A 54,474-nucleotide genomic window follows, 5' to 3' on the forward strand; every position below is an offset into this window, starting at 1 on the left:
GCTCATCCACGGTTGTAGCCGCAGGGGTGTCGGGCGACTTCGCCAAGCCTCGAATCGGATGGCCGTCCGGTTCGAGGCTCAGTCGCTTCCATCGCACAAAGTCTCCTCCGTGCAGATACAAGGGGTGTTCCAGGGAACGCCAACGTCTCACTCCGCTGGAACACCCCTCATCCGTCTCGGCGCTACGCGCCGATCCACCTTCTCCCACAAGGGGAGAAGAGAAAACAGGCATTGCCATTGCCATTTTGTTCCGCTGTATGATTCTGCTTGCTTAGAACGGACTGATTCGATGCGCGAGATCATCTTCGATACGGAAACCACCGGCCTTGATTCGCGCGACGACCGCGTGATCGAGCTGGGCGGCGTCGAACTGGTCAACCGTTTCCCGACCGGCAGGACGTTCCACTACTATATCAACCCGCAGGGCCGGGCGATCCATGAGGAGGCGCAGGCCGTGCACGGCATCAGCGCGGCGGATCTCGCGGGCAAGCCGACCTTTGCCGACATCGCCGAGGAATGGCTGACCTTCACCGACGGCGCCAAGCTGGTCGCGCACAACGCCACGTTCGACATCGGCTTCCTCAATGTCGAATTCGGCCGGCTCGGCCATCCCGTCGTCGACCCAGGCCGTGTCGTCGACACGCTGGCGCTGGCGCGCCGCAAGCACCCGATGGGCCCCAATTCGCTCGATGCGCTCTGCCGGCGCTACGGCATTGACAACACGAAGCGCACCAAGCACGGCGCGCTGCTCGATTCCGAATTGCTGGCCGAGGTCTATATCGAACTGATCGGCGGCAAGCAGGCGGCGCTCATCCTCGACAGCGCCACCGCGCCGGCGCAGGGCGAGAATGTCCGCCACATCGAGATCATCGTCGCCGAGCGCCCGAGGCCGCTGCCGGCGCGCCTGACGGAAGCCGAGCGCGCGGCGCATGCCGCCATGGTCGCGACACTCGGCGAAAAGGCGCTCTGGCTGAAAGCCAATTCCTCCGAAAAGAGCGTTGCGGCGTTGTAGGACAAACACTCAATACGGCCACTCGCCCCGCCCCAGTGATGCAATCGCCGCGATGATGCGCGCGAACGCCTCCGCCGCGGCCGGCACCGTGGTGCGGGCGCGCAGGAAACTGTGAACCAGGCGCTTCTCCTCATGCCACCATGCCTTGCCGCCGGCCGCAACGATGCGGTCGCGGTAGGTTTCGCCATCGGACGATAGCGGGTCGCACTCGGCCGTGATGATCACCGTTGGCGGCAGGCCCGAAAAATCGTTGTCGCGCAGCGGTGACAAGGTCGGGTCGTCGGACGATTGCCGCTTGGCCGAGCGGACGTTGCGATAGAAGGCGATGTCGCCGACGGACAGCAGTGGCGCCTCGGCATGCTCGACATAGGAGCCTGAACTTTCGTCGCCGCCAAGGCCGGGATAGATCAGCAACTGGCCGATCGCGGCACGCCGGCGCGTCGCTTGCGCCACGGCCGCTGCGAGATTGCCGCCGGCGCTCTCGCCGCACAGCACCAGCGGCAGGCCTGACGTCTCCGCCGCCCATGCGAAGGCGGCCATCGCATCGTCGAAGGCGGCGGGGTGGACATGCTCGGGCGCCAGCCGGTAGTCGACCGACACCACGTCGAAGCCGGTGCCGGCGCAGATCTCGGCACAGATGTCGTCATGGCTGTCGAGCCCGCCGAGGATGAAGCCGCCGCCATGGAAATAGAGCACCATGGCCCGCGCTGCCTTGCCGGCGGGCTGGTAGTGGCGGATCGGGATGCCGTGGCCCGAAGCGGCGACCAGGCCATCGCTGGCCTTGACCCCCGGCGGACGGCCCTGATGGAAAGCCCGGCACATCCTGTCATAGACCGCGCGCTGCTTGTCGATCGGCAGGCCGATCACCTCGGGCGGGTACCAGGCGTTGACGCTGTCGATATAGGCCCACAGCGCCGGGTCGAGCCGTGTTTCATATTTGCCGCGGTGTCGGTCTGCCGTCATAGATCGGCGTAGAGCGCCGCCGCATTGTCGAAGGTGAAGCGCAGCGGCACCGACCCCTCGACCTGCCAGGCGGTGACGGTCTCGCCGGCCAGCAGCCGGCAGGCGCCGTCCGTGTCGGTGACCGCGCCGCCATAGAGCCGGTTGGCGAGGTTGAGGATGCCGGTCTGGTGCATGGCCGCGCTGCCGCTGCCGCAGGCATCCTTGACCAGCAGCACGCGAAATCCCTTCGCCACGGCGTCCTTTACGGTGGCGTCGATACAGGCTTCGGTCCAGACGCCGGCGACCACAAGCCATTCGATGCCGGAGGCCTTGAGCCGATCGGCCGCCGGACCGCTGCGCAACGCGCTGGCCTCGGCCTTGATCAGCAGCACCTCGTCCCTGGCCGGCGCTACCTCACGGCAGATCTCGGTCAGCGGATCGCTCTTGTCTGAGAAGGCCGACTTGCCGTCGGCACCGAGCGGATGAAAGGGCCGGTCCTGCTTGTCGAGATCGACGATATAGGCCCAGTGCTGGAGCGGCACGTGATTGGCGCGCGCCGCTTCTTGCAGCCGCTGGACATTGGCGAGGATGCCGGCAAAGCCCTCGACGAGGTAGCGCTTGTCCTGCCGGTGCTCTTCCTGCAGGTCTATGAACACGGCGGCCACCGTGCCGCGCTTGATGGAGATGGGAGCCTTCACGCCAAAAACTCGTCCTCATAGGGAAAGCGCGACAGAAGCTCCGTGCCCGTCTCGGTGATCAGGATCTCGTCCTCCAGCTTGACGCCCTCGCGGCCGCCCTTTTCGCCAATATAGCTTTCCACGCTCACCACCATGCCTGGCACGATATGGCCGTCGCGGCCATAGGTCTCGTAATCCATGGCATGCGCGATGAATGGCGTCTCGCCATGCATGCCGACGCCATGCATGACAGAAGTATAGCGCTGGTCGACGAAGCGGTCGGGGATCTTCCAGGCCTTCTCGGCGATTTCGCGAAACGCCATGCCGGGCTTGACGATCGAGATGTTGTGCTGAACCTGGTCGTGCGCCATGCGGTAGAGCGACTTCTGGTAATCGGTCGGCTTGCCCGGTCCGCAGCGGAAGGTGCGTGAGAAATCCGAATAATAGCCGTAGCAGCCGATCGTGTCGGTATCGAGCGCGAGCAGCTCGCCCGGCCGGATCTTGCGGCCGCTCGCCTCGTTGAACCAGGGATTGGTGCGCTGGCCTGAGGTCAACAGCCGCGTCTCGATGAACTCGCCGCCCTGGCGGATGACCTCGCCATACATGATGGCGAACAAATCGTTTTCGGAAACGCCGGGCTTGATCGCCTCACGCACTGCATAGACGGCGGCCTCGGCGCCGGCCATCGACACTTGCAGGCATTTGACCTCCTCCGGGGTCTTCACCGCGCGCACTGCCAGGATCTCGCCCTGGCAATCCTTGACCTCGCAGCCGCGCTTTTCCAGGGCGAGCGCCTGCAGATGACTGCAGCGGTCGAGCCCGAGCTTCATCGAGCCCCCGCCATGCTTCTTCAGGAGTTCGGCGATCTCGCCGGCGAAGGGGCCGGCGGTTTCGTCGTCGCGGCCCGAAACCGACGACCACACCAGCTTGGACGGACGCGCCTCGTCGATCGTGTCGAGCACCATCGAGACATGGTAGCTCTGCGGGGACTCGAACAGCACGATCGGCCCTTCGGTCGGGATAAAGAAGTAACGGGTCGAATTGCGCAGGAAGTAGCCGAACATGTTGCGCGAGCCGGTGGCGTAGCGCTGGTTGTACGGGTCGAACAGCACCACCCCGCCATAGCCGGCGTCGCGCATCCAGCCCCTCAATTTGGCCAGCCGGCCCTTGCGCAAGGCATCGGCGTCGATGAAGGATGGCTCGGTGTCAGACAGCCACATGCCGCCGGCCGGATCAGCCGCCGCCGGGTGGCGCATGCGGTCCTTGAAGTCGACGTCCTCGGTGCTGTCGGGGTCGAATACGACGATGCTCATGGGGTTCGGCCTTGGGTCGGTTGCGAGCCCAGACCATGGCGCAGGAGTGGCGGAGGCATTGTGCGGAAAACCGTATATGTTGTGCGGGATGCCGCTACACCCTAGACCCAGTGCCCATCAACCGAGCGATCGACTTCGATCTTTTGCTGACGGCCATCACCGAGTGATAGAAATGCTCTAGAGGCCGCAGTGGCTCCCCCAAGGGCTAGCGACTGAACTACTGCCAATCGCCCATTGCGGGCCATGCGTCATTCGCGGATATTGTTTGCATGTGAATTGGCCGGACGGAGCTATGAAGCCGCGATTGGCACCGATGGGAAGAGTGCTGTGCAAACCTTCAGCGAAAGAATGATCGGCAAATCGATCCGCTCCGTTGAGAGGAGCGAGCCGGGGTTCGGGATCAGCGTTCTTTTCTCCGACGGCACTGGGCTTACCGTCTATACAGAAGTGTCGCTGCACATGCGTGACAATGCAGGCGGTTCGTATATCGAACGCGTTACATCCACCGATGAAAGGATTACGCTCCACTTGGGTGGGGATGACTTCGTCGCGATTTCGATCGACCGCCAAAAACACGACGCCGTCGAGTTGTTCGTCTACCAAGACACAGACGGTACCTTTATCGTCGAGAACTAAGCGCATCCCTCTCCGCCCCGTTGGCTACAAGCAGAGGGTTGAGTTCTGACTCTAGTGCCGTCGCGCCAGCTTCGGCGGATGGCCATGCTCCTCGCGAAAAGCCCGGGCAAAGCTCGACATCGAGGCAAAGCCGCAGGCGAGCGCCACGTCGCGCACGGCCAGCGTCGAATGCGCCAAGAGGTCGGCGGCGCGCTTGAGCCTGAGCCGCCGGTAGTAGCCGTTGGGCGAGATGGCGAGCTCGGAGCGAAAGCTGCGTTCGAGCTTGTCGGAGGAGACGCCGAGCCGCGCGGTCAGCTCCGCCATGCCGAGCCGCTCCTCGACCGCGTCCTCCATGATGGCGATGGCCGACAGCACCAGCTCGTTCTGCACGCCGGTGCGCAGCCTCAGCGGCATCAGCTTGCGGTCGACGCTGGAGCGCAGCTGGCTGTGCACAAACCATTCGGCGACGCCGGCGGCAAGCTCGGCGCCATAGTCGCGGGTGATGATCTCCAGCATCATGTCGAGACTACCGACGCCGCCGGCCGAGGTGAAGCGCTTGCGGTCGATGACATAGAGATCGCGGCGCAGCTCGATGTTGGGGAACGCCTCGGTGAAGGCGGCCTGGCTGGTCCAGTGCAAGGTGCAGGCATGGCCGTCGAGCAGGCCGGTGCGCGCCAGGAAGAACGCCGCATCCGCCACCGCGCCGATATGCGCGGCATTGCGCAGGCTGCGGCGGATCCAGCTTGCCGCGTCCTCGGCGACGAGATGATCGGCATCGCCTCCCGAGCAGACGACGATGCGGTCGACCTTCGGCGCATCCTCGGCATAGAATCCTGGCTGGATGACGACGCCATTCGAGGCCTCGACTGACCCCTTGGTGCCGCCGACGATGATCCAGCGATAGCATTGCCGCTTCGCCAGAACATTGGCGGCGCGCAGCGGCTCGATGACGGAACTGAACGCCATCATCGGAAAGCCGGGAAACACCAGCACCGCGAAGGTCAGGGGTTCGGTGGGTTTTTCGGGTTCGCGCGTGGCCATGGCCGCTACATCTCGGGCGAATGGCGCTTGGCGTCAACCGCTGGCGCTATCCCCCCAGCGCCTGCTCCAGATCGGCGATCAGGTCATCGCCATCCTCGATCCCCGCCGACAGCCTCACCAGCGAATCCGAAATGCCGATCTCGTCGCGCTTCTCGGCGGGAATGGACCCATGCGTCATCAGCGCCGGATGCTCGATCAGGCTCTCCACGCCGCCGAGGCTTTCGGCCAGCGTGAACAACTGCGTGCGTTCGAGGAAGCGTTTGGTTCCGGCGAGATCGCGGTCGAGCACAGCTGATATCATGCCGCCGAAAGCATGCATCTGCTGGACGGCGATGGAATGCTGCGGGTGGCTGGCGAGGCCTGGATAGATCACGCGGCGCACATCTTTTCGCGCTTCCAGCCACTGCGCGATCTTTAGCCCGTTGTCGGAATGGCGCTCCATCCGGAGCGCCAGCGTCTTCAGGCCGCGCAGCGCGAGGAAACTGTCGAACGGGCCCGATATGGCGCCGATGGCGTTCTGCAGGAATTTCAGCTGGGCCGCCAATTCCTTGTTGTCGCCGACGACAGCGACGCCGCCGACCATGTCGGAATGGCCGTTGAGATACTTTGTCGTTGAGTGCACGACGATATCGATGCCCAGTTCCAGCGGCCGCTGGATATAGGGGCTGCAGAACGTGTTGTCGGCGACGGTGAGGACCCCTTTGCGCTTGGCCAGCGCGGCGACACCTTCGAGATCGACGATGCGCAGCAGCGGGTTGGTCGGCGTCTCGACCCACAGCAGCTTCGTTTCGGGGCGGATCGCCGCCTCGACCGCGCCAAGGTCGGTGAAGTCGACGAAAGAGACCTGCAGACCCGCCGAGCGCTTGCGCACCCGCTCCATAAGTCGGAAGGACCCGCCATAGATGTCGTCGGTGGCGACGATATGGGCGCCGCTGTCGAGCAGCTCCAGCACCGTCGAGATCGCTGCCAGGCCGGAGGCGAAAGCGAAGGCGGCCGTTCCGCTTTCGAGATCGGCCACCGCGCGCTCGAAGGCAAAGCGCGTCGGGTTCTGGCTGCGGGCGTACTCGAACCCCTTGTGCACGCCAGGCGACTGCTGGCCGTAGGTCGAGGTGGCATAGATCGGCACCATCACCGCGCCGGTCAGCGGATCATGGCTCTGGCCGCCATGGATGGTGCGCGTCGAGAAGGCCAGGCGGTTCTTGCCCGATGGAGGTGGTGTGTGGCTGGTCATCGTGCGCGCCTCAAATGGTTGATCAGGTCGATGCGGGTGATCAGGCCGACGAACTCGTCGCCGTCGAAGATGATGGCGACCTCGTTGCGGTCGAACACCGGCAGCAGCGCATCCAGCGTCTGGCTGGCCTGCAGCGTGTGCAAATTGGAGGTCATCGCCGTGCGCACCGGCCCGTTGAAGCGCTCCCAGCGGCCGTCATAGGGGCCGTCGACTTTCGCCAGAATATCGCTCTCGTCGACGATGCCGATCAGCTTGCCATCTTCCAGAACCGGCAGCTGCGAGACATCGGAGCGGCGCATGCGGCCATAGGCGTTGAGCAGGCTTTCGTCCGGGCCGACATAGACCGTGTCGCCGGTGCGGTGCGAGCGCATCACGAGGTCGCGCAGATCGCCATGCTGCTCATGCTCAGCCAGGCCCTGTTCGGCCAGCCAGAAATCGTCGAAGACCTTCGATAGGTATTTGTTGCCGCTGTCGCAGACGAAGGTGACGACGCGTTTCGGCACCGTCTGCTCGCGGCAATAGCGCAAGGCGGCCGACAACAGCGTGCCCGAGGACGATCCGGCCAAAATGCCTTCGCGCGACAAGAGATCGCGCACCGCCAGCATGCTTTGCTTGTCTGATATCGAATAGGCCTTCTTCACCAGCGACAGGTCGGCATTGGGCGGCACGAAATCCTCGCCTATGCCCTCCACCGTCCAGCTGCCGGCCTCTTCCATCTTGCCGGTCTTGATCAAGGGCGCCAGCACCGAGCCGACCGGATCGGCCAGCACCATTTCGGTCTTCGGCGACACCTTGGCAAAGTAGCGGCCTAGCCCGGTCAGCGTACCGCCCGAGCCGACGCCGACGACCACCGCGTCGACATCACTGTTAAGCTGCGAGAAGATCTCCGGGCCGGTGGTCGTCTCATGCGCCAGCGGGTTGGCCGGATTGGCGAACTGGTTGGCATAGAAGGCGCCGGGCACCTCCGCCGCGATCTTCTCGGCCATGTCCTGATAATATTCCGGGTGACCCTTGCCGACATCCGAGCGCGTCATGCGCACCTCGGCGCCCAGCGCGCGCAGATGCTGGATCTTTTCACGCGACATCTTGTCGGGCACGACCAGCACGATGCGGTAGCCCTTGGGGATGCCGACCTGGGCAAGGCCGAGGCCGGTATTGCCGGCGGTCGCCTCGACGATGGTACCGCCCCGCTTGAGCCTGCCCTCTCTCTCGGCCGCCGCGATCATCGACAGCGCGATGCGGTCCTTGATCGAGCCGCCGGGATTCTGGCTTTCGAGTTTGATGAACAGCCGGCATTTGCCGGTGTCGAACTTGGTCAGCTCGACCACCGGCGTCTGGCCGATCAGATCGAGAACCGACTTGTAAGGCGGCCGCAGGCGCGAGGATTGGCCATCCGGGCTGCCTGGCGCAGCTTTTCCGTGCTCGCTCATATCGAAGCTCCCTGATCAAGCAACCGGCTCGGGGGCAGAGCGGCAGCGTAGCCTCTTTTCCAGCCGTTTGTCGCGGGAAAGAAGATAGAACGTGCCAATCAGCCGGCCAGACGAGGAATGAAATTCCAAGCGGCAGCTGCTCATCCCCATGGCACCAAAGCAGGGCTTCTACACGATCGCCGCCTGCCCCTCGATCTCGATCAGGAAATCCGGATTGGCGAGGCCGAGCACGCGTATGCCTGTCACCACCGGCGGCGGCCCGCCATCGCCCCAAAATGCCATCCAGGCGCCGAAGGCCGGCCTGATGTCGGCGTCGCCGACAATGTAGATCGACAGGCGGACGAGGTCTTCCGGCCTGGCGCCGCCGGCATCGAGCACCATCGCCAGATTGGCCAGCGCCTGCGCGGTCTGCGCCGCGATGTCGCCCTTGCCGACGATCTGGCCATTGGCGTCGATGCCGTTCTGGCCGCCGATCAGTACGATGCGGGCCGAGGCCGGCAGCGCCACGCCCTGCGAATAGGCCGGGTTGCTGTGCATGCCCTTCGGGTTCAGCCGCTCGATGGCCATTGTTGTCTCCTCTCCGCTGGATGCCACGCGCCACGAAAGGGCAACCGGCCGGCTCGTTCAACGAACCATCTCGTTCGTTGAAGCCGCCATTTTCGACATGCTAGCCGAACGGGATGCCGGCCGAAACAAGCAGGCCGCGCGATCCTGACATGCCAAGAGGAGACAGCCGATGAAGATCATCGCCTATGACAACTTCAAGCCCGGCGTCACACTCGATGATTTGAAACCCTATCTGCGCGACGAGGTGTCGAATGTCTGGCGGCTGTGGAAGGCCGGCATCGTGCGCGAAAACTATGCCCGCGCCGATATCGGCGGCGTCATCATCGTCTTCGAGCTCGACAGCGTCGATGAAGCCAGGCGCTATACGGACGACTTCCCGCTGTCGAAGGCCGGGCTGCTCGAGTGGCATTTTCTCGCCTTCGATCCGGCACCGCTGCCGCTCGAATATCTGTTCGACCCCGGCGTCGACATCGCCCAACCCTGGGACCGGACCGCGGCATGATCCGGTCGAGCGAAGGCATAGAGGTTCCAACCAACCTGGCCGAATGGTGTGATCCCAGCCGCGTGGCGCTGGTGGTCTACGACATGCAGGTCGGCATCTGCCGCCAGGTCGCCGGCGCGGCCGATATCGTCGAGCGCACCGGCATCGTGCTTGAAGCCGCCCGCTCGGCCGGCATGCGGGTGGCGTTCACGCGCCATCTCTCCTTGCCGCGCAAATGGATGGGCGCCACCCAATTGCGCACCGCCATGGCCTGGCAGCGGCGCGACAGTCCCGACGCGGTAGAGCCGTGGTTCCTGCGCGACGCCGAAGCGACGAGAATTGTCCCCGAACTGGCGCCTCGCGCCGACGAAGCCGTGTTGGACAAGCTGACCATGTCGGCCTTCGATTCCACCGCCCTGGGCTTCGCCTTGCGCGATTGCGGCGTGCGCGCCGTCGCCCTTGCCGGCATCGCCATGGAGATCGGCATAGAGCCGAGCGTGCGCCAGGCGACCGACAATGGTTTTACGGCTGTGGTGATCGAAGACGCCTGCGGCTTCGGCAACCAGGAAGCGCGCGACCGCTCGATGGCGACGCTGCGTTTCCTCGGCGAGGCCGTCATCACCGATGTCGCCGGCTTTTGCGGCGCGCTTGCCGATGCGGCGTGAGGGACAAAAGTTGCTAGGCCGCCGCCTCGATATCACTGCGGAAGCGCACACCCTCGGCGCGGCCATGCACGCTGCCCCAGTCGTAGAGCGCCTGGAGCGCTGCGGCCAGATCTTGGCCGCGCTCGGTCAAGGCGTAGCGCGCCTTGCCGTCGGGCGACGTCTCGAGCACCACGAAGCCGATCTCGACGAGATCGGCCAGGCGCTGCGTCAGCATCTTGTCGGACAGCGACGGGATCAGCCGGCGCAGTTCGGAATAGCGCAGCGGCCCTTGCTTGATGCGCGCGATGATCACCGTTTTCCATTTGCCGCCGAGCGCGTCGAGCGCGAACTCGACCGGGCAGCCATAGAGTCTACCGCGTTGTGTCATGGCACCATCGTAGGCAAGGCGCCGCCGCGACGGAAGCGGATTTTGCCCGGCCATGTGGCCAGATTGCCGGGCCCGGCTTTGTCGGCGACAGTTTCATGAGGGAGAGCGAAGATGAGCGTCAAGGATGCCAATCCGGTCAATGCACGCAAGCCGAAACGTGTGGCCATCGTCATCGCCAATCCGGCGGTATCGACCACGACGGGATGGCCGGTCGGCTTCTGGTGGAGCGAGCTGACGCATCCCTGGTTCGCCTTCACCGAGCGCGGCTATGCGGTGGAAATCTTCTCGCCCGAGGGCGGCAGATGCGAGGCCGACGCGCTGAGCGATCCGCGTGATCCCTCGGGGTATTCCGAAACCGATCTCATCTCGCTCGGCTTCCTGTCGAGCCCGAAACTCGCGGCCCTGGTCGATACCACGCGGCCAGCGGCGGAGATCGATGTCGGCAGCTTTGACGCGATTGTGGTTGCCGGCGGCCAGGCGCCGATGTTCTCTTACGAGAGCGCGACCGACCTGCAACGGACCTTCGTCGCCTTCCATGAGGCCGGCAAGGTGGCCGCCGCACTCTGCCACGGCACCGCCATCCTGCGTTACGCCAGGCGCGCCGATGGGGCGCTGCTCGCCGCCGGCAAGACCGTGACCGGTTTCGCCAATGCCGAGGAGGATTTCGCCGACAAGGCGACGTGGGAGATGGGCGCGCTCGAGCGCGGCAAGCATCTGATGCCCTGGCGCATCGAGGACGAGTTGAGGGCGATCGGCGCCAACTATGTCCAGGCCGGGCTGTGGCGCGGCTTCGCCGTGCGCGACGGTAATCTGATCACCGGCCAGCAGAATTTCTCCGGCGCCGAGACCGCGCGCCTGGTGTGCGAGGCGCTAGGCGGCTGAGCGCCAGCCGGCATTTATCCCAGCAACTGCTTGCTCAGCCGCGCGCACTGGACGCGGATGTCGGGAATGGCGTCGATCTCGAAGAAGGTGCCGCGCGTCAGCGGGCCGACGGCGAGGATCTTGCGCGAGACCGTGCCGTCGCTGGCGATGATCTCGCAATTGGCCGAGACGTCGAGGCCGATGCGCATCGGATCCGGCCGCGCGAGCCCGCGGTCGACCAGGGAGCGCACCACGCTGTTCGACGAGGTCGAAATGTCCCGCACGATGCCCGAGCAATCATAGATACGGGCGACGTCTAAAGTCTCGACAAGCTGGCTGTGGCGCGACTGGATGTCGACGCTGAAAGCCTCGCTTGGCACGATGCCGACGACGCGCCCGGCGACAAGCCGGATGCGGCCGGCCTGCACGGCTTGTGTCACCTTGGCGTAGACTTCCGGCGCCATGCGATGGCGGTGGATGTCCCACCAGGCCTTGGTGTGCTCGACGAAGCGGCGCTTGGCGGAAGCCGGCCAGTTCTGCCAGATCTTCTGGTTGAACGGCCTGAGACCATCGACCACGTCGCGCCAGTCGATGCCGGCCTTCTGGTTCTCGCGGATCAGGTCGCGGAACCAGCCGACGAAATAGGAAAGCTGGGTGCCGAGCGGAATGTCGGCGACGTCGAGCTTGATCGGATTGCCCTTGCGGTGCGGCGACGGCAGCAGGCCGCGCCGCGACACCGCGACGATCTCGCCCGTGTGGCCGCGCTGTTCCAGCGCCAGGAACGCATCGACCATGCTGAGGCCGGTGCCCAGCACCATGACGCGGCTTTCCGGGTCGAGCGCGGTGTCGGCCTCCGAGCCCATGCGGATCGCATGGCCTTGCGCCGGCTGTTCGTCATGGCCGGTGGCGAGTATGGCCAGATGGGCGACGACGCTGGTGCCGTTGGCAAGCGCCACCTCGACGCCCGACGCGGTCGGCGTGATCGACAGGCTCTCTTCGTGGATCAGGCGCAGCCGTCCGGTCGGCTGCTCGCGCGCTTCGAGCTCGTCGAGCAGCTCGCCGAGATAGCGGGCATAAATACTGCGCGGCGCGTAGAAGGGTGTCTGCGGCGTCTGCTCCGGGTCGACCAGGCCCCGCCCCTGCAGCCAGCGCCAGAAATTGCCGGGATCGTCGGCATAGGCGCTCATGCCGGCGGCGCTGACATTCAAGACATGGGCCGACAGCAGCGTCGAATAGGCGATGCCTTGGCCGAAATGCGGGCGCTTTTCGATCAGTGTGACGCGCAGATCCGGATTGGGTGATTTCAGGAGATGCGCGGCCATCACGACGCCCGAGGCGCCGCCGCCGACGATGATGATCGAGTTCGCGCGGCCACTCATGCGCGCCTCCGCAGGACGGGAGGCGTCAGGCCTGGACCTTCACTGGTAGCTCGTCGATAGCCCTCGCGACCGTAAGGTCGTCGAGGACGATGTCGCGCATTTCGGCGAGGCTGCGCTGGTCGAGCACCTCGGCAATCGCCTGCCGGACCTCGAGCATCAGATGTCGGACTTGGCATGTCGCCTCGTTGCAGTCTTCACAGCGCTGATATTGTGTGCGGCTGGCGCAGGGAATTGGCGCCAGCGGCCCGTCGAGGACGCGCACCACATGGCCGACCTTGATCTCGTCGGCCGGCCGCGCCAGGCGGTAGCCGCCATCCTTGCCCTTGCGGCTCTGGACGAAACCGGCATTGCGCAGCTCGCCCAGTATGGCGTCGAGAAATTTCTTCGGAATGTTGTTGCCGGTCGCGATGTCGTTGACGAAAGCCAGCTGCCCGGCCGGCATGTGCGCGAGGTGGACCAGCGCCTTGAGGCCGTACTTGCCTTTTTTGGTGAGCATTGACCGAACGTTTCTCTGTCCTGCGATGGCACGAAGCCATCCGTTGCGAAACGCCTGGCGAGCCTCCCCGCCGCGCCCAAGCATCCATGACACATAAATTCTAGTGACATGATGTACAAGCCGAGAAACGTTGAATTTTCTTCGTTTTCAAGCCGCAATAGCCATTTTGTCAGGCCTTTGTGCCAATAAGAGCACAGAAATGCATCTCGATGGCGAAGAGGCGGCAAATGGTTTCCCGCAGGTCCGCCGTGTCGCGCGCCGACTGATGTGGTGCCTTCAGCCGACGCATGCCGTGAACGATCATGGTGGTGGGGTGCCCGCTCATCGTCGCCTCCAATCCCTCATGTCGATAAGGATACTATACTTACCCTCGAACACGCGGAATGGCATGTCAATTCCGTGGCTGTTTAAGGCATGGATTTTTCGTGGCAATCGCAAAAGCGAAAATTGTCATTTCGTGGGTGATGGGTGCCGACGGTTGTCGACCTGCCCCGAGCCTTCCCGACTTCGTCATCCACGGGCGGAGCAGGAGCGAAGCTCCGTCGCGGAGACCCCCGGAGCTGCTCCGCAGCCCAATGGATCCATGCCGCGACCTTGGTCTAAGGGTGCAGCGGACCAGAACCTGAACCGCAGCAGCGCTCCGGAGTCCCGGCATGGATCTAGGGTCTGCGCCGCGTCGCTTCGCTCCTTGCTTCGCCCGGGATGACGAAGTCTGGCGTTCGTGGGGCGTCATTCCCCTTCATATGGAGGTTTACCATCGTGGCGGTGACCGCCGCTGCAGCCGCCCTTTCCGCCTTGGCGCCATCTCGTCGGCAGATTTTTTCCAACAAACCCGCCTTCGTTGGAAGGATTTAACTCTACAAGGCCGATAGAATTAGCGGACTATCATAGGGCAATCCGGTTTTCTCTGTTTTCATGGAGCCCTTTGATGTCCACCATTTCGCGACGCATTCTCCTTCTGTCGTCGGCTGCCCTCGCCGGCGCCGCCTTTCTCAGCCCGGCTTTGGCCGATGACCTGAAGATCACCATCGGTTACCAGACGGTGGTCGAACCCTCCAAGGTGCCGCAGGCCGATGGCGCCTATGAAAAGGCTACCAAGGCCGCGATCGACTGGCGCAAATTCGATTCCGGCGCCGATGTCATCGCCGCGGTCGCTTCCGGCTCGGTCGATATCGGCTATGTCGGTTCGAGCCCGCTGGCGGCCGCGGCCAGCCGCGAATTGCCGATCCAGACCATCTTCGTCGTCGGCCTGATCGGACCGTCCGAGGCGCTGGTCGCGCGCAACGGCGCCGGCATCGAGAAGGTCGCCGACCTCGCCGGCAAGAAGGTCGCCGTGCCCTTCGTCTCGACCACGCATTACAGCCTGCTTGCCGCGCTCAAGCACGAGAATGTCGATCCGAAGTCGGTCCAGATCCTCAATCTGCGGCCGCCGGAAATCGCCGCCGCCTTCGCCCGCGGCGACATCGATGCGGCCTATGTCTGGGATCCGGCGCTCGGCCAGATCAAGACGACGGGCAAGGTGGTGGTGGATTCCTCGCAGGTCGCCGCCTGGGGAGCGCCGACCTTCGACGCCTGGATCGTGCGCACCGATTTTGCGCAGAAGAACCCGGAAGCCGTGCGCGACTTCGTCAAGGTGACGGGTGCGGCCTATGCCGAGTACCTCGCCAAGCCCGACGCCTGGTCGGTGTCCTCGCCGCAGGCCGGCAAGATCGCCAAGCTCACCGGCGCCAAGCTGGAAGAGGTGCCGGAACTGTTGAAGGGCTATGTCTTCCCGACCTTGGAAGAGCAGGCCTCCGACAAATTCCTCGGCGGCGGCACGGTCAAGGCGGTCGCGGCGGCCTCCGCCTTCCTCAAGGAGCAGGGTAAGGTCGATGCCGTGCTGCCGGACTATTCGAAATATGTGACATCGAAATACGTCACCGAGGCGCTGGCCTCGAACTGAGCGCCTGGCGCCACCTGAACGCGCGCGGATCTCCTTCCCTGACGCCGCGTGCCTGCCCCGGAATCGCTGACGAGGCGCGTTTTCGGGGCAGGCGAGTTTCAATGAACGTCCTGAGAGGCTCCATGCCGCATCTCGTGCTCGACAAGATCTCGATCCACTATGACGGCCAGCCGGCACCTGCCGTCGAGCGTGTGTCGATCGATGTGGCCGGGGATGATTTCGTCGTCCTTGTCGGCCGTTCCGGCTGCGGCAAGACCTCGCTGCTCAATGTCGCCGCCGGCCTGGTCACGCCGGCGCGCGGCAATGCCACGACCGACGGCCGGCCGATCACGGCGCCAGGGTCGGATCGCACCGTGGTGTTCCAGAACGATGCCTTGTTTCCCTGGCTGACCGCGCGCGAAAATGTTGCCTTCGCGCTGCGTCTGCGCGGTGTCCGGCCGGCCGAGCGTGCGCGGCGCGCCGACGAGCTTCTGGCGCTGGTCAAGCTCGGTGACGCCGGCGACAAGCGCATCTGGGAGCTGTCCGGCGGCATGCGCCAGCGTGTCGGCCTTGCCCGCGCGCTCGCCGCCGAACCGCAATTCCTGCTGCTCGACGAGCCGCTCGGCGCGCTCGATGCGCTGACGCGCGAGCGCATGCAGACGACGCTGCTCGATCTCTGGACGGCCAGCCATGCCGGCGTGCTGATGGTCACGCACGGCATCGAGGAGGCGCTGGTGCTCGCCACCCGCATCGTCGTGCTGGCGCCAGGCCCTGGCCGCGTCGTGCGCAGCTTCGAGCCAGGCTTCTCCAGGCGCTACGCCGCGGGCGAGGGCATCCGCGCGATCAAGGCCGACCCGGCCTTCGCCGCGGCGCGCGGCGAACTGACCGATGCCATCTTCGAGGGAGAAGCGGCATGACCATCTCCTCCTACACCGAGCGCGCCGGCCACAGGACCGAAGAGGCCGACGGCCTATCGGTGCCGTGGTCGCGGCCCAGCCCGAAACGCAAAGGGGTTTCGGCCCGCATGATCAGCGCGGTCACCATACTGCTGGTGCTGGGGGCGTGGGGGCTGTCGGCCCGCCTGCAGCTGGTGTCGCCGGTGTTCCTGCCCTCGCCGGTCGCGGTGTGGAACAAATTCATCGTCGTGGCGCGCGACAGCTTCGTCGACGCGACGCTGCTGCAGCACACTGTCGCCAGCCTCGGCCGGGTGTTCGCCGCATTGGTCGCCGCCATCCTCGTCGGCGTGCCGGTCGGTCTTGCCATCGGCATCAGCACGGTCGGGCGCGGCATTTTCGATCCGCTGCTGGAATTCCTGCGGCCGATCCCGCCGCTGGCCTATCTGCCGCTGGTCATCATCTGGTTCGGCATCGGCGAGCCATCGAAGATCCTGGTGATCGCCATCGCCATGCTGGCGCCGGTGGCGCTGTCGACCGCATCGGGTGTTCGCGGCGTCTCGCAGGAGCGCATCGACGCGGCGCGCTCGCTCGGCGCGACCAGGCGCCAGGTGGTCCGCCACGTCATCCTGCCGAGCGCCCTGCCCTCGATCCTGACCGGGCTGCGCATCGCGCTCGGCGCCGGCTGGTCGACACTGGTGGCGGCCGAGCTGGTGGCGGCGACGCGCGGGCTTGGCTTCATGATCCAGTCGGCGGCGCAGTTCCTGGTCACCGACGTGGTGATCATGGGCATTCTGGTGATCGCGGCCATCGCCTTCGTGCTCGAATTCACCATCCGCCGGATCGAGCGCGCGCTCGTCCCGTGGGCGGGACGGGAATGATCAACCGCAAGCGCAGGAGAGTGACGATGACCCATTCCACCGCCGTGCTGTTCGCCCATTTCGGCGCCTGGCTGCTCGGCCTTGCCTCCGACGACAAGGCGGCGAGCCAGGAGCGCTCGCCGGCGTCGGTCCAATTCCCGACCGGCCGCGACCGCCTGCCGCCGCGCGACGAAAGTTTTTACTGGGCCTGGCAGTATTGGTCGCAGTGAGAGCTCCAGGGAGCTTCGCTCCCTGTATCGCTCCAACTCTTTGTTTTGAAGCAATTCCGGACGGAAAACCGCTCACACTTTTCCTGGAATTGCCCCAGGACGACGACTTTAGCACTGCGTCAGTTCCGCAGCCTGTAGCCGGTCTTGAAGATCCAGGCGACGATGGCGATGCAGACGGCCAGGAAGACCAGCGTCATGCCGAGGCTGACGCCGACCGAGACGTCGGCCTTGCCGTAAAAGCTCCAGCGGAAACCGCTGATCAGGTACACGACCGGGTTGAACAGCGTGATCGTCTTCCATATGCCGGGCAGCATGTGGATCGAATAGAAGCTGCCGCCGAGGAAGGTGAGCGGCGTGACGATCAGCAGCGGCACAAGCTGCAGCTGCTCGAAACTTTTCGCCCAGATGCCGATGATGAAGCCGAACAGGCTGAAGGTCACCGCCGTCAGCACCAGGAAGGCGATCATCCAGAAGGGATGTTCGATCTGCAGCGGCACGAACAGCGAGGCGGTGGCCAGGATGATCAGGCCGAGGATGATCGACTTGGTCGCCGCGCCGCCGACATAGGCGATGACGATCTCCAGATAGGAGACCGGCGCCGACAGAAGCTCGTAGATCGAGCCGACGAATTTCGGGAAATAGATGGCGAAGGAGGCGTTGGAGATCGACTGCGTCAAGAGCGACAGCATGATCAGCCCGGGCACGATGAAGGCGCCGTAGCTGATGCCGTCGATCTCGGTGATGCGCGAGCCGATGGCCGAGCCGAAGACGACGAAGTAGAGCGATGTCGAGATGACCGGCGAGATGATGCTCTGCAGCACGGTGCGGAAGGCACGCGCCATCTCGACCCGGTAGATCGCCCAGACTGCGCGCAGGTTCATGGCTCTCTCCTCACCAGATTGACGAAGATCTCCTCGAGCGAGCTGTTTTGCGTGTCGATGTCGCGGAACTGGATGCCTGATGCCTCGAGGTCGCGGATCAGCGAGGCGACGCCCGGCCGCTCGGCTTGGTTGTCATAGGTGTAGGTCAATTGCCCGCCATCCGGCGACAGCTCCAGCGCATAGCGCGAGAAGGTTTCCGGGATCGCCGTCAGCGGATTGCGCAGCTCCAGCACCAGCCGCTTGCGGCCGAGCTTGTGCATCAGTTCGGCCTTGTTCTCGACCAGGATGATTTCGCCGCGGTTGATGACGCCGACGCGGTCGGCCATCGCTTCGGCTTCCTCGATATAGTGGGTGGTGAGGATGATGGTGACGCCATCCTCGCGCAGCCGGCGCACCATCTCCCACATGTCCTGGCGCAGCTCGACATCGACGCCGGCGGTCGGCTCGTCGAGGAACAGGATGCGCGGCTCATGCGACAGCGCCTTGGCGATCATCAGCCTGCGCTTCATGCCGCCCGACAGCGTGATCGCCTTGGCGTCCTTCTTGTCCCAGAGCGACAGGTCGCGCAGCACCTTCTCGACGAAGCCTGGATTGGCCGGCTTGCCGAACAGGCCGCGGCTGTAGTTGACCGTCGCCCAGACGCTCTCGAAAGCGTCGATGGTCAGTTCCTGCGGCACCAGGCCGATCAGGCTGCGCGCGGCGCGGTAATCCTTGCTGATGTCGTGACCGTCCACCGTAACAGTGCCGGTTGAGCGGTTGACGATGCCGCAGACGATCGAGATCAGGGTCGTCTTGCCGGCGCCGTTTGGCCCGAGCAAAGCGAAGATCTCGCCGCGCTGGATGTCGAGATTGACTTCCTTGAGCGCGGTGAAACCGGTGGCATAGGTCTTGGAGACCCCGGAAATGGACAGAATGGAGGGCATGGGCTGAAAACGGCTGCCTGAAAGAGGTCCCCTGATATAGGCCGAATGTCGTCGCGTGCAACCGCAAGTCAATGGCGCTGCTGACAGTTCTGGACAGCCAGTGCCGGGAGCGGCTGGAGATGTACCGCATGAACCGGTAAAATTGTCCTGTGGCGTTCGGCCTCGCGGCAGGACGCCGCTTTGACCAACTCGCATTACGGGCATACGCTGCCGCCAGCAAATAGCAGCCGGAGCCCGCCATGGACCCGCTCATACTGTCGCGCATCCAGTTCGGCGCGAATATTTCGTTTCATATTCTGTTTCCGACAATCACCATTGCACTTGGCTGGGTGCTGCTGTTCTTCAAGCTGCGCTACAACGCGACCAACGATTCCGCCTGGATGCGCGCCTATTTCACCTGGGTGAAGGTGTTCGCGCTGTCCTTCGCCATGGGCGTGGTGTCCGGCGTCACCATGAGCTTCCAGTTCGGCACCAACTGGCCGGGCTATATGGAGCATGTCGGCAACATCGCCGGACCGCTGCTGGCCTTTGAGATCCTCACCGCCTTCTTCCTAGAGGCGGCCTTCCTCGGCATCATGCTGTTCGGTTTCCGCCGCGTCTCCAACCGCGTCCACACGCTGGCCACGGTGCTGGTCGCCGGCGGCACCACCCTGTCGGCCTTCTGGATCATCGCGCTGAATTCCTGGATGCAGACGCCGGCCGGCTTCGAGATGATTGACGGCAAGGCGCATGCCGTCGACTGGTGGGCCATCGTCTTCAACCCGTCCATGCCCTACCGCCTCGTTCACATGCTGCTGGCATCGGGTCTGACGGTTTCGTTCCTGGTATCGGGCCTGTCGGCGCTGCGTTATCTCAATGGCGACCGCTCGGAATCGATGTGGAAGGCGTTGCGCACCGGCGTCTTCACCGCCGCGATCCTGATCCCGATCCAGATCTTTGCCGGCGACCAGCATGGGCTGAACACGCTGGAGCACCAGCCGCAGAAGATCGCCGCCATGGAGGCCAACTGGAACACCGGCCCCAACGTGCCGCTGGTGCTGTTCGCGCTGCCCGACGAGGCGGCGAAGGAAAACCGGTTCGAGATCGCCATTCCCGACGGCGCCAGCCTGGTGCTGCGGCACTCGACCGACGGCGTGGTGCCGGGGCTGAACGATTATCCCGGCAATCATCCGCCGGTCTTCCCGGTGTTCTGGGGGTTTCGCATCATGGTCGGCACCGGCCTTCTGATGCTCGCCGTCTCCTGGTCGGCCGCCTTCTTCCTCAAGCGCCGGCATAGCCTGCCCAAGCCGCTCGCCATGCTGATGGTGCCGATGGCGCTGTCGGGCTGGCTGGCGACGCTGGCCGGCTGGTACACGACCGAGATCGGCCGCCAGCCCTGGCTGGTCACCGGCGTGCTCAAGACCGCCGATGCCGTCGGCCCGGTGGCGGGCAGCCATGTCGCGCTGACGCTCGCCGTCTATCTCATCCTCTACGTGCTGCTGCTGCTCGCCTATCTCGGCGTGCTGGTGCATCTGGCGCTGAAGGCGGCGAAGGATGGCGATTCATCACCACTGCCGGGCGTCATGAAAGCAGCCATGTCGCAGCCGGCGGCTGGGGAGTAAGAAAAATGACCTTCGACTGGCCCACCGCTCTCCCCCTCATCTTCGCCGGCCTGATGGGCCTCGCCATCCTGATCTATGTCATTCTCGACGGTTTCGACCTCGGCATCGGCATTCTGTTCGCCGTGGCCGAGGACGGCGAACAGGACACGATGATCGCGGCGATCGGTCCGTTCTGGGACGCCAACGAGACCTGGCTGGTGCTGGCCGTCGGCCTGCTGCTGGTGGCGTTCCCGATGGCGCATGGCGTCATCCTCAGCGCGCTCTACATTCCCGTCTTCGTGCTCTTGGTCGGGCTGATCCTGCGCGGCGTCGCCTTCGATTTTCGCGCCAAGGTGCCGAGCGGCAAGAAGCATCGCTGGAACCGCATTTTCTTCCTCGGCTCCGTCATCGCCTCGCTGGCGCAGGGCTATATGCTGGGCGTCTATGTGCTCGGCCTCGATGTCGGCCTGGGCGGCATGGCCTTCGGCGTGCTGGTGGCGTTCTGCCTGGCCGCCGCCTACGCGGCGATGGGTGCCGCCTGGGTGATCTACAAGACGGAAGGCGAGCTGCAGAAGAAGGCGGTGCGCTGGCTGCGCACCGCGCTGGTGCTGACGGCGCTCGGCATGGCGGCGGTGTCGCTGGCGACACCCTTCGCCAGCCCGCGCATCTTCGATAAATGGTTCGTCTGGCCGCAGATTCTCTATCTGTCGCCGCTGCCGATCCTGTCGGCGCTGTTGTTCCTGTGGCTGTGGCGGCAGACCTTCCATCTGCCGAAGCCCGACGACCGTCATGCGCTGACGCCGTTCCTGACGCTGGCCGCCATCTTCGCGCTCGGCTTTGCCGGCCTCGCCTGGTCGTTCTACCCGTTCGTGGTGCCCGATAGATTGACGATATGGCAGGCGGCGTCGGCGACCGAAAGCCTGGCCATCATCCTTGTCGGCACGGTGGTGGTGCTGCCGATCATCATCTTCTATTCCTTCTATGCCTACCGGGTGTTCGGCGGCAAGGCGACGGATCTGACCTACGATTGAGGGGCCGGCCGTTCAAACTGGCCTGCCGCCTTCAGATCAGCCCGCTGGCGCGCGCGGACGCGGACGCCTGGCCGCGTGAGACGGCATCCAGCTTGCCCAGCACCGCCGAGACGTGGTGATCGACCGTCTTGGGCGAAATGGCGAGATGCTCGGCTATGCGCTTGTTGGAGAGACCCCGCTCGATCAGCTGCAGCACTTCCATCTGGCGCTGGGTCAGGCCGGCGCTGTTGGCGCGCGTGGTGCGGCGCGGTCCGCGCGCGATGCCGATGACGCCGTTTCGCCGCATGATGTCGCGCACATGGCTCGCGACCGGCCGGGCGCCGAGCGCCTCAAGGATCTCCAGCGCCGCCCGCTGTGCCGCCTCGTCGCCCTGCGCCAGCGCCAGGGCGCGTTCGTAAGGCGCGTCGAGTTCCGCCCACGCCGCGGCCGCTCCCCGCCAGTCGCCGGCCAGCAGCATCCGGTAGGGCGCGGCCATGCCTGATGTGTCGCCCGCATCTGCATCGGGCGCCAGCATCTGCCGCCAGCTTGCCAGTTCGGCGAACACCGCCCGGGTCGGCGACATGCCCTCGGCAAGGCCGATCAGCCGCAGCGCCTCGTCCTTGTCCGCCTCCCCCAGCCAGGCCAGTTCGGCCATCACAGCCGCGTAGGGTAACAGCCGCTGCAGTTCGGCGCCCTTCTCCAGAAACCGCTTCATCTCCGCCAGGAGCGGCTCTGCCGAGGGGTCGCCGCGGCGGACCCTCAGCCGCGACAGCGCCACGAGCGCGGGATAGCGCACCAGCGCCGTCGCCCGGTCGTTGGCAATCACATCCAGCGCCTCGGCAGCCGCGTCATCCCAGCGTCCGTTGCGCACCAACAACTGGGCCCGCACGCCACGCATGTAATCGCGCCAGGTCGCCAGATCGTTCTCGACGCAATAGTCGATGCCGCGATCGAGGAAGGACTGGGCCTGGCTGTAGCCCAACTGGTTCATCTCGCCACAAGCGCAGTTGGTGAAGGCGCGCGCGGCATGTTCCTGAAAATTCTGCTCCAGCGCGATCTCGAGGCTGCGGGCAAGATGCAGCCTGCTGCTGCTCAGGTCCAGCCACTGCTCGGCGGCGCCGACATTGTTGAGAGCATGGCAAACGACTTCCGCCCTGTTCAACCGTTCGGCGAGTTCGATCGCCCTGGCGCCGAGCGACAAGGTCTCGTCCAGCCTTTCGGCCAGCATCGCAAGCTGCGAAAGGTTCGAATAGGCCATGGCGAGTTCGGCGCTGGCCGGAACGGTTTCCAGCAATGCGACCGCCTGGGCGCCGAACATGTCGGCTGCCTGTCGGTCCCCCAGAAGATAGGCGAAGCGCGACAGCCATCTGAGGCTGTCGCCTTCCTTCAGCCTGTTGCCAAGCGCCTGTTGCAGCACACGTGCCTGTTCCTGCGCCTTGATGGCCTCGTCTATGCGAGCGATCAAATGGCACTCGAACGCATATTGCTCGTAAAGGCCGGCGCGCTCGTCTTGAGGCAAGGTATCGGCCTGCCGCAGGGCAACCTCGTAGTAGCCGGCGGCGTCGCGATGGGCGCCGACACGCGAGGCCTCCCGCGCCGCAATCGGTGCGAACTCACGCACCGCCTGCAGATTGTGCGCCTCGACCGCGTGGTGGACGAGGCGCGCGGTGGCGACACCACCGTTCTCGAGCAGCGCCGACAGCGCACGCTGATTGAACAATCTCCTGGAACTGGTCGTCAGCATCATCTCGATGGCGCGGCGCGCGATCTCATGCCGGAAGGCGTAGCCGTCGCCGAGATCGTCGAGCAGGCCGTTCGACACGCATTCCGCGAGCTGGCCGGCAGCCGCGACGCCGCACAGACCCTGCAAGGCCCACGCGTCGGCGCGTCTGGGAAACACCGAAACTGCATCGAGCATCGAGCGGGCGCCGGCCGACAGCCGTTCGGCCCGTGCGACGACGGCGTCGCGCACGCTGGCGGGTGGCGTCATCTCATTGTCCGCGCACAAAAGCTCGGTGACGAAGAAGGCATTGCCCGCCGTCGCGCGGTAGATGGCATCGCCATCACGGCCGGCGGCATTGGCAAGCAACAGCACCGCCGCCTCGCTCAGCAGCGGCACATCGATGCGCACGACGTTGCCGGCGGGGATTTCGCCGAGCGCGCGGCGCACGCGCATCTGCCCCTCACTGCGGTCGGTGCGCGCCGTCAGGGCGAGCAGGATGTGGGTGTTGGCGATGCGGCGCCCGAGGAAGCGAACGAAATCCAGCGTCGCGTCATCGGCCCAGTGCAGGTCCTCGATGACCAGGAGCGTCGGCTGGCTCCTTGCCTCGAAGACTCCCAGCGCGTCGGAAAACAGGGGCAACCTCTGCCCCTGCCGCGCGTCGATCGCCTGCGGCATCGCCCATTGCGCCTCGCGGGCAAGATCGTAGAGCGGGCCGAGCGGATCGGGGATCGACAAATCCTCGCAGGCGCTGCGGAAGATGCGCGTGCCATCGGCAACTCCGCCAACGAAGGCCTCGACAAGCGCCGACTTGCCAGCGCCTGCCTCGCCCGACAGCGCCACCACGCGGCCGCGGCCATTCGCGGCCTCTGCGAGAAGTTCATCCAGCTGCGCCAGCTGTGTCTGCCGTTCCAGAAGCATCATCATACGCCCAGAAAGGATTGTGTTTCGGCGGTTCCCTGGACGTCCGCCAGAAGCGTCCGGGACCATCACCGACAATGTGACCCTCCACACATTTCGGTGCAACCTCACACATAACGTCGCCATTATAGGGAATCTTCCCACAAAACATAGGGAAAGGCTCCGATGCGCGTCCATGGCGAGCGTGGTCAATGTCCTGGCGCGCTCAAATCGAGCGTGAAACCATGGAAAAAGGAAAACCAATATGCCTCGCTATGTGGTTGAACGCACATTTCCCGATGGCCTCAGCGTGCCGATGAACGATGTCGGCGCCGAGGCGCTTGGCGGCGTGATCATGCGCAACGCCGAGAAGGGCGTGACCTGGGTGCAATCCTTCGTCTCGCCGGACAAGAAGCAGAGCTTCTGCATCTATGATGCGCCCTCGCCGGAAGCGATCCGCAGCACTGCCCAGAAAAACGCGCTTCCGGTCGACAAGATCACGGAGGTGCGGGTTCTTGACCCTTACTTTTACCGTTGATCGCGGCAATGCGCATCCAACTGCCCTTCGCGGCGATCGCGGCTTGCCTGACAACGCGTCCAGCGAGGTGTCGGCGGCTTCGAGACCGGTCGGACGAGACCCGTTACTGGGCCGGCTTTTCCGGTGGCTTGCCGCCTTGCTGTTCGCACCCTTGCGCCCGAGCCGGCGCGGATTGCCACCGCAGGACGATTATCTGAGACGCGACATCGGCTTGCCGGAGCTCGTGGAGCTACCGCAATACTGGGACTTCACCCGGTCGGACAGATGATGCGCCCAGCCCAGGCCCGTCTTCGCGGCGGGGGCGGCTGTCCCCGCGCGCAATCAACAAACCAGGAGAGAAAATGAACATTCATGTGTGGACCAGGCACCTCATCAACCTGTCGATCCTGTCGATCGCGGCAACGGCGGCGAATGCCAATGACACGGGTAGGCTGGATGAGAAGGTGCGGGCAGCCGACAGCCGTTTCGAGGATGTGGCGAAGGCCACCGCAGAAGGCTATGCGCCGATCCCTTGCGCCAGCGGCATCACTGGCGGCGCCATGGGCATTCACTATGTCAACGCTGCCTACCTGAAGGACGCCGCCGTCGACCTCGCTAAGCCGGAGGCCGTGATGTACGAGCCGATGGCAGACGGCAAGCTCAAGCTGGTGGCCGTCGAATACATCACCTCGAAAGGTCCGGCCTCCCTGGAAGGACAGCTGTTCAACTTCAACAGCGCGCCCAACCGGTATGGCCTGGGGCCTTTCTACGAGCTGCATGTCTGGGCCTGGAAGAAGAACCCGACAGGCACCTTCGCCGACATGAACCCTGATGTGTCATGCGACGCGATGAAGGCCATGTAACCGGCTGGATAGAAGGGGCGCGTATCCACCCTTGGAGGTAAGATGCGCGCCCCTTTTTGAATTCAATTGCTGGCCGACAGCACCAGCACCGGCTTGTCGCTGTACAGCGCCGGGAACAGCTGCTTCAGGTTCGCCACCTTGGGCAGGTCGTTGTAGACGATGTAGGGATAGGTCGGGTTCAGCGTCAGGAAATCCTGGTGGTAGTTCTCGGCCGGATAGAAGGTCTTGCCGGTCTCGATCGTGGTGACGATTCGTGCCGGATAGAGCTTGGCCTTGTCGAGCTGCTCGATATAGCTCTGCGCGATCTTCTTTTGCGTGTCGTTCTCGGCGAAGATCGTCGAGCGGTACTGGGTGCCGGAATCCGGTCCCTGGAAGTTCAGCTGCGTCGGATTGTGGGCGACCGAGAAATAGACCTGCAGCAGCTGGCCGTAGGTCACCTTCGAGGGGTCGTAGGTGATCTCGACGGATTCGGCATGGCCGGTGCGGCCGGTGCCGACGGTCTCGTAGACGGCGTCATCCTTGGCGCCGCCGGTATAGCCGGACACGGCCTTGCTGACGCCCTTGACGTGCTGGAACACGCCCTGCACGCCCCAGAAGCAGCCGCCGGCGAAGATCGCCGTCTCGCTGCCCGGGGCAGCCTTCTCGTCCATTGCCGGCGGCGGGATCACCACCGCGTCCTCGGCCGAGCGCGCCGGGGTCTGCCATAAGGCGGCCGCCGCCACCGCGGCAAAACCGAGCACGGCCAGCGCGCCGCGGGTAAAGAACGGCCGTGTCTTTTCGATACCGGTCATGTTCTGATCTCCTGTTGTTGTTCCAATATATACGACGCAAGCCGCCAAGAGGTCTCAATTTGCCGTGCGGGCGGCTCCTGTCGCCGGCACTCCCCCTCATCCGGCCCTTCGGGCCACCTTCTCCCCGAGGGGGAGAAGAAAAGTTGGCGCCGCTCGTCCCGGAACGGTCAGGCGAGCGAAGCGGAGGCTGGGTGAGGGGCAGCCGACCTGCTTACTGCGCTGGCTTCATCGCGTCGGTGGCCGGCTTCATCGCATCCGCCGCCGGCTTCATGGCGTCCGCTGCGGGCTTCATCGCATTGGTGGCCATCGGGTCGGCCGGCTTCATCGCGTCGGTCGCGGGCTTCATGGCATCCGCCGGCTTCATGGCATCCGTCGCCGGCTTCATGGCGTCGGTGGCCATCGCATTGGCGGGCTTCATGGCGTTGGTCGCGTCGTCGGCACGGGCGCCGGCGACGAAAACGGCGGCCGAGAGCACGAAGGCGAGCGCCGGCAGGGTCAGGTACTTGGTCATGGATGTCTCCTTGGGTTTTGGCGCGCAAGCGGGCCGGGTGATGCGTTGCCGCTGCATGCGGCCCCGCGCGAAGAGAAAGAAAATCAGTTGGTGGCGGCGGCCAGGATCGGTCCGCCGCCCGGCGATTGCACCAGCACGGCGGTGCTCAAGCCACCGGGCGCGGCCGGCAGCGCATAGGCGGTGGCGCCGCCGGTCCAGCTGCCGAGTTTTTCCAGCGCATGCACGACATTGGCATGCGGCAGCGTGCGCCCGGTGTTTTCGCCGCGCGCCACCGGCACCTGCACGACGCCCTTGGCATAGCGTACCAGCCACACATCGGCCTTGCCGCCCGGTGCGGCACCGGCGCCGATCGTCACCTTGCCGCCCTCGAGCGACAGCGAGGGGCCGCCGGTCTTGCCGGTCGCGGAAATCAGATGCTCGATCTCGCCCGGTGCGGCGCCGACGACATCGGCATGGCCGTTGACCACCACTTGCGGCGTGAATGGCCCGTCATGGCCGAGCGGCGGCTCGTAGGAAACCTGGCGCTGGGTGAACTCCTGTTTTCCAAAAGTGTCCTTCCAGCCGAGATAATCCCAGTAGGTGACGTTGAAGGACAGCGCCAGCACGCCTGGCTGGTCCTTGACCTTGATCAGATTGGCATTGGCCGGCGGGCAGGACGAGCAGCCCTGGCTGGTGAACAGCTCGACGACGCTGAGCGGCTGCGCGGCGGCGGCACCGAGCGAGGCTGCGAGCGCCAACGCCCCCAGGCTGGACAGGGCAATGAACTTTGAGGATCTCGGCATAGGGCGGGCTCCGTGGGGGCGCTGAGATGCGCCGGTCATTCCCCCATTTCGCTGCCATCTGCCGCTTCGTTACAGCGCTCACCGGTTTGTGATTGGAGCGCCTCTTCCTTCTCCCCCTTGCGGGAGAAGGTGGCCTCGCGAAGCGAGGTCGGATGAGGGGTGCTCCAGCGGAGTGAGGCGTTGGCGTTCCCTGGAACACCCCTCATCCGTCGCCTTCGGCGACACCTTCTCCCACAAGGGGAGAAGGGGGAGCTACTACCGCCTACGCAAGCGGCCCGAAACGCCACAGCGAGGTGTAGTGCATGATCGGCCGCTCGAACCTTGCGCCTTCGGCGACAAAACGCTTTCCCGCATCCAGCATGGGCTGGAACGTATCGAGTTGCCTGGCGTGCTCCAGCGTGTCCCACCTACTCGTGTTGATCAGCGACGATGTCGCCTCGTCGGCGCCGGCGTAGAAGACGAGCAGCCCCGGCAGGGCCTCGATGCCGGGCCGAAGCTCTGCTTCGGCGTCCACCATCATCTCTCGCAACGACGCGAACTTCGCTGCATCGCAGCGCAGGATGGACACACGCAGCACGGAATCAGGCATCGGGTTCTTCTCCAGGAGTTGACGTGCCCCAGGCTAGGCCCCGCCGACCCTGTCCGCCAATACCGTGCCAATCAAGATTGAGTGCGCATTGAGCCTGGTCTTCCCTTCTCCCCTTGTGGGAGAAGGTGGCCTCGCGAAGCGAGGTCGGATGAGGGGTGTTCCAGGGAATGCCGACGTCTCACTCCGCTGGAACACCCCTCATCCGTCTCGCCGCTACGCGGCGATCCACCTTCTCCCGCAAGGGGAGAAGGAAAGGCGCGCCATCACCGCCAGGGCTGCAGACTGGTGTCCCTTACATAGGCGATGATCGTGTCGCAGACGGCGTTGAGGTCTTTCAGGACATCGTCATTCCAGAAACGCAGAACCCGAAAGCCCTTGGCCTCGAGTTCGGTCTTGCGGATCTGGTCCGTGTCCGACTCCGCATGCTGGCTGCCGTCGATCTCGATGATCAGTCGAGCTTCGGGACAAACGAAATCGGCGACGTATCTTCCGATAGGCGCCTGGCGCCGGAATTTTATCCGGTCGAGCCTGCGGTCGCGCAGCTCCTGCCAGAGCTTGCCTTCCGCTTCCGTCATCTCGCGCCGGAGCGAGCGAGCAAATCTACGTTTGGCTGAGGTGACGGGTTGATGCGGCATGGCGCCAGATTAGCCAGACCCAGCGCTCCGTCCAACCATCTGTCTCGCCGCTGCGCGGCGATCCACCGCCCGAGGCCGAGTCACTGGCCTCGCCCGCCCTTCCTTCTCCCACAAGAGGAGAAGGAAGATCAGCAGCGCCCCTTACTGCGTCAGCGCCGTCAGCGACGGGCGCTGGTTGAAGTCGCACTTGCCGGAGATGTTGTAGACGAAGTCGGCATTGGTATAATCCGCGGGAAGGGTGGTGCCGCCGTCTTCCCAGGCCTGGTAGCTGGTCTGCGAGCAAGGCACGACGCTGAAGATGTCGATGAGCTTGCCCGCGGCGACCTCGGTCAAGGGCGTGGGTGTGGTGCCCAGATAGAGGTGGTCGGAGGTGGTGGCGTCGTTCGATTTGAACGTTGCCTTGTTGCCGGTCGTGACATCCATCTGCAGGTAAAGCTGGCCCATCTGGCTGACGTCGACGGCGGCGCCGGCACCGGTGGCCGGCACGTTGGTGGTGACGCATGTGGTCTGGAAATACACCGTCTTGCCGCTGTTGCTGTCGTACTGCCCGGCGCTCAGGATCGCACCCGACGGCGGGCTGGTGAAAGCGGCCGTCGCACCGATGGTCGAGCATGTCTGCGTCTGGACTATCGTCGATGTCGAACCATTGACAAGCGAGATCGTCGTCGTGCCGTAACCCTTCGGTTCCGTCATGGAATAGGACTTGCCGTTCACCTTGTATGAATAGGTGTAGGGCGAGTAGACATAGCTGGCGGTCATCAGCTTTTGCGACGTCGTCGCGCTGAAGGCCGTGCCGTAAAGCGTCATGATCTTGTTCCAGTAGCCCGACACCTTGTCGATCTTGAACGTCGCCTGCACCAGGCCGGGCGCCTTGTTGACACCCGAGGCGACGGCGACCGGCACGGTGTTGATCCGGGCGATGGTCATGAAATTGGTCGGCATGGCAAAGCTGGCCGAGGTCTGCGCGGTGACGGTGCCGTCGGCGGCAACGTTGAAGCTCACCAGCGTCGTGGTGCCCTGGCCGTTGTTGGCGGTGAAATTGTCCTGCAGCGCTTGCTGGCGGACCGGCTGCGTCGTGCTCGGCGGCAGCGTGGTGATGGCCAGCGTCGCGGCATCCAGCGCTTCCTGCATGTTGGAGCGGGTCTCGACGGCATTGGTATAGTCGACGGAGAAGCCGACGGCGGTGATCAAGGGCACCAGGCTCAGGAAAAACAGCGGCATCATCGAGCCGCTGCGCGAACGGGCGAACCCGCCTGCAATTTTCAGCATTTTTTTACCCCGCGGATATTAGTGATGCCGCATATACCACGCGGCAGCAAACCAAGGTCTAACGCGATCGATCAAAGTTTAAGCATCCGCGGCCGCCGGGACCGGCATTTGGCGCGGCTCACCGCTTTGTGATCGAAGGCGCCGCCCTTGCGCCGCAAGCCTTGCCGCCGCAAGCCACCCCTGCTAAAGCGCGCGACATGAGCACGCCCCTCGACCACATCCGCAATTTCTCCATCGTCGCCCATATCGACCATGGCAAATCCACGCTCGCCGACCGCCTGATCCAGTCCACCGGCGGTCTGGAGCTGCGCGACATGAAGGAGCAGGTGCTGGACTCGATGGACATCGAGCGCGAGCGCGGCATCACCATCAAGGCGCAGACCGTGCGGCTGAAATACCGCGCCAACAATGGCGAGGACTATATCCTCAACCTCATCGACACGCCCGGACATGTCGACTTCGCCTATGAAGTGTCGCGTTCGCTGGCCGCCTGCGAGGGCTCGCTGCTGGTGGTCGACGCCTCGCAGGGCGTCGAGGCGCAGACGCTCGCCAATGTCTACCAGGCCATCGACAACAACCACGAGATCGTCGTGGTGCTGAACAAGGTCGACCTGCCGGCCGCCGAGCCCGAGCGCATCCGCGAGCAGGTCGAGGAGGTGATCGGCATCGACGCTTCCGGCGCCGTGCTGATCTCGGCCAAGACGGGCCTTGGCATTCCGGATGTCTTGGAAGCCATCGTCCACCAATTGCCGCCGCCGCGCGAGGGCGATGCGACAGCACCCTTGAAGGCCATGCTGGTCGACAGCTGGTACGACGCCTATCTCGGCGTCATCGTGCTGGTGCGCATCATCGACGGCGTGCTGAAGAAGGGCCAGACCATCCGCATGATGGGCACCGGCGCCAAATACCTGGTCGAGCGCACCGGCGTGTTCACGCCCGCCCGCATCAATGTCGAAGAGCTTGGCCCCGGCGAGTTCGGTTTCTTCACCGGCTCGATCAAGGAAGTGGCCGACACCCGCGTCGGCGACACCATCACCGAGGACAAGCGCCCGACCGCGCAGGCCCTGCCCGGCTTCAAGCCGGCGCAGCCGGTGGTGTTCTGCGGCCTGTTCCCGGTCGACGCCGCCGATTTCGAGGATCTGCGCGCCGCCGTCGGCAAATTGCGCCTCAACGACGCCTCCTTCTCCTATGAAATGGAAACCTCCGCCGCGCTCGGCTTCGGCTATCGCTGCGGCTTCCTCGGCCTGTTGCACCTCGAAATCATCCAGGAGCGGCTGGAGCGCGAGTTCAACCTCGACCTGATCGCCACCGCGCCGAGCGTCGTCTACAGGCTGCTGCTCAATGACGGCTCGGTGAAGGAGTTGCACAACCCGGCCGACATGCCCGACGTGGTGAAGATCTCGGCCATCGAGGAGCCGTGGATCCGCGCCACCATCCTCACCCCCGACGACTATCTCGGCGGCATATTGAAACTCTGCCAGGACCGGCGCGGCATCCAGGCCGACCTCTCCTATGTCGGCAAGCGCGCCATGCTGACCTACGACCTGCCGCTCAACGAAGTCGTCTTCGACTTCTATGACCGGCTGAAGTCGATCTCCAAGGGCTACGCCTCGTTCGACTATCATCTCACCGACTACCGCGAGGGCGACCTGGTGAAGATGTCGATCCTGGTGAATGAGGAGCCGGTCGACGCGCTCTCCATGCTGGTCCACCGCACGGCGGCGGAAAAGCGCGGAAGGCAGATGTGCGAGAAGCTGAAGGAGCTGATCCCGCACCATCTGTTCAAGATCCCGATCCAGGCCGCGATCGGCGGCAAGGTCATCGCCCGCGAAACCATCTCGGCGCTGCGCAAGGACGTGACCGCCAAGTGCTACGGCGGCGACGTCTCGCGCAAGCGCAAGCTGCTGGACAAGCAGAAAGAAGGCAAGAAGCGGATGCGCCAGTTCGGCAAGGTGGATATTCCCCAGGAGGCGTTTATCCAGGCGCTGAAGATGGGCGATTGAGCGGTCCGGCCTCCGGCCGGACGCATCGACCCGGTGGGTCGATGCGAGCGCAAGTCCGGGTGGGAGCTGCCGGAGGCAGCGGGTCCCACCCCGGGGGTTGCGGCAGTGCGGTGAGCCTCTGGCTATCGCACTCAGCCTTCCCCAGAGATGCTTACTTTTGAGCTAGCTTCCAACTGTCCATTAGCAACTTGACGGTAGCCGGCATTGGATTTGCGATGATAGGGCTCGTCGACTGCGCTATATGTGCGCACGTAGCGCATCTGTGAGTAGTGGATGGGACGCGGGCTTGGATGCCTTCGTCGCACACTTGGTTCCCACATTCCTTGCAGGTAATAGATCTAGTAGCTGCGCGAAGTCGATGGACCTCACGTTGTGCCATCCAAAGTCGGGCGGCTTTGACATCGACCTTGATCGCTCCAAGCGTCACGGAATCAAAAGTGTCGTCCCGTAGCATAGTTCCATCACTCGCGTACCAATGTACGTGGAGTCCTTCCTCTTCCGGCTTTTGAGCGTTCCAAATTATCGCTTGATTAGATCCCCAAATATCTATCCCGCCGGGAAACTTATCCCACGATAGCGACAACGGGCGATTGGGCGAGATAACAGCTGGTTCGATCCGGCTTGAATACCTCTCCCGCAAAGTTATCAACGGATTGGCCACAGCCTCCTCGACGGTCGTGTTGACAGTTGAACAGGAAGGACATGTGTGACTCGTTGATGGATAGGCGGCAAACTGGCGTCCGAGAAAAATGTCGCTCGCACAATTGATGCAAATGACATGCCGCATATTTACGCCGAGTATCTGAGAGATCATAAATCCCACAGCGGCATCTTGATCGATCTGTATATCTCTCCCCCAAGTGCAGTCCCTGAAGGTGACTTCATCAAAGCTCTGATCGATATCTTTTTCAGCTACCGGCAATTTGCGTGCGTGAATGTGTATCCCGGCCTCTTCATTGGGCCTATGCGCGGTCATAAAAATAGGTTCGACACCACCCCAGATCGCAATGCCAGCGGGGTACTCTTGTGGGTCCAGTAGCAGATGGCTCATCAAGCTGACGCTTTTTGCTTCAATAGACAGAATACAGATCATAGCTTAACATGAGATTTTCAAGAGGATAGCGGATGAGCGGCTACGTCTACATCACTGGCCAAGGCGCCGATCCAGGTGCGGGTCGATTTCTAAAAGATCCAATGTTTGGTCCGGTACCTACATTGGGAGCTTGTATGCCAAATATTCGCAGAGCTGTGTCTGTAGGCGATTGGATATTTGTCGTTAGCGGGAAGATTGAAAGATTTCAGCAGTACATCATAGGCGGGATGCAGGTGGCCGAAAAAATAAGTGCGTTAGAAGCTCACGCGAGGTTTCCAGAGAACCGATTGTCCTTGACGGCGGAAGGGCTCCTGGTCGGAAACGTTGTGGTTTCGAAGGATGGCGACAAACACCCCTTAGACACCCACCCGAAAGATGGGTTTGATCGCCGCGTCGAAAATTTCATCGTAGGCGGCAAATCAATAAACTTGGAGACCCCGGAACAGGTTCAACGCAGTCGAAATGAAACTTTGCCCATCTTGCAGCGAGTCGTTGGCAAGGCCGGAAATAGGCCAATTGACGTGATTGGGCGTATGTCCAAAATAGGGGAATTAGAGGTCGATACCATGCTTGCATGGCTGAGCGATATCAAGTCGGGAAAGTGATCAAGTGAGAAGCAAAATTTCTCGCTTGGAACCCCGATTCCCGACTATCTCCAAGCGAACCGGAATCGCGGTAGACCGGCTGCGTTCCATATCGCAGGGATCAAACCCCAATCTTAGCGAACTGCTCGCTTTGGGGAAATACCTGCGCATTCCCGTTGATGCGCTCGGTGACTTCGATGACAGCACTGGCGTGGCAGACATGCGTCTTCGATCGTCCAGCCATCCAGACATGTTCTACTCGTCCGAAATGCGGGTGCGATTGGTCACGGACTTCCTGACCAATGAAGCCGGACCAGACAACCGGAATATTCAAATCGAGATGAAGGCAACGACCGACAATTTGAGGTCGATTGATGATACGTCGCTCGTGGTGAGAAGACTATTCCATCTCGAACAAGAGATAGATCCCATACGCGACATTTCTAGGGCTATTAGTGATTCGGGGTTAGCGCATGTAATTAAGCTCAGAGGCCTCGGTGTAGATGGGGCCTGCGTTAGCGTCAACAATGTGAATCTAATATTTGTATCCGCTCAGTATATTCCAAGAATGAGGTTCACCGTAGCCCACGAACTGGCGCATATCATTTTTGGGCATTGCCGTAGTAGGCCGATAATCGACGAAAACATATTTGAGGATGAAGCGGGTATGGCCGACGATGAGAAGTTAGCTAACGCCTTCGCCTCGTGCCTGCTGATGCCAGTGTTTGGTATTACGAGATTCATCAGCGCATTTAAGTCGCTATTTGAGCAAAAGGACGACTCCATATCGTCAGTAGAGATTGCCTACATCGCCCGCTTTTTCGGAGTCAGCTTTGAGGCGGCGGGAAATAGACTGGAGCAGACTCGGATCATAGATAGGGGCGTCACGGCTCGTCTTTTGACTGAAATTAGGAAAAGTTTTGAGAGCGCAGAATCTTATATGCGCACCCTTCCTGCCAAAGATAATTATGATGAAATTCCCGTCCTGTCTCCGGCTTTGAAATTATTCGTAAAATCCAGAATTGAAGATGGGGTATATTCTGTTAGCCGCGTAGCAAATATATTTGGATATACGGTGAACGAAGTATATGAATTTATCCGATAGCGTACGATTTGATACCTGTAGCTGGATTAATCTCGTTAACTGCGGGCTTCTTGAGACAGTACTCGAGTTTTTGAAGGGACAGAAGGCAATCGTTGGCGCTGTTCAGATTGAGATGAACGGCCTCTATCGAGAGCTGTTCGATGCTCTTCAATCTGCCAGTCGGTGCGGTTTGTGCGATAGTGAAGTGGATCCTGAAGAGCTTCAGGAGTTTGTCCGAGCCGAGAACATCGGCCAGGGGGAGGCGCACTCGATACTCGCATGTCGGAATCAAGATATCTGCTTTGTATGCGATGACCGCCGAGCAAGGCAGGTGGCGGAGAGGGTTATCGGGAAAGATAAAGTCATTGGTTCGATAGGAATATTGTGCAGTCTGTTGGCGACGGGAGTCCTTAACATTGAAGAAACACTTAGATGCCTCGATGAAATGATGAAGTCAGGTGGATTCTTGCCAACTATGGACGAGGATTACTGGCGGAGGTGCGAAGCTGGGGAGGCTAGACTCAAACAATGAGCGTTGGTTAGAGAACTACAGATATTTGGGTAGCGCCAACCCCGGAAGCGTACAGCGCAGGTCCGATGTGGCGTTGCAGTAGTCAAGCTAGCTTGCATCAACGCTCTTAGCCGACCCTTTGAGAAGTCACCCCCTTGAAGTATCCTCAACCCGGCTCGGGGGACACACCACGTGCGCACCACATCAGACACCATCGCCTCTCTCGGCCTCGCCATCGGTGGCGCCTTTGGCCTTGCCGGCACCTTCGTCGCCAGCGCGCCGCTGCGTGAAACGCTCTGGACGATCGACGGCGTGGCACTGGTCGTCGCCACCGCGCTGCTCACCATGAAATACCAGCGGCTGGGCCATGATTGCGTCGCTGCGGGCTTCCTGACCTTCCTGGCCGGCGAGAGCCTGCTGTTGGCGGGCAATGCGGCGGGACTGGAGGCCAGCGTGCCTTCTTATGTCGGCGGCATTTCGCTTTGGGCGGCAGGGCTGGTCATGGTCAGCGCACCGAAGACTTTTGCGCTGTGGATGCGGCTCACGGCGCTCGTCGCCGCCGTGCTGTTTGTCGTCTCGGCTTGCATGATCCTGTGGCGCGCGCCCTTGCTGCCGACCTCGTCGCCGCTGCCGGCGGCAGGCTATCCGTTCCTGGTGCTGACTTTTATCGGGTGGATCTGGACGTTGGTGAGGGAGGGGCGGTGAGGGGAGCGCGCCTTCCTTCTCCCCTTGTGGGAGAAGGTGGATCGGCGCGCCAGCGCCGAGACGGATGAGGGGTGTTTCAGCTTGGCGATACCGTCGAAAGTTACGGACTCAAAGCCTTAAATAGCAAAGCCTCACTCCGTCACGCACCCCTCATCTGTCTTGCCGCTTCGCGGCAATCCACCTTCTCCCGCAAGGGGAGAAGGGAAGACCAGCGCCCGCGCCCCCGGCCCTTCGCAGGCTCAGGGCGTTCGAGGCTCGGAAAGCCAAGCAATTGGCTTTCCGTCCGCTGACGCGGACCGCCCCTCACCCCACAAGGGGAGAAGGGAAGACCAGCGTCGGGGCCTCAGCTTTCAATCCACACCTTCTCGAAATGCTGCTCCAGCGCCTGGTGCTGTTCGCAGCCCTCCACGCCCTTGCGATAGGTCCGGTAGACCGAGCGCCAGTAGGGTTGGATGATGATGCCGGAATCGCGCAGGTTCTTTTCGATGCCGGCCATGATCTCCTTGCGCGCCTTGGCGTCGGGGGTGGCGAGCGCCTTGTCGAGCAGGTCGTCGAATTCCTTGCTGGCATAGGCGCTTTCGTTCCAGGCGGCGCCTGATTTGTACGCCAGCGCCAGCACCTGGACGCCGAGCGGGCGGCCGAGCCATTCGGTGCAGGAGAAGGGGTATTTGCTCCAGTCGTTCCAGAAGGTGGCGGCGGGCAGCACGGTGCGCTTGATCTTGAGGCCGGCCTCGCGCATCTGCGCTGATATCGCGTCGCCGGTGCTCTTCTGCCATTCGACGTCGACCGAGATCAGCTCATATTCATGGTCCGGCTTGGCGGAGGCGGCGAGCAGCTTCTCGGCCTCCGCCACATCGCGCTTGGCCGGGCCGATATCGGCATATTCGGGGTGCATGGGGCCGACATGGTGGTTGTCGGCGGGCTTGCCGCGGCCGCCGAGGCCGAGCGCCAGCACGGCCGAATTGTCGACGGCGAGTTGCGCGGCGCGGCGGACCTTGATGTCGTCATAGGGCGCGTTGCCGATGTTGAAGCGGGCGACGATGGTCGAGCCGGTGGCGATCTCGGAATTCTTCAGCCCCATCTTGTCGGTCTGCGCGACGGCGTCGGAGGCGGTTTCGTGGTCGGTATCGATCTCGCCGGATTCGAAGGCCGACAGCATGGCGTTGGGGTCGGAGCCGTAGTCGATCCACTGGATGCCATCCAGATAGAACTCGCCCTTCCACCACGGCTTGTCCTTGCGCTTGACCTCCGCCCCCGTCTCGGCGTCCCATTTCACCAGTTCGCAGGGGCCGGTGGTGATGGCGAGCGCCTTCATCGGATCACCGTCGCCCTCATAGGAGCGGTGCATGATCAGCGCTGGATAGTCGGCCATGCCGGCGATCAGCGAAATGTCGGGCTTCGGCAGGTTGAGCTTGATCGTGTGGTCGTCGACCTTCTCGATGCCGCCATCGACCACCTTCTTGGTGTCGGCATTGACCAGCGCGCCCATGCGCGCGGCGACCGAATTGCCGGCCACCCCGGCCTCGCACCAGCGGGTGAGGTTGTGGACGACATCGTCGGCGTTGAAGGCGTCGCCGTTCGACCAGGAAATGCCCTTGCGCACATGCAGCGTCAGCGTCTTGGCGTCGTCGCTCATCTCCCATTTTTCGAGCAGCCAGGGCTCGAACGAGAAATCGGTGTTCCAGCGCACCAGATATTCGTTGCAGTGGCGGGCGACATTGGACATTTCGACGCCGTCGAAGGTGCGCGGGTCCTTGAAACCCTTGACGTTCATGGCGACGCGCAAGGTGCCGCCCTTCTTCGGTTCGGCGGCGCGGGCCGGCGTCGCGGCGAGGCCGCCGAGCGCAAACGCGCCGGCGGCGCTGACGCCGAGGCCGGCCATCAGCGCCAGATATTCGCGGCGGCTGATGCCGCCGGTTTTGAAATCCTCGGCGACGGGCTTGGCCTGCGGATGCAATTTGCGGTCGGTCAGCATGAATCTCATCGTCGTTCCCTTTGTCGTTGGTGCAGGCCGCCCAAAAGCGCTGGGGTTTTGGGGCTTGCACGGAAGCAGGCTCGTCCCGGCGGATCGCCGACGCGGAACGGCTACGACCGCCGGGACGCCTTTGCCTGAGGCGGCGATGATAGGGCGGGGTGACGTAGCGGAGTGTTCTGGAATCCGCAGGAGTTGTGCGCTGCTCCGCAGGGTGAGTGCCGGTCCACGAAGTGAATTCGTCGTGCCTGGGGCACGATGAAAGGCAGCAAACGCCGGGACGCCGCGAAGCAGCGGGACCCGGCCGGCCGTGGCCAACAAAAAAGCCCGGCGCGAGGCCGGGCTTTTCAGAAACGAGGAGGATAAACCTCAGCTCACCTGGACCTTCGACGCGGCCTGGTCCTCGGCGATCTTCTGCTGGAACATCTGCGCGAAGTCGATCGGGTCGAGCATCAGCGGCGGGAAGCCGCCATTGCGGGTGGCCTCGGCGATGATCTGGCGGGCGAAGGGGAACAAAAGCCGCGGGCATTCGATGAACAGGATCGGCAGCATGTGCTCCTGCGGGAAGCCCGAAATGGCGAAGACGCCGCCATAGACCAGCTCGACATTGAACAGCACTTCCTGGTCGAAGGAGGCCTTGGCGTTCAGCGTCAGATTGACGTCGAACTGCTTGTCGGAAAGCGGATTGGCGTTGACATTGACGTTGATGGCGATGCCGGGCGCCTTGTCGCGGCCGCGCAGCGAGTTCGGCGCGCCGGGGCTTTCGAAGGACAGGTCCTTCACATACTGGGCGAGCACGTTGAGCGACGGCTGCGCCGCGTTCCCGTTGCCGTTGGCTGCGCCGGTCGGCGCGTCATCATTGCTGGCCATGAGCCTTATATCCTTTTCCCCTGGGCAGCCTTGCTGACCGAATTGAAATCGGGCGTTCGCTACCATGGTCGGCATGACAAGACAAGGTTTGCCGCCTTGTGGTAGTGGCCGCGTCCGTTTGGAGTGTTATCGTGCGCGTCGCAGAGGACCCAGCAGCGGTCAGAGTCATAGAATCCACTTTCGATACGCGCAAAGACAGTTTGATTATGATCACACCCGAACTATTGACGGCCAGGCTGCGGTCGGTACCCGAGGCGAAGCTCATTTTCGACAAGATGGCGGAGTTGCCGCTCTGGGATGCAGCATACATCGCCTTACGGAATGAGTTTCTGCTCAATATGATCGAGTTCGACGCTGGACTCCGCAACGCCGCTTTCGTTGAGGATCCCGCTGTGCAGCCCAAGCCGTTTATCGGCCCGCGCCGTACCATATTGAGATTTGATCCGCGTGAAATGATGATCCTGCGCTTGAAGGCGGTCCACCCCGACGCAACCGACACCCGGCTCCTGGAAGCCATTGAGGCAGCTCGCAAATTAACAAGCCAAAAAGCATGGGCGCTGATGATGGATGCGGATTTCTCTAGAGCAGGCTCAGCAGCCGCTTTGCAGCAGGAATGGCCTGGTTTCGAACAGAAGACCTATGAGTTGGCCTATCATGATTTCCGGGTGGCGAACCGATGATGGTCAGAGGTCTGCTTTTAGGAGGGCGGTAACCTAATCGTCCTTCAGCCGCCGCCACGGCGAATTGTGATCCGGGCCGCGCTTGAAATCGTCCTCGCGCGAATAGTCGCCGTCGTCGAGGTCGATGACCCTGTCGCGCGACCGGCGAAAACCGCCGGCCGAGAAATCGGTGGCGACGACGATGCGGCCCTTGAACCGGCGCCAGGCAAGGTCGCGCACCGGCGGCAGGAACAGGAGCAGGCCGATGATGTCGGTGATGAAACCGGGGATGATCAGCAGGATCGCGGCGACCACGATCATGGCGCCGTGGGCGAGATGGCGGCTGGGATCATGGCCGGCGTCCATCTCGGCGCGTACCCGCGCCATGACGCCGAAACCCTGGTGGCGGAGCAGAAGCACGCCGGCGATGCTGGAGGCCAGCACCAGGCCGACCGTCGCCAGCGCGCCGATCTCACGGCCGACGATGACGAAACCGGCGATTTCCATGAGCGGAAGGGCGAGAAGAAAAAGGGGAAGCAGCGAAATGCGCAAGTCTTGCCAACCTTGTTGGTCGTTTCGATTGTTTTGGCCCCTGGCGGCCAATCGCCGCTGGCACTGAGGCTGTTAGATAGGTATGCCTGCCTTTAATTTGAATGATTGCACCTTGCGTTCTATATGCTTTGAATGTTGAACGCTATGCGACCGCGGCCTGTTGGCCGGATGGTCCGGCCTAGAGGCAGGGATTGATTGGCGGAAGATATGGGCTTCTTCGACTTCGGCACGATTTTCTTCCTGATCGCGGCGGTGGTGATCTTCTTCCAGCTGCGCAACGTGCTGGGCCGTCGGACCGGTAGCGAGCGGCCGCCCTTCGACCCCTACTCGGCGGCGCGCACCGACAAGGACGCCACGCAGAAGCCCGAAAATGTCGTTTCGCTGCCGCGCAAGCGCCTGCCCGGCGAGCCGGCGCCGGCCGACGCCTATACGGCGATCGACGCCTTCGCCAAGCCCGACACCGACCTCAACAAGGGCCTGCGCGCGATCAAGGACAATGACCCGTCCTTCGACCCGAAGGGTTTCATCGACGGCGCCAAGATGGCCTATGAGATGATCGTCATGGCCTATGCCGATGGCGACCGCAAAACGCTGAAGAACCTGTTGTCGCGCGAGGTGTTCGACGGTTTCGTCGCCGCAATCGGCGAGCGCGAGGCCAAGTCGGAAAAGATCCAGTCCTCCTTCGTCGGCATCGACAAGGCCGATATCGTCTCGGCCGAGATGAAGGGCGGCGAGGCGCATGTGACGCTGCGCATCATCAGCGAGCTGATTTCGGCGACGCGCGACAAGGCCGGCACGGTGATCGACGGCGATCCGGAAACCGTGGCCGAGGTCAAGGATGTCTGGACCTTCGCCCGCGACACGCGCTCGCGCGATCCGAACTGGAAGCTCGTCGCCACCGAAGAAGAAGACTGAGCCCCGATGCATGTCGCCCAAAGGTGCGAAGCGGTTTTGGGACAACGACTTGCAGCAAAATCAAGACTCCAAGCGCGTTGCATGACCCTCTTCAAACACGACGCGCTTTAAAGCGACGGGGCTCCGGTGTCGCTATCGCCTCTCTTCATCGAAAAATCCTTCGACGATCTGCCTGGCTGGGGCGATGACGACGCTGTGCCGGCCTTCGCCGCGTTTCGCCGTTCCGCCTTCCATGCGCCGGTAAAGCCCTATCGCAGCGGCGCGCTCGGCGTCGATTTTGGCGCCTTCACGGCGGCTTATGCGGAGGCGCGCGGCGCTTCGCCTGCGACCCGAGCGGAAGCCCGCGCCTTCTTCGAGCGCCATTTTGTCCCCATGCTGGTCCGCCCCGAGAGCGGCGCCGGCCTCGTCACCGGCTTCTACGAGCCGCAGGTCGAGGCCTCGCCGGTGCGCACGGAGCGCTTCGTCGTGCCGCTGCTGTCGCGGCCGGCCGATCTCGTCGATGTCGACGACGCCAACCGGCCCGCCGGGATGGATCCCTACCTCGCCTTCGCGCGCCGGACGGCGGACGGACTGGCCGAGTATTTCCACCGTGGCGCTATCGAGCGCGGGGCGCTTGCCGGCCAAGGGCTGGAGATCGCCTGGCTGGCCGACAAGGTCGACGCCTTCTTCATCCATGTGCAGGGTGCGGCACGGCTCGCCATGACCGACGGCCGGCTGCGCCGCGTCACCTACGCTGCCAAGTCGGGCCAGCGTTTTACAGGACCCGGCAAGGTACTGAGCGAGCTCGGCGAAATCCCGCTGGCGCAGGTGACGATGCAGTCGATCCGCGCCTGGTTCAAGGCACATCCGCAGCGCATCGACGAGATCCTGTGGCAGAACCGCTCCTACATCTTCTTCCGCGAGGCCGATGTCGAAGACGCCGCGCTCGGCCCGATCGCCGCCGCCAAGGTGCCGCTGACGCCGGGCCGCTCGGTCGCGGTCGACCGGCTGCTGCACACATTCGGCACGCCCTTCTACATCGACGCGCCGACGCTGACCGCCTTCGACGCAAAACCGTTCCGCCGCCTGATGATCGCGCAGGACACCGGCTCGGCCATCATCGGCCCGGCGCGCGGCGACCTCTTCGCCGGCTCGGGCGATGCCGCCGGCGAGATCGCCGGCGTGGTGCGCAACGCCGCCGATTTCTATGCGCTGGTGCCCCGCGCGCTGGCCGGGGGCGCCAAATGAGCAAGCGCCCGGACAGGCTGAGCGAAGACGACCGGGTGCTGTGGAACCTGGTGGCGCGCACGGCCAAGCCGCTCAAGGGCAGGGCCTCGGTCGACATTCCCGACATGGCCATCGAGGCCAAGCCGGCGGCGCCGCAGGCGGCCCAGCCCGCCGCCAATGCGGCGGGCGCGGCAAAGCCGAAGGTGCAGCATGTCACCCATCGCCTCGACGAGCCGACGCTGGACAAATTGTCGAAAGGCCGGCTGCCGATCGAGGGCCGCGTCGACCTGCATGGCATGACACAGGACGAGGCCTATTCGCTGCTGTTCTCGTTCCTGCACCGGGCGCATGCCGGCGGCATCCGCTATGTCCTGGTCATTACCGGCAAGGGGTCGTCCTCCGGCGGCGACGGCGTGCTGCGGCGCGCGGTGCCCGCCTGGCTGTCGACGCCGGCCTTCCGGCCGCTGGTCTCCAGCCACGACCATGCCGCACGCAACCATGGCGGCGCGGGCGCGCTCTATATCAGGCTGCGGCGGGCACGCTCATGAGGGCTGGAGGGCAGGCCGCATGACGCCGTTCGGCGAGAGGCTGCGGGCGCTGCGGCGCGAGCGCGGCGTCAGCCAGAAGGACATGGCCGCGGCAATCGGCGTCAGCGCCGCCTACCTCTCGGCGCTCGAGCATGGCAGGCGCGGCGCGCCGACCTGGACGCTGATCCAGAAGATCATCGGCTATTTCAACATCATCTGGGACGATGCCGAGGAGCTGGCGCGGCTGGCCGAAGCCTCGCACCCGCGTGTTCGGCTAGACACGTCGGGTCTCAATCCCGCCGCCACCGAGCTCGCCAATCTCCTGGCCGAGAACATCGAGAAGCTCGACGAAGCGGAGCTGCGCCGCATCACCGCCTCGATCCGCGCCGCGCTTGGCCGGCTGAAGTAGCAGGTTTTACACGGATTTCGCGACGGCCTGCCGGAGCGCAAAAACAGGGCCCGCCGGCGGCAGCCGGCGGGCCACTGTGGCGGGATCAGGGCTTGCCGGCCGTGCTGCCATTGGGGTTGCCGCCCTTTGTGCCGGGGTCGCCATGGCCGTGGCCATTGTTGCCGCCGCCCAGGCAGTCCGACGCGCCTGCAGTGCCGCAACAACGGCCGGCCCAGAGATCATTGAGGTTGGTGTGGACGCAGCTGACCGTCTGGTCGGCCATTGCGGATCCGCCCAGGGCCGACACGGCAGCGAAGGCGAGAAGGGTGTTGCGCAGGAAAGCAGTCATTTGAAGTCTCCATTGTTGGGTTTTCGTCGTTCACGGCTGTGTGTCGCCGGGCGGACGGAAATGGTTCATGGAGAGGTGTGGAAATTTTTCGGGAGGGATGCGTGAGGTGGGTGGCTGTCTATGTTGGCGCCGCCCCTCATCCGCCTGCCGGCACCTTCTCCCCGTATAGTGATGGGGAGAAGGGAACAGCCGCGCGGTTGGCGCTTGTCTTGCGGCGTTGGTGATTGGCGAAAGCGGCGATGACAGCATCTTCTCCCCGTCACTATACGGAGAGAAATGCCCGGCAGGGCAATGAGGGGCGGCGCCGACCTCTGCTAATTGACTACAATGGCCGACAGCGCCCATGGGACTCGCAAGAACGGCCGCGCCTCAAAACCGCAGCCGCAGCCCCTACTCCACCGACCCGACCAGCACCTGCTGGCCGCCGCGGATGGAGACCCAGCGGCCGGTGTTGTCGATCGCCTGGCGCTTGAGGAAGCGGTAGCCGGTCTGGTCCCAGGCCTTGACCTTGTCGGTCAGATTGTCGAGCACGTAGTCGCCCTTGTCGGTGCGCACCGTCAGCACGGAATGGCCTTCGCCATCGGGCTTGCGCACCACGGTGATGAGCAGGTCGGCCAGCGAGATGCCCATGTGGGACAGCCGGCGGCGCTTTTCCAGAACATAGTCCTCGCAGTCGCCGACGCCCTTGTCGGGATAGGCCCAGACCTCGTCCTTGCCGTAAATGTCCATGTCGCTCATCGGCTTGACGGCGGCATTGACCCTGGCGGTGACGCTAGCGAGCTTGCTCATCAGCCCATTGGTCATCCTGGCCGGCGCCAGGTTGCTCGGACGGATCGAGCATTCGCCCGGGTGCTGCTTGCAGAAATCATAGTGGCCGATCGGCTGCGAGGTGATGCCCCCGGTCGCCATCGCTCCGGCAGCCATTGCCGGCCAGCTTCCCGTGGCTGCCAGACCGGCCGCAGCCACGCACAAACGCAGCCTTCTCACCATTGTTGAGGAATTCATTGTCCCCGCTCACCCTGTTATTAACGAAACGTTAAGGGCGATTGACAGTCCGTGTCAATTACGACGACGGACTGATTTGCGGCATGGTTACCCGCGGGCAGGGACAGCGTCTATTGTGCAACAGAATCGGCCCTGCAGCCGATCTGTCCCGGAATGGCCTACCGCTTGGCGGTGCGGACCAGTTTCGGCTTCACCGCGACGCGGTTCTGGCGGCCATAGCTGGTGATGAAGTCGACGATGCGCGGCACGATTTCGGAGCGGAAGCGCGAGCCGTTGAAGACGCCGTAATGGCCGACCGCCGGCTGCATGTAATGCGCCTTCTTGTCGGCCGGAATGTTGACGCACAGATCCTGCGCCGCCTTGGTCTGGCCGAGGCCCGATATGTCGTCGTTCTCGCCCTCGACCGTGAACAAGGCGACGTTGCGGATATCAGACGGATCGATCCTGGTGCCGCGATGCATCATCTCGCCCTTCGGCAGGGCATGGCGCACGAACACGGTGTCGACGGTCTGCAGGTAGAATTCCGCCGTCAGGTCCATGACGGCCAGGTACTCGTCATAGAAGTCGCGGTGCTTCTCGGCATTGTCGCCGTCATGCTTCACAAGGTGCATGAAGAAGTCCTTGTGGGCGATGATGTGTCGGTCGAGATTCATGCTCATGAAGCCCGACAGCTGCAGGAAGCCTGGATAGACCTCGCGGCCGAAGCCCGGTACCGGCCAGGGCGCGCGCATGATGACATTGTCGCGGAACCAGTCGATGCCCTTTTCCCCGGCCAGGAGATTGACCGCGGTCGGGTTGCGGCGCGTGTCGATCGGGCCGCCCATCAGGGTCATGGTCGAGGGCACGAAGGGATCGCCCTTCGCCTCCATCAGCGCCACCGCCGCCAGGACCGGCACGGAAGGCTGGCACACCGCCATCACATGGGTGTCGGGACCCAGCGTGTGAAACATGTCGACGATATAGTCGATATAGTCGTCGAGATCGAAGCTGCCGTCGGCCAGCGGCACCATGCGGGCGTCGACCCAGTCGGTGATGTGGACATCGGCATGGGGCAGCATGGATTCCACCGTGCCGCGCAGCAGCGTCGCATAGTGGCCCGACATCGGAGCCACGATCAGCAGCTTCGGATCCGGCTTGCGGCCGGCCGGCACGGCGCGTTCGAAGCGGACGAGATTGCAGAAGGGCTTCGACCAGACGGTCTTTTCGGTGACCTCGACGCTCTTCCAGTCGACGACGGTCTTGTCGAGGCCGAAGGTGGGCTTGCCGTAGCGGCGCGTGGTGCGCTCGAACAGTTCGGCGCCCGCCGCGATCGAACGGCCCCAGGGCGTGTGCGAGACCGGGTTCAGCGGGTTGGAATAGAACATCCGCACCGCATCGGCATAGAGCCGGGCCGGCTGCAGTGCCGCATGGTTCAATTCGTAGAGCTGGTAGAACATCGACAACCCCGCTGCTGCTGCGACCGAAGGGACGACGAGCAGCGCCGAGCCTCAAATGTCTCGTGGCGAAGTTAACAACTAATTGCTGCGATGCAATACGTCACGTGGCGTGACCAATGGTTCTTTCGTCCAAAGCGTTGCAAATCCGCCTGGAATGGCCGAGCCGGCTCAATGTGCAGTGCCGAAATGTGCAGGAAATGTGTCCGGCCCTGCTGCCGGACACCAGACCATGATCCCGAAAAGTGGTTCCGGTTTTCGGAAGAAGATCATGGTCCAGGGAAAATCATATCAAACGCGCGCCATGCAGACCGAGGTATGGCCGGAACCGATGAAGCCGAGCTGGCCGGCGGCGCCCTTCGACAGGTCGAGCACGCGACCCCGGATGAACGGGCCGCGATCGTTGATGCGCACGACGACGCTGCGGCCATTGTTCTGGTTGGTGACCCGCAATTTGGTGCCGAACGGCAGCGTGCGGTGGGCGGCGGTCAACGCCGACGGGTTCATTCGCTCGCCCGATGCGGTGCGCGAGTGCAGCGCGTACCAGGAAGCACGGCCACACTGGCCGGCGGCGGTTGCCGAAGTGGCCGAAGCGCCGACCATCAGGCCAGCAGCGATCGTTACCGCGACAAGCGCGGTCTGGTTTAGGGTCTTCATATTTGAGGGGTGGCTCCGTTTTTGACAGACCCCAGCCGTTAGGTGCCGAATAAGGCAGGAAATGCGGCAAGCATCTGTCCGTTCCGTGGCGAGATCACACGTTTGGAGTCAGAAGGTAACAGTCTGTCAGGGATTTTCCGGCGCGATTTGATTCATTTCCGATGATCTTCGGGCCGATATGCGAGATGTCTTTGACAAGATATCGGATAAATATCCAAGTAGAATCCGACGTGATTGGGTGCCTTCCTTTGGCTCTTTCATCACGCTCACTGCGCGGCAAACGATCGACTTGAAAAGCGAGATCCGTCAATGAGACTGACCAAAAATCTGCTGGCCTTGATTGTGCTGGCTGTCGGCGCGGTGTGGGCGCTGCAAGGCATCGGCGTGATCGGCGGCAGCTTCATGACCGGCCAGTCGCAATGGCTTTATATCGGTCTCGTCGCCATGCTGCTCGGCCTGGCCGGGCTGGTGTGGGCGAACCGGTAGGGGTGATGAGTGGCGCTAGACTGCGTTGCAGAACGAGCGTGGGCGCTGTCGTGCCGCCGTCTCGTGGTTCGCACCGCCCCCGACACCCCTAACCGAACAGCCGGTCCAGGATCGTGCCTTCGAGGCGGGCGAGCTCGGCGGAGCCGCGCCGGCGCGACCGGGCCACCGGCACCTCCAGGTCGAGCGCGATCCTGCCGGCCCTGATCACCACCACCCGGTCGGCGAGGGCGACCGCCTCGGCGACATCGTGCGTGACCAGAACGGCGGTGAATTTCTGGGCGAGCCAGATGCGTTCCTAGTAGAGGAATGATTTTGCGAATTGGCGCAAAGGTGCGGAAGTATCTTCCACGACAACCCGGCATTCGTCATTCGAGGGCAAGGCAAGGGGCGGAGCGACGGCGCAGGGATGACGAATGAAAAGGCTTTGGCCAGGACCGCGCCGGGCCCCTAGAGCAATTCCAGGAAAAGTGTGACCGGTTTTCCGTCCGGAATTGCGTCAAACGCTCTAGATTGCTTTCACCAGCCGCAGCAGGCCCAGCATCTCGATATAGGTCCCCTTGCGGAAAGCGATGTAGACCGGCTCTTCCATGCCATGGAAGCGGCGCTTGAATGCCGCCTGGCCCTGCAGGTTGAACCTGCGGCGGTTGACCCATGGCGAAGAGTAGGCGCGCTGAAAAGTGTTGCGCCAGAAATCGCTTTCGGCAAATCCGCTGGGGGTGACGTCGAGAAGCGGCGACAGGCCGAGCGTGACCGCCGAAATGCCCTCTTCGCGAAACCGGTCGACAGCGAATTTGGTCAGGCCGATCTCGGCGTGCGGCGAGGCATCGATGTGCTTGCGCTTGAAGGCGGTGGTGTAGCCGATGACCTTGCCGTCGCGAAACAACGGATCGAAATCGAGCAGCGCGATGAGTTCGCCATCGGGGCCATGCAGGACGAAGCGGCGCATGTCGGTGCCAAGCTGATCGTAGAATGGGCGGTTGAGAAAACCCATCTCCCAGCGCTTGACGATGCGGTCGCCGCGCCAGTTCTCGGACAGCCGGGCGATTTCGTCGAGGAATACGGTCCGCTTGTCTTCCTCGAACGAAAAGCCCTTCTTCAAGAGCCAGCGCTCGGAATAGCGCACGGTCTCGTTGCGCTTGCCGGAAAAATCATGCTCGGGCAGGGCGAGGCGGGTGTCGATGCCCAGCCGGTTGACCTTGTAGCCGAGCCCGGCCAGCACGCGCGCGGTCTCCTCGCCAACCTGCACGAACCACGGGTCGCCGGCGATCTCGACGAAGCGCCTGATATAGTCGGGCCGCCGGGCCGGCGCCGCCACCGGGTCGCCAAGCGCGAAATGATGCTTCATCTTGGTGCCGAAGGCGATGTAACCGTCGGCGTCGCCAAAATAGGAAAGCTTGCGCTGTACGGCAGTCGAATAGGCGAGCGAGAAGTCGCCATGGCGACGGACCATCGCCAGGCGTTCGACATGCGTCAATGCCTGGCGCTCGACCCTGGGCGAGGCACCCTCGAGGATTTTGTCGAAATAGATCCGCAAGGAGGGCATGGTCCGGATTCCGCGTGCCGTCTGTGGCGCGACGTGCCGTTCGGCACGCCAGACGCACCACGGCGCCTTGATTTTTCACGGGAAGCCGAAATCGCCTCGGTTTCGAATTCCTGCGTCGGTAACGAGATCCGCCAGCCCCTCGGAACTCGAATCAATCACATTGCCGCGACCTGATTATCGCCGATGCCGCTGATATGCCATATAGGGCTGCATGGTTTCGGACGGAAGCGGGGCATTCCGTTCCATGTCGTTGGTTTAGCCGCATTTGCGCGACGGGAGTTGTTTGCGCCCTGGCGGCGCAAGGCACTTAAGCGCACCGATCCGCTGTTGGGTTTGCGCGCGATCAAACGGTTACAGCGTCCTGCGAGCTTGTAGGGCGGGCGGTTGAATGGATTTTGAGAGCGAATGGCAGATACGACAACCAGATCGAAGGTGGAGCAGGTGGCGGCGATCGAGCCGGCGATTGTCATTGGCGCCGGCGCCGCCGGACTGGCTGTCGCGCAGGCCCTGATCAAGGCCGACGTGCCGGTGGCGATCCTGGAACAGGAGAGCCGGCTGGCCGAACCCTGGCATCGGCGGCACCAGCAGCTGCATCTCAACACCCATCGCGATCTCTCGGCGCTGCCCGGCCTTTCCTTTCCCGGGGGTACGCCAGCCTTTCCACCCAAGAGCGTCGTCATCCGCCATATGAACGATTTCCGCGAGGCGAACCAGTTGCCTGTGGAGTTCGGCGTTGCCGTCGAGACCCTCGTGTTCAAGGGCGACCATTGGCTGGTGCGCACCAGCGCCGGCTCGCGTCTGGCGCGTCATGTCATCGTCGCCACCGGTCGTGACAAGGAGCCCTTCACGCCGCAGTGGGTGGGCATGCAGGCCTTCGCGGGCCGGATCATCCATTCGGCGGATTTTGGCGACGCTAAGTCCTATGCCGGCAAGAAGGTGCTGGTCGTCGGCGCCGGCAATTCGGGCTTCGATGCCCTCAATCATCTGGCCTGCGTGGATACGGCTTCTCTCTGGCTGTCGGCCCGCAATGGCCCCGCGCTTCTGCCCAAGCGGATCGGCAAGATCGCCGTGCACCGGCTTTCGCCGCTCATGGCGCGCTTGCCGCTGCGCGTTGCCGATGCGGTGATGGCCGCGACGCAGCGGCTGGTTTTCGGCGATCTCACCAAATTCGGCATGCCGCCCGCGCCGTCGGGCGGCGCCAGCCGCCTGGCCTCGGACTACACCGCGATTGCCGCGGATGACGGTGCCGTCGACGCCATAAAGTCTGGCAAGATTACCGTGGTGCCGGCGATACGGGAATTCACCCGCGATGGCGTGATCCTGGCCAATGGTCGCCTGATCGATCCCGATATCGTCATTGCCGCCACGGGCTACCGCACCGGGCTGGAGCGCATGGTCGGCGATCTCGGCGTGCTCGACGGCAACGGTGTCCCGCTCTTCAACGGCGGTGAAGCCGACCCGAAACTGCCCGGCCTGTGGTTCACCGGTATGCGGCCGAGCATTCGTGGCTGCTTCGCCAATGCCGCCATTTTGGGCAAGGCGATCGCCAGGCGGATCGCCGGCGCGGGCCGCTAGCGCAATTCCGGGAAGTGTGAGCGCTTTCCCTTGGGAATTGCGTCGAAACAAAGAGCTCTAGCGACCTGACGCCTCACGCCGATTTCGGCTCGAGCCGGCGGAAGCCGACGGCTTGCATCAGCATCTCCTCGTCGACCATGCCGGCATTGTGCAGCGCGAGCAGGGTGAGCGCGATCTCGCGTGCTTCCGGCGAATCGGGCTGAGCTGTGCGCCGCAGGCAGACTTCGTCAAAGACGCGCTGCAGCCTGGCGATGTCGCCGGGCTTGAGCAGGCCCCGGTCATAGACTGACTTCGACATGGTGGCGGGCTCCAGGAAACGACCCAATGCATCTCGCCCAAAAGCGGCTCCGGTTTTGGGAGTACGACATGCACAAGACAAAGACCTAACGCGCGTCGCACGAATCCGTTTCGACGCGCGTTAGGGCGCCACCAGTAAATTGCCGATCTTTCCCGGGGCTTGAACCTTGGCGATTGGCGGAAACATCCATCGACGTTGGGGAGGCGGTCCGGCACGCAGGGCTCGGTCAAATCCGCTGCGTGCTCCAGCCGCCTGATATCACACCGCGATCTTGCCGCCGCCTTGCCTGGTGATGGCGACGACCGACGGCCGCACCGGCATTTCGGACTTGAAGTCCGGCCAGCGCGTCGACGGATCCTCATAGTAGGACGGCCGGCCGAAGCCTTCCCAATCCTCGCCGCCATCGCCCGGATGCTGGACGGCAACGAAGGCGGTCCGGTCGTCGGGCGCAAACAGCGGGCCGCACATTTCCGCGCCGATCGGCACGCGGAAGAACAGTTTCGAAGTTGACCGCGCAGCCCCCTCGGTGTCGACCGCCCACAAGCCATCGGTGCGGCCGGTGGCCTTCGGGCCTTGGCCGTCGGTAGCGACCCACAGGCGCCCGGCCGAATCGACCGCGCAATTGTCGGGCATGCCGAACCAGCCATGGGCCGTCGTCGCCGTCGAGAAGGTGGCGCCGACATCGGCAACCGACGGATCGCCGCATTTCAAAAGCACTTCCCATTTGCCCTTGGCGGCGGTGAAATCACCGTCGGTCTCGGTGATCTCGATAATGTGGCCGAAGGCATTCTCGGCGCGCGGATTGGCGGCGTCGACCTGGTCTGCCTTGCGCTTCGAATTGTTGGTCAGCATGACATAGACCTTGCCGTTGACACCATTGGGCTGGATGTCCTCGGGCCGGTCCATCTTGGTGGCACCAAGCAGATCGGCGGCGCGCCGCGTCTCGATCAGCACGTCGGCCTGGCTGCCAAAGCCGTTTTCCGCCGTCAGCGGCCCCTGGCCGAAGACGATCGGCAGCCAGTCGACCGTGCCGTCCTCGGCGAATTTGGCGACATGCAGCGTGCCCTCGTCGAGCAGGTCCTTGTTGGCGGCATGGTCGTTGGCGTTGAACGTGCCCTTGGTGACGAATTTGTAGACATAGTCGAAGCGCTCGTCGTCGCCGAGATAGAAGACGACGCGGCCATCCTTGGCGATGATGGATTCGGCGCCCTCATGCTTGAAGCGGCCCATGGCGGTGCGCTTCCTCGGTGTCGATGTCGGATCGTTGACGTCGACCTCGACGATCCAGCCGAAGCGATTGGGTTCGTGCGGCTCCTTGGCGAGGTTGAAGCGGTCGTAATGCGCGCCCCATTCATAGGCACCTTCCGGAATGCCGAGCCGCTTGTAGTTGGCGGCTTCCTTGTGGCCCTCGGGCAATTCGCCGGAGAAATAGCCGTGGATGTTCTCCTCGGCCATCACATAGGTGCCCCAAGGGGTGACGCCGCCGGCGCAATTGTTGAAAGTGCCGAACACTTTCGTGCCGGACGGGTCGGCATTGGTCTTGACGCGGTCGTGGCCGGCGACCGGGCCCGACAGCGCCATTTCGGTGGTGGCGGTGATGCGGCGGTTGAGCTTGCCGTCCCGCACCACTTGCCATTTGCCTGACACCTTGCGGATTTCGACGATGGTGCCGCCATGCGCCGCCATCTCGACATCGACCTGCTCCTTCGAGAGCGGCGCGACCTCGGCCTTCTTCTTCCCGTCCTTCTCGACGATCGAGACGATGCCCGGAAACATCAGATGCGGGTTGGTGTATTCGTGGTTGACGACGAGCAGGCCGTGCTCGGCCGAGCCGTCGATCGCGATGTAGCCGACATAGTCGTTGTTGTAGCCAAACTGTCTGGCCTGCGCCTCGGCCGACTGTTTCGTCGGGTCGAACTGCGGCGAATCGGCAAACAGCGGATCGCCCCAGCGCAACAGCACGTCGGCGTCGTAGCCCGGCGCGACATGATGCTTGTCGTCTATCCCGGCCTCGAGCTCGTCGAATTTGAAGGCGGAGCCTTCCGCGGCGCGGGCATCGTCGGCGGCGATCATGGCCAGCGGGCCGACGGTCGCGGCGATCGCCGAGACGGCGAGCGATCCCTTCAGGAATCCCCGGCGCGAGAACCGCGCGGCGATTATCTCGCCCATGGTGCGGTTGTCGGTGGGGTTGGTGGCCGGTCCTTCGTTTTCCTCGAGCAGGCTGGTGCGGAATCGGGCGTCGGGAGAGCGATGTTCGGTCACGAAGGGCCTCTGGCTTTGGAGTGGCTGGAGCTTTTTTGTCGCCTTTCGACCCCTACAGCCAACTGATCACATTTTCGTGACATCATACCTGCTCCGCCGCTCCACGCGAGGTGGTTGTCACCGTGACATCGGACTTTAGTCCAACCTTGCGCTTGCAAAAGTCCTGGAGGACAAACGCAACGGTCGGAGGTCGCTTCCGGCCAATACATCTTTCGGCGATGTTGCTGGTTGCAACGTTGGGGTGGGCGCGCCGGCTCAATCGACGGAGATCAGGATGCACGGATCGATCACGGCCCGGTGCCGCCGGCTGACGCTCGTTTCGGCGGCTGCTCTGGCGCTGACCATCATTCCCTATCGAATTGCCCTGCACGGCTCCGCCCCCGGAATCGACGCCGCATCAGCACAGGCCGCCAATGGCGGCAATGGCGGCGGCAGCGGTGGCGGTGGCAATGGCGGCAACGGCGGTGGCGGCAGCGGTGGCAACGGCGGTAATGGCGGCAACAGCGGCGGCGGTAACGGCGGTAACAGCGGCGGCGGTAACGGTGGCAACAGCGGCGGCGGTAACGGCGGTAACAGCAGCGGCGGTAACAGCGGCAACGGAAATGGAAACGGCGGCAATTCCGGAACGGATGGCAGTGGTGACAACTCGGCATCCGGCAAGGGACAGAGCGACAAAGGCGTCAGCCATGTCAACGCCGCGACCGGTGACAAGGTCTCGGTGAGCGGCAACAAGATCACGGTCACACATCCCGACGGCATCACCGAAAAGATCGAAAACGGCCGTTTCAAAATGAAGGATGCGCTGGGTCGCACGATCATCGACCGCCGGGCCACGCCGGCCGATGTCAGCCGTCTAAAGGCCTTGTGAAACTGGCTAGCAGGCAACGGCCGGTTTCACACGTCACCTCCGCCGCCCCCGGCGGAGGTGATCTTCCCTTGTCCGGCCCTTGCGCGGGTCCGCAATGGCCTGAACTGTTTGTTTTGCCGCGATTCCCAAGGGAAAAGCGCCATGCGCTTTGCCCGGGAAACCCGTTTCACACTTTTCCTGGAATTGCTCTAAGAGCGGTTTCTGTCCCGGTCGCGGAACTCGCGCACCATGAGAGCCGCTTCCGTGCGGTTTCGCACATTGAGTTTGGACAGCACCCCGGTCATGTGGTGCTTGACCGTCTTTTCCTGCAGCTCCAGGCGCAAGGCAACCTCCTTGTTGCTGAGCCCCTCCGCCACCAGCCGCAGGATTTCCGTCTGCCGTTCAGTCAGTTGCCGCAACCGGTCCGCCACGCCGTTGGCAGATTGCGGGGACTGGAGATCAGAAAGCAGCCGTGCCGACAGCGTCGGCGTAAGGTAGCCCTCGCCGGCAGCCACATTGCGCAGGATGTCGGCGAGCGCGCGCGATCCGACGCCCTTGAGGATATAGCCCTGCACGCCTGCGTTCAGCGCCGTGGTTACATCGGCATTGGTCTCCGAAACCGTGAGCATGACGATCTTCTGGGCAGGATGGTCGGCGAGGATGCTGACAACCGCGGACAGGCCGCCGCCCGGCATGGAGATGTCGAGCAGCAATATGTCAGGCTGCACCGTCGAGGCGATGCGTTCGGCATCCTGCGCTGTCGCGCCTTCGCCGACGATCTCGAAACCTCCGATCTCCGACAGGCTGCGCGTCACGCCTTCGCGAAACAGCGGATGATCGTCGACAATAGCGATGCGGATAGCGCCAATCATGCTTGCTCCTCGATCGAAAGACTGATCACCAATCGCGTGCCTTGCGCTCCGGTCAAGGTCTCGAACTGGCCGCCAATGCTTTCGACCCGCTCCCTGAGGCCGGCGAGCCCCAACCCGTCGACCCGC

The 54,474-nt window shown here is 63.5% G+C and carries 58 protein-coding genes and 1 pseudogene (1 of these 59 only partly in view); 26 read left to right on the plus strand and 33 right to left on the minus strand.

The features are described 5' to 3' along the window. The first annotated feature begins 289 nt into the window (after positions 1–289). Positions 290–1,012 carry a DNA polymerase III subunit epsilon gene (gene dnaQ / locus D3242_RS31625; protein ID WP_064982232.1) on the plus strand — a complete coding sequence of 241 codons (723 nt, stop codon included), beginning with the start codon at positions 290–292 and terminating at the stop codon, positions 1,010–1,012. A gap of 9 nt (positions 1,013–1,021) precedes the next feature. Here the strand turns inward: dnaQ and D3242_RS31630 are convergent, their stop codons facing one another. From D3242_RS31630 to D3242_RS31640, 3 genes are read right to left on the minus strand one after another with little or no spacing between them, the layout of a single operon-like run. Further along, positions 1,022–1,975, minus strand: coding sequence for an alpha/beta hydrolase (locus tag D3242_RS31630; RefSeq protein WP_064982234.1), 954 nt, complete (start codon positions 1,973–1,975; stop codon positions 1,022–1,024). Continuing rightward, complete coding sequence (locus D3242_RS31635) at positions 1,972–2,652, minus strand: isochorismatase family protein (RefSeq protein WP_064982236.1); 681 nt, start codon at positions 2,650–2,652, stop codon at positions 1,972–1,974. Before D3242_RS31635 ends, D3242_RS31630 begins: the two co-directional genes overlap by 4 nt. After that, positions 2,649–3,944 carry a M24 family metallopeptidase gene (locus D3242_RS31640; RefSeq protein ID WP_064982237.1) on the minus strand — a complete coding sequence of 432 codons (1,296 nt, stop codon included), beginning with the start codon at positions 3,942–3,944 and terminating at the stop codon, positions 2,649–2,651. Before D3242_RS31640 ends, D3242_RS31635 begins: the two co-directional genes overlap by 4 nt. 327 nt (positions 3,945–4,271) lie before the next feature. Here D3242_RS31640 and D3242_RS31645 point away from each other — a divergent pair, with 327 nt between their 5' ends. Further along, positions 4,272–4,580: a hypothetical protein gene (locus tag D3242_RS31645; RefSeq protein ID WP_027047565.1), complete on the plus strand. Its 309-nt coding sequence runs from the start codon at positions 4,272–4,274 to the stop codon at positions 4,578–4,580. Positions 4,581–4,631: 51 nt separating this feature from the next. On the opposite strand, the gene D3242_RS31650 is transcribed toward D3242_RS31645, so the two are convergent. From D3242_RS31650 to D3242_RS31665, 4 genes are all read right to left on the minus strand, one after another. After that, positions 4,632–5,600: a GlxA family transcriptional regulator gene (locus D3242_RS31650; protein WP_064982239.1), complete on the minus strand. Its 969-nt coding sequence runs from the start codon at positions 5,598–5,600 to the stop codon at positions 4,632–4,634. Between the two features lie 46 nt (positions 5,601–5,646). Beyond that, complete coding sequence (locus D3242_RS31655; protein WP_064982241.1) at positions 5,647–6,831, minus strand: trans-sulfuration enzyme family protein; 1,185 nt, start codon at positions 6,829–6,831, stop codon at positions 5,647–5,649. After that, complete coding sequence (locus D3242_RS31660) at positions 6,828–8,261, minus strand: pyridoxal-phosphate dependent enzyme (protein ID WP_019862192.1); 1,434 nt, start codon at positions 8,259–8,261, stop codon at positions 6,828–6,830. The genes D3242_RS31655 and D3242_RS31660 overlap by 4 nt, the downstream gene beginning before the upstream one ends. A gap of 168 nt (positions 8,262–8,429) precedes the next feature. After that, on the minus strand, positions 8,430–8,828 hold the full coding sequence (locus tag D3242_RS31665) for a RidA family protein (protein ID WP_064982242.1): 399 nt from the start codon (positions 8,826–8,828) through the stop codon (positions 8,430–8,432). A 169-nt stretch (positions 8,829–8,997) separates the two neighbouring features. On the opposite strand from D3242_RS31665, the gene D3242_RS31670 reads away from it, so the two are divergent. Continuing rightward, the gene (locus D3242_RS31670; protein WP_064982244.1) at positions 8,998–9,330 is read left to right on the plus strand and encodes a hypothetical protein; all 333 of its coding nucleotides are present in this window, start codon (positions 8,998–9,000) and stop codon (positions 9,328–9,330) included. Then, on the plus strand, positions 9,327–9,974 hold the full coding sequence (locus tag D3242_RS31675; protein ID WP_081295969.1) for a cysteine hydrolase family protein: 648 nt from the start codon (positions 9,327–9,329) through the stop codon (positions 9,972–9,974). Before D3242_RS31670 ends, D3242_RS31675 begins: the two co-directional genes overlap by 4 nt. Before the next feature lie 13 nt (positions 9,975–9,987). Here D3242_RS31675 and D3242_RS31680 read toward each other — a convergent pair whose 3' ends face one another. Next, the gene (locus D3242_RS31680; protein ID WP_064982314.1) at positions 9,988–10,341 is read right to left on the minus strand and encodes a winged helix-turn-helix transcriptional regulator; all 354 of its coding nucleotides are present in this window, start codon (positions 10,339–10,341) and stop codon (positions 9,988–9,990) included. Between the two features lie 111 nt (positions 10,342–10,452). On the opposite strand from D3242_RS31680, the gene D3242_RS31685 reads away from it, so the two are divergent. Then, the gene (locus tag D3242_RS31685; RefSeq protein ID WP_064982246.1) at positions 10,453–11,223 is read left to right on the plus strand and encodes a type 1 glutamine amidotransferase domain-containing protein; all 771 of its coding nucleotides are present in this window, start codon (positions 10,453–10,455) and stop codon (positions 11,221–11,223) included. A gap of 14 nt (positions 11,224–11,237) precedes the next feature. Here the strand turns inward: D3242_RS31685 and D3242_RS31690 are convergent, their stop codons facing one another. From D3242_RS31690 to D3242_RS33760, 3 genes are all read right to left on the minus strand, one after another. Further along, complete coding sequence (locus D3242_RS31690; protein WP_064982247.1) at positions 11,238–12,581, minus strand: FAD/NAD(P)-binding protein; 1,344 nt, start codon at positions 12,579–12,581, stop codon at positions 11,238–11,240. Positions 12,582–12,606: 25 nt separating this feature from the next. After that, a complete protein-coding gene (locus tag D3242_RS31695; protein ID WP_064982249.1) occupies positions 12,607–13,077 on the minus strand; it encodes an RrF2 family transcriptional regulator in 471 nt (156 codons plus the stop codon). Between the two features lie 169 nt (positions 13,078–13,246). After that, positions 13,247–13,402: a hypothetical protein gene (locus D3242_RS33760; RefSeq protein ID WP_155772688.1), complete on the minus strand. Its 156-nt coding sequence runs from the start codon at positions 13,400–13,402 to the stop codon at positions 13,247–13,249. Between the two features lie 603 nt (positions 13,403–14,005). Here D3242_RS33760 and tauA point away from each other — a divergent pair. The 4 genes from tauA (at position 14,006) to D3242_RS31715 (ending at position 16,981) form a co-directional block, all read left to right on the plus strand. Next, positions 14,006–15,019 carry a taurine ABC transporter substrate-binding protein gene (tauA, locus tag D3242_RS31700; protein ID WP_064982250.1) on the plus strand — a complete coding sequence of 338 codons (1,014 nt, stop codon included), beginning with the start codon at positions 14,006–14,008 and terminating at the stop codon, positions 15,017–15,019. Between the two features lie 122 nt (positions 15,020–15,141). After that, on the plus strand, positions 15,142–15,915 hold the full coding sequence (locus D3242_RS31705) for a taurine ABC transporter ATP-binding protein (protein WP_064982252.1): 774 nt from the start codon (positions 15,142–15,144) through the stop codon (positions 15,913–15,915). Then, entirely contained in the window at positions 15,912–16,772 is an 861-nt protein-coding gene (locus D3242_RS31710; RefSeq protein WP_064982254.1) for an ABC transporter permease subunit, read from the plus strand. The genes D3242_RS31705 and D3242_RS31710 overlap by 4 nt, the downstream gene beginning before the upstream one ends. A gap of 26 nt (positions 16,773–16,798) precedes the next feature. Beyond that, positions 16,799–16,981, plus strand: coding sequence for a hypothetical protein (locus D3242_RS31715; RefSeq protein WP_064982315.1), 183 nt, complete (start codon positions 16,799–16,801; stop codon positions 16,979–16,981). 119 nt (positions 16,982–17,100) lie between these two features. Here the strand turns inward: D3242_RS31715 and D3242_RS31720 are convergent, their stop codons facing one another. Beyond that, positions 17,101–17,862 (minus strand): ABC transporter permease, encoded by a 762-nt coding sequence (locus D3242_RS31720; RefSeq protein WP_019862205.1) that lies wholly within the window; start codon positions 17,860–17,862, stop codon positions 17,101–17,103. After that, positions 17,859–18,785, minus strand: coding sequence for an ABC transporter ATP-binding protein (locus D3242_RS31725; protein ID WP_064982255.1), 927 nt, complete (start codon positions 18,783–18,785; stop codon positions 17,859–17,861). Before D3242_RS31725 ends, D3242_RS31720 begins: the two co-directional genes overlap by 4 nt. A 239-nt stretch (positions 18,786–19,024) precedes the next feature. Here D3242_RS31725 and D3242_RS31730 point away from each other — a divergent pair, with 239 nt between their 5' ends. Next, a complete protein-coding gene (locus D3242_RS31730) occupies positions 19,025–20,386 on the plus strand; it encodes a cytochrome ubiquinol oxidase subunit I (protein ID WP_064982257.1) in 1,362 nt (453 codons plus the stop codon). A 5-nt stretch (positions 20,387–20,391) separates the two neighbouring features. After that, positions 20,392–21,396 carry a cytochrome d ubiquinol oxidase subunit II gene (locus tag D3242_RS31735; protein WP_038650851.1) on the plus strand — a complete coding sequence of 335 codons (1,005 nt, stop codon included), beginning with the start codon at positions 20,392–20,394 and terminating at the stop codon, positions 21,394–21,396. Between the two features lie 31 nt (positions 21,397–21,427). On the opposite strand, the gene D3242_RS31740 is transcribed toward D3242_RS31735, so the two are convergent. Further along, positions 21,428–24,016 carry an ATP-binding protein gene (locus D3242_RS31740; RefSeq protein ID WP_064982317.1) on the minus strand — a complete coding sequence of 863 codons (2,589 nt, stop codon included), beginning with the start codon at positions 24,014–24,016 and terminating at the stop codon, positions 21,428–21,430. 244 nt (positions 24,017–24,260) lie between these two features. Between D3242_RS31740 and D3242_RS31745 the strand changes: the two genes are divergently transcribed. After that, positions 24,261–24,533 carry a DUF4242 domain-containing protein gene (locus D3242_RS31745; protein WP_032932362.1) on the plus strand — a complete coding sequence of 91 codons (273 nt, stop codon included), beginning with the start codon at positions 24,261–24,263 and terminating at the stop codon, positions 24,531–24,533. Between the two features lie 341 nt (positions 24,534–24,874). Continuing rightward, the gene (locus D3242_RS31755) at positions 24,875–25,375 is read left to right on the plus strand and encodes a hypothetical protein (RefSeq protein WP_064982259.1); all 501 of its coding nucleotides are present in this window, start codon (positions 24,875–24,877) and stop codon (positions 25,373–25,375) included. 62 nt (positions 25,376–25,437) lie between these two features. Here the strand turns inward: D3242_RS31755 and msrA are convergent, their stop codons facing one another. From msrA to D3242_RS31785, 6 genes are all read right to left on the minus strand, one after another. Then, entirely contained in the window at positions 25,438–26,166 is a 729-nt protein-coding gene (gene msrA, locus D3242_RS31760) for a peptide-methionine (S)-S-oxide reductase MsrA (RefSeq protein WP_081295972.1), read from the minus strand. Between the two features lie 211 nt (positions 26,167–26,377). Continuing rightward, complete coding sequence (locus tag D3242_RS31765) at positions 26,378–26,677, minus strand: hypothetical protein (protein WP_064982260.1); 300 nt, start codon at positions 26,675–26,677, stop codon at positions 26,378–26,380. 83 nt (positions 26,678–26,760) lie between these two features. Next, complete coding sequence (locus D3242_RS31770) at positions 26,761–27,459, minus strand: DUF1223 domain-containing protein (protein ID WP_027047570.1); 699 nt, start codon at positions 27,457–27,459, stop codon at positions 26,761–26,763. Positions 27,460–27,721: 262 nt separating this feature from the next. After that, the gene (locus D3242_RS31775; RefSeq protein WP_064982262.1) at positions 27,722–28,048 is read right to left on the minus strand and encodes a hypothetical protein; all 327 of its coding nucleotides are present in this window, start codon (positions 28,046–28,048) and stop codon (positions 27,722–27,724) included. Between the two features lie 263 nt (positions 28,049–28,311). Beyond that, complete coding sequence (locus D3242_RS31780) at positions 28,312–28,683, minus strand: endonuclease domain-containing protein (RefSeq protein WP_064982264.1); 372 nt, start codon at positions 28,681–28,683, stop codon at positions 28,312–28,314. Positions 28,684–28,824: 141 nt separating this feature from the next. Further along, positions 28,825–29,952, minus strand: coding sequence for a TadE/TadG family type IV pilus assembly protein (locus tag D3242_RS31785; protein ID WP_038650872.1), 1,128 nt, complete (start codon positions 29,950–29,952; stop codon positions 28,825–28,827). Positions 29,953–30,149: 197 nt separating this feature from the next. Between D3242_RS31785 and lepA the strand changes: the two genes are divergently transcribed. From lepA to D3242_RS33765, 5 genes are all read left to right on the plus strand, one after another. Further along, positions 30,150–31,955 carry a translation elongation factor 4 gene (gene lepA / locus D3242_RS31790; protein ID WP_027047572.1) on the plus strand — a complete coding sequence of 602 codons (1,806 nt, stop codon included), beginning with the start codon at positions 30,150–30,152 and terminating at the stop codon, positions 31,953–31,955. 1,125 nt (positions 31,956–33,080) lie between these two features. Then, positions 33,081–33,653, plus strand: coding sequence for an Nmad2 family putative nucleotide modification protein (locus tag D3242_RS31800; protein WP_147377516.1), 573 nt, complete (start codon positions 33,081–33,083; stop codon positions 33,651–33,653). Between the two features lie 4 nt (positions 33,654–33,657). Beyond that, the gene (locus tag D3242_RS31805; RefSeq protein ID WP_147377517.1) at positions 33,658–34,737 is read left to right on the plus strand and encodes an ImmA/IrrE family metallo-endopeptidase; all 1,080 of its coding nucleotides are present in this window, start codon (positions 33,658–33,660) and stop codon (positions 34,735–34,737) included. Then, the gene (locus D3242_RS34535) at positions 34,721–35,248 is read left to right on the plus strand and encodes a PIN domain-containing protein (protein ID WP_120145569.1); all 528 of its coding nucleotides are present in this window, start codon (positions 34,721–34,723) and stop codon (positions 35,246–35,248) included. Before D3242_RS31805 ends, D3242_RS34535 begins: the two co-directional genes overlap by 17 nt. Positions 35,249–35,419: 171 nt before the next feature. Next, positions 35,420–35,932, plus strand: a complete 513-nt coding sequence (locus D3242_RS33765; RefSeq protein ID WP_064982273.1) for a hypothetical protein — start codon at positions 35,420–35,422, stop codon at positions 35,930–35,932. Between the two features lie 343 nt (positions 35,933–36,275). Here D3242_RS33765 and D3242_RS31825 read toward each other — a convergent pair whose 3' ends face one another. Together D3242_RS31825 and secB are read right to left on the minus strand one after the other, a co-directional pair. Then, positions 36,276–37,916, minus strand: coding sequence for an ABC transporter substrate-binding protein (locus D3242_RS31825; RefSeq protein WP_064982274.1), 1,641 nt, complete (start codon positions 37,914–37,916; stop codon positions 36,276–36,278). A gap of 357 nt (positions 37,917–38,273) precedes the next feature. After that, a complete protein-coding gene (gene secB, locus D3242_RS31830; RefSeq protein ID WP_019862223.1) occupies positions 38,274–38,774 on the minus strand; it encodes a protein-export chaperone SecB in 501 nt (166 codons plus the stop codon). Positions 38,775–38,905: 131 nt separating this feature from the next. Between secB and D3242_RS31835 the strand changes: the two genes are divergently transcribed. After that, positions 38,906–39,454, plus strand: a complete 549-nt coding sequence (locus tag D3242_RS31835; protein WP_147377518.1) for a hypothetical protein — start codon at positions 38,906–38,908, stop codon at positions 39,452–39,454. A gap of 33 nt (positions 39,455–39,487) precedes the next feature. Here the strand turns inward: D3242_RS31835 and D3242_RS31840 are convergent, their stop codons facing one another. Then, a complete protein-coding gene (locus tag D3242_RS31840) occupies positions 39,488–39,985 on the minus strand; it encodes an FxsA family protein (RefSeq protein WP_064982278.1) in 498 nt (165 codons plus the stop codon). A 207-nt stretch (positions 39,986–40,192) separates the two neighbouring features. Here D3242_RS31840 and D3242_RS31845 point away from each other — a divergent pair, with 207 nt between their 5' ends. From D3242_RS31845 to D3242_RS31860, 4 genes are all read left to right on the plus strand, one after another. Further along, positions 40,193–40,900: a Tim44/TimA family putative adaptor protein gene (locus tag D3242_RS31845; RefSeq protein ID WP_019862226.1), complete on the plus strand. Its 708-nt coding sequence runs from the start codon at positions 40,193–40,195 to the stop codon at positions 40,898–40,900. 126 nt (positions 40,901–41,026) lie between these two features. Next, a complete protein-coding gene (mltA, locus tag D3242_RS31850) occupies positions 41,027–42,127 on the plus strand; it encodes a murein transglycosylase A (RefSeq protein WP_064982279.1) in 1,101 nt (366 codons plus the stop codon). Beyond that, complete coding sequence (locus D3242_RS31855; RefSeq protein ID WP_019862228.1) at positions 42,124–42,654, plus strand: Smr/MutS family protein; 531 nt, start codon at positions 42,124–42,126, stop codon at positions 42,652–42,654. Before mltA ends, D3242_RS31855 begins: the two co-directional genes overlap by 4 nt. 19 nt (positions 42,655–42,673) lie before the next feature. Continuing rightward, positions 42,674–43,042: a helix-turn-helix domain-containing protein gene (locus tag D3242_RS31860; RefSeq protein WP_019862229.1), complete on the plus strand. Its 369-nt coding sequence runs from the start codon at positions 42,674–42,676 to the stop codon at positions 43,040–43,042. A gap of 85 nt (positions 43,043–43,127) precedes the next feature. Here D3242_RS31860 and D3242_RS31865 read toward each other — a convergent pair whose 3' ends face one another. The 4 genes from D3242_RS31865 to D3242_RS31885 form a co-directional block, all read right to left on the minus strand. After that, a complete protein-coding gene (locus D3242_RS31865) occupies positions 43,128–43,370 on the minus strand; it encodes a hypothetical protein (protein ID WP_064982280.1) in 243 nt (80 codons plus the stop codon). Between the two features lie 390 nt (positions 43,371–43,760). Next, positions 43,761–44,375: a transglutaminase-like cysteine peptidase gene (locus D3242_RS31875; protein WP_064982281.1), complete on the minus strand. Its 615-nt coding sequence runs from the start codon at positions 44,373–44,375 to the stop codon at positions 43,761–43,763. A gap of 158 nt (positions 44,376–44,533) precedes the next feature. Then, positions 44,534–45,811: a polyhydroxyalkanoate depolymerase gene (locus D3242_RS31880; protein WP_064982283.1), complete on the minus strand. Its 1,278-nt coding sequence runs from the start codon at positions 45,809–45,811 to the stop codon at positions 44,534–44,536. Between the two features lie 288 nt (positions 45,812–46,099). Continuing rightward, complete coding sequence (locus D3242_RS31885; protein ID WP_019862233.1) at positions 46,100–46,465, minus strand: septal ring lytic transglycosylase RlpA family protein; 366 nt, start codon at positions 46,463–46,465, stop codon at positions 46,100–46,102. A 309-nt stretch (positions 46,466–46,774) separates the two neighbouring features. Between D3242_RS31885 and D3242_RS33770 the strand changes: the two genes are divergently transcribed. Then, positions 46,775–46,951 carry a hypothetical protein gene (locus tag D3242_RS33770; RefSeq protein WP_010912525.1) on the plus strand — a complete coding sequence of 59 codons (177 nt, stop codon included), beginning with the start codon at positions 46,775–46,777 and terminating at the stop codon, positions 46,949–46,951. Positions 46,952–47,039: 88 nt separating this feature from the next. On the opposite strand, the pseudogene D3242_RS31895 reads toward D3242_RS33770, so the two are convergent. Next, positions 47,040–47,246 (minus strand): annotated as a pseudogene (locus D3242_RS31895) (ABC transporter ATP-binding protein); the annotation flags it as partial. Between the two features lie 210 nt (positions 47,247–47,456). Next, a complete protein-coding gene (locus D3242_RS31900; RefSeq protein WP_064982286.1) occupies positions 47,457–48,494 on the minus strand; it encodes a phosphatidylglycerol lysyltransferase domain-containing protein in 1,038 nt (345 codons plus the stop codon). A gap of 405 nt (positions 48,495–48,899) precedes the next feature. On the opposite strand from D3242_RS31900, the gene D3242_RS31905 reads away from it, so the two are divergent. Next, entirely contained in the window at positions 48,900–50,069 is a 1,170-nt protein-coding gene (locus D3242_RS31905; RefSeq protein ID WP_064982287.1) for a flavin-containing monooxygenase, read from the plus strand. Between the two features lie 73 nt (positions 50,070–50,142). Here the strand turns inward: D3242_RS31905 and D3242_RS31910 are convergent, their stop codons facing one another. Then, positions 50,143–50,367 (minus strand): hypothetical protein, encoded by a 225-nt coding sequence (locus D3242_RS31910; protein WP_019862237.1) that lies wholly within the window; start codon positions 50,365–50,367, stop codon positions 50,143–50,145. A 258-nt stretch (positions 50,368–50,625) separates the two neighbouring features. Next, positions 50,626–52,629, minus strand: a complete 2,004-nt coding sequence (locus D3242_RS31915; RefSeq protein ID WP_064982289.1) for a PhoX family protein — start codon at positions 52,627–52,629, stop codon at positions 50,626–50,628. Between the two features lie 274 nt (positions 52,630–52,903). Between D3242_RS31915 and D3242_RS31920 the strand changes: the two genes are divergently transcribed. Beyond that, complete coding sequence (locus D3242_RS31920; protein WP_064982291.1) at positions 52,904–53,497, plus strand: hypothetical protein; 594 nt, start codon at positions 52,904–52,906, stop codon at positions 53,495–53,497. A 188-nt stretch (positions 53,498–53,685) separates the two neighbouring features. On the opposite strand, the gene D3242_RS31925 is transcribed toward D3242_RS31920, so the two are convergent. Together D3242_RS31925 and D3242_RS31930 are read right to left on the minus strand one after the other, a co-directional pair. Beyond that, positions 53,686–54,348 carry a response regulator gene (locus D3242_RS31925; protein ID WP_019862240.1) on the minus strand — a complete coding sequence of 221 codons (663 nt, stop codon included), beginning with the start codon at positions 54,346–54,348 and terminating at the stop codon, positions 53,686–53,688. Then, positions 54,345–54,474, minus strand: the end of a protein-coding gene (locus tag D3242_RS31930) for a sensor histidine kinase (protein WP_027047576.1). It continues 1,262 nt past the right edge of the window; the window shows 130 of its 1,392 coding nt (coding positions 1,263–1,392); its start codon lies off the right edge, out of view; the stop codon is at positions 54,345–54,347. The genes D3242_RS31925 and D3242_RS31930 overlap by 4 nt, the downstream gene beginning before the upstream one ends.

It is taken from the genome of Mesorhizobium jarvisii (assembly GCF_003601985.1).
In the GTDB taxonomy this organism is placed as follows: domain Bacteria; phylum Pseudomonadota; class Alphaproteobacteria; order Rhizobiales; family Rhizobiaceae; genus Mesorhizobium; species Mesorhizobium jarvisii.

What these genes read in the sequence shown, in the direction of transcription:
- D3242_RS31730 (WP_064982257.1), top strand. Translation starts at nt 19,025, where the DNA reads ATGGACCCGCTCATACTGTCGCGCATCCAGTTCGGCGCGAATATTTCG.
- D3242_RS31745 (WP_032932362.1), top strand. Translation starts at nt 24,261, where the DNA reads ATGCCTCGCTATGTGGTTGAACGCACATTTCCCGATGGCCTCAGCGTG.
- D3242_RS31690 (WP_064982247.1), bottom strand. Translation starts at nt 12,581, where the DNA reads ATGAGTGGCCGCGCGAACTCGATCATCATCGTCGGCGGCGGCGCCTCG.
- D3242_RS31655 (WP_064982241.1), bottom strand. Translation starts at nt 6,831, where the DNA reads ATGACCAGCCACACACCACCTCCATCGGGCAAGAACCGCCTGGCCTTC.
- D3242_RS31865 (WP_064982280.1), bottom strand. Translation starts at nt 43,370, where the DNA reads ATGACTGCTTTCCTGCGCAACACCCTTCTCGCCTTCGCTGCCGTGTCG.
- D3242_RS31855 (WP_019862228.1), top strand. Translation starts at nt 42,124, where the DNA reads ATGAGCAAGCGCCCGGACAGGCTGAGCGAAGACGACCGGGTGCTGTGG.
- D3242_RS31665 (WP_064982242.1), bottom strand. Translation starts at nt 8,828, where the DNA reads ATGGCCATCGAGCGGCTGAACCCGAAGGGCATGCACAGCAACCCGGCC.
- D3242_RS31860 (WP_019862229.1), top strand. Translation starts at nt 42,674, where the DNA reads ATGACGCCGTTCGGCGAGAGGCTGCGGGCGCTGCGGCGCGAGCGCGGC.
- D3242_RS31660 (WP_019862192.1), bottom strand. Translation starts at nt 8,261, where the DNA reads ATGAGCGAGCACGGAAAAGCTGCGCCAGGCAGCCCGGATGGCCAATCC.
- D3242_RS31720 (WP_019862205.1), bottom strand. Translation starts at nt 17,862, where the DNA reads ATGAACCTGCGCGCAGTCTGGGCGATCTACCGGGTCGAGATGGCGCGT.
- D3242_RS31705 (WP_064982252.1), top strand. Translation starts at nt 15,142, where the DNA reads ATGCCGCATCTCGTGCTCGACAAGATCTCGATCCACTATGACGGCCAG.
- D3242_RS31735 (WP_038650851.1), top strand. Translation starts at nt 20,392, where the DNA reads ATGACCTTCGACTGGCCCACCGCTCTCCCCCTCATCTTCGCCGGCCTG.
- D3242_RS31755 (WP_064982259.1), top strand. Translation starts at nt 24,875, where the DNA reads ATGAACATTCATGTGTGGACCAGGCACCTCATCAACCTGTCGATCCTG.
- D3242_RS31715 (WP_064982315.1), top strand. Translation starts at nt 16,799, where the DNA reads ATGACCCATTCCACCGCCGTGCTGTTCGCCCATTTCGGCGCCTGGCTG.
- D3242_RS34535 (WP_120145569.1), top strand. Translation starts at nt 34,721, where the DNA reads ATGAATTTATCCGATAGCGTACGATTTGATACCTGTAGCTGGATTAAT.
- lepA (WP_027047572.1), top strand. Translation starts at nt 30,150, where the DNA reads ATGAGCACGCCCCTCGACCACATCCGCAATTTCTCCATCGTCGCCCAT.
- D3242_RS31725 (WP_064982255.1), bottom strand. Translation starts at nt 18,785, where the DNA reads ATGCCCTCCATTCTGTCCATTTCCGGGGTCTCCAAGACCTATGCCACC.
- D3242_RS33760 (WP_155772688.1), bottom strand. Translation starts at nt 13,402, where the DNA reads ATGAGCGGGCACCCCACCACCATGATCGTTCACGGCATGCGTCGGCTG.
- D3242_RS31710 (WP_064982254.1), top strand. Translation starts at nt 15,912, where the DNA reads ATGACCATCTCCTCCTACACCGAGCGCGCCGGCCACAGGACCGAAGAG.
- D3242_RS31650 (WP_064982239.1), bottom strand. Translation starts at nt 5,600, where the DNA reads ATGGCCACGCGCGAACCCGAAAAACCCACCGAACCCCTGACCTTCGCG.
- tauA (WP_064982250.1), top strand. Translation starts at nt 14,006, where the DNA reads ATGTCCACCATTTCGCGACGCATTCTCCTTCTGTCGTCGGCTGCCCTC.
- D3242_RS31825 (WP_064982274.1), bottom strand. Translation starts at nt 37,916, where the DNA reads ATGAGATTCATGCTGACCGACCGCAAATTGCATCCGCAGGCCAAGCCC.
- D3242_RS31740 (WP_064982317.1), bottom strand. Translation starts at nt 24,016, where the DNA reads ATGCTTCTGGAACGGCAGACACAGCTGGCGCAGCTGGATGAACTTCTC.
- D3242_RS31785 (WP_038650872.1), bottom strand. Translation starts at nt 29,952, where the DNA reads ATGCTGAAAATTGCAGGCGGGTTCGCCCGTTCGCGCAGCGGCTCGATG.
- secB (WP_019862223.1), bottom strand. Translation starts at nt 38,774, where the DNA reads ATGGCCAGCAATGATGACGCGCCGACCGGCGCAGCCAACGGCAACGGG.
- D3242_RS31775 (WP_064982262.1), bottom strand. Translation starts at nt 28,048, where the DNA reads ATGCCTGATTCCGTGCTGCGTGTGTCCATCCTGCGCTGCGATGCAGCG.
- D3242_RS31800 (WP_147377516.1), top strand. Translation starts at nt 33,081, where the DNA reads ATGAGCGGCTACGTCTACATCACTGGCCAAGGCGCCGATCCAGGTGCG.
- D3242_RS31845 (WP_019862226.1), top strand. Translation starts at nt 40,193, where the DNA reads ATGGGCTTCTTCGACTTCGGCACGATTTTCTTCCTGATCGCGGCGGTG.
- D3242_RS31880 (WP_064982283.1), bottom strand. Translation starts at nt 45,811, where the DNA reads ATGTTCTACCAGCTCTACGAATTGAACCATGCGGCACTGCAGCCGGCC.
- dnaQ (WP_064982232.1), top strand. Translation starts at nt 290, where the DNA reads ATGCGCGAGATCATCTTCGATACGGAAACCACCGGCCTTGATTCGCGC.
- msrA (WP_081295972.1), bottom strand. Translation starts at nt 26,166, where the DNA reads ATGACCGGTATCGAAAAGACACGGCCGTTCTTTACCCGCGGCGCGCTG.
- D3242_RS31675 (WP_081295969.1), top strand. Translation starts at nt 9,327, where the DNA reads ATGATCCGGTCGAGCGAAGGCATAGAGGTTCCAACCAACCTGGCCGAA.
- D3242_RS31910 (WP_019862237.1), bottom strand. Translation starts at nt 50,367, where the DNA reads ATGTCGAAGTCAGTCTATGACCGGGGCCTGCTCAAGCCCGGCGACATC.
- D3242_RS33770 (WP_010912525.1), top strand. Translation starts at nt 46,775, where the DNA reads ATGAGACTGACCAAAAATCTGCTGGCCTTGATTGTGCTGGCTGTCGGC.
- D3242_RS31685 (WP_064982246.1), top strand. Translation starts at nt 10,453, where the DNA reads ATGAGCGTCAAGGATGCCAATCCGGTCAATGCACGCAAGCCGAAACGT.
- D3242_RS31680 (WP_064982314.1), bottom strand. Translation starts at nt 10,341, where the DNA reads ATGACACAACGCGGTAGACTCTATGGCTGCCCGGTCGAGTTCGCGCTC.
- D3242_RS31640 (WP_064982237.1), bottom strand. Translation starts at nt 3,944, where the DNA reads ATGAGCATCGTCGTATTCGACCCCGACAGCACCGAGGACGTCGACTTC.
- D3242_RS31630 (WP_064982234.1), bottom strand. Translation starts at nt 1,975, where the DNA reads ATGACGGCAGACCGACACCGCGGCAAATATGAAACACGGCTCGACCCG.
- D3242_RS31905 (WP_064982287.1), top strand. Translation starts at nt 48,900, where the DNA reads ATGGCAGATACGACAACCAGATCGAAGGTGGAGCAGGTGGCGGCGATC.
- D3242_RS31900 (WP_064982286.1), bottom strand. Translation starts at nt 48,494, where the DNA reads ATGCCCTCCTTGCGGATCTATTTCGACAAAATCCTCGAGGGTGCCTCG.
- D3242_RS31925 (WP_019862240.1), bottom strand. Translation starts at nt 54,348, where the DNA reads ATGATTGGCGCTATCCGCATCGCTATTGTCGACGATCATCCGCTGTTT.
- D3242_RS31670 (WP_064982244.1), top strand. Translation starts at nt 8,998, where the DNA reads ATGAAGATCATCGCCTATGACAACTTCAAGCCCGGCGTCACACTCGAT.
- D3242_RS31770 (WP_027047570.1), bottom strand. Translation starts at nt 27,459, where the DNA reads ATGCCGAGATCCTCAAAGTTCATTGCCCTGTCCAGCCTGGGGGCGTTG.
- D3242_RS31885 (WP_019862233.1), bottom strand. Translation starts at nt 46,465, where the DNA reads ATGAAGACCCTAAACCAGACCGCGCTTGTCGCGGTAACGATCGCTGCT.
- D3242_RS31780 (WP_064982264.1), bottom strand. Translation starts at nt 28,683, where the DNA reads ATGCCGCATCAACCCGTCACCTCAGCCAAACGTAGATTTGCTCGCTCG.
- D3242_RS31765 (WP_064982260.1), bottom strand. Translation starts at nt 26,677, where the DNA reads ATGACCAAGTACCTGACCCTGCCGGCGCTCGCCTTCGTGCTCTCGGCC.
- D3242_RS31875 (WP_064982281.1), bottom strand. Translation starts at nt 44,375, where the DNA reads ATGAATTCCTCAACAATGGTGAGAAGGCTGCGTTTGTGCGTGGCTGCG.
- D3242_RS31695 (WP_064982249.1), bottom strand. Translation starts at nt 13,077, where the DNA reads ATGCTCACCAAAAAAGGCAAGTACGGCCTCAAGGCGCTGGTCCACCTC.
- D3242_RS31920 (WP_064982291.1), top strand. Translation starts at nt 52,904, where the DNA reads ATGCACGGATCGATCACGGCCCGGTGCCGCCGGCTGACGCTCGTTTCG.